The 55825-nt window shown below is 65.6% G+C and carries 53 protein-coding genes, 9 pseudogenes and 1 riboswitch (2 of these 63 only partly in view); of the genes and pseudogenes, 43 read left to right on the top strand and 19 right to left on the bottom strand.

The window, feature by feature from the left end; all coding sequences use genetic code 11:
• The 4 genes and pseudogenes from lptA to FRZ33_RS14880 form a co-directional block, all read right to left on the bottom strand.
• On the bottom strand, positions 1-412 hold the 5' portion of the coding sequence (gene lptA, locus FRZ33_RS14895) for a lipopolysaccharide transport periplasmic protein LptA (protein ID WP_158637263.1). It extends 53 nt beyond the left edge of the window; the window shows 412 of its 465 coding nt (coding positions 1-412); the start codon lies at positions 410-412; the stop codon falls past the left edge of the window.
• A 13-nt stretch (positions 413-425) separates the two neighbouring features.
• Positions 426-989, bottom strand: coding sequence for an LPS export ABC transporter periplasmic protein LptC (gene lptC / locus FRZ33_RS14890; RefSeq protein ID WP_146910522.1), 564 nt, complete (start codon positions 987-989; stop codon positions 426-428).
• Positions 986-1524 (bottom strand): annotated as a pseudogene (locus tag FRZ33_RS14885) (KdsC family phosphatase). Before FRZ33_RS14885 ends, lptC begins: the two are co-directional and overlap by 4 nt.
• A gap of 7 nt (positions 1525-1531) precedes the next feature.
• Positions 1532-2532 (bottom strand): annotated as a pseudogene (locus FRZ33_RS14880) (KpsF/GutQ family sugar-phosphate isomerase).
• Between the two features lie 69 nt (positions 2533-2601).
• On the opposite strand from FRZ33_RS14880, the gene FRZ33_RS14875 reads away from it, so the two are divergent.
• The gene (locus FRZ33_RS14875; RefSeq protein WP_146910521.1) at positions 2602-2895 is read left to right on the top strand and encodes a BolA family protein; all 294 of its coding nucleotides are present in this window, start codon (positions 2602-2604) and stop codon (positions 2893-2895) included.
• On the top strand, positions 2859-4118 hold the full coding sequence (gene murA / locus FRZ33_RS14870; protein WP_146910520.1) for a UDP-N-acetylglucosamine 1-carboxyvinyltransferase: 1260 nt from the start codon (positions 2859-2861) through the stop codon (positions 4116-4118). Before FRZ33_RS14875 ends, murA begins: the two co-directional genes overlap by 37 nt.
• Before the next feature lie 9 nt (positions 4119-4127).
• On the opposite strand, the gene FRZ33_RS14865 is transcribed toward murA, so the two are convergent.
• The 3 genes and pseudogenes from FRZ33_RS14865 to purM form a co-directional block, all read right to left on the bottom strand.
• Complete coding sequence (locus tag FRZ33_RS14865) at positions 4128-4832, bottom strand: DUF3108 domain-containing protein (RefSeq protein ID WP_158637262.1); 705 nt, start codon at positions 4830-4832, stop codon at positions 4128-4130.
• Positions 4833-4834: 2 nt separating this feature from the next.
• A complete protein-coding gene (gene purN / locus FRZ33_RS14860) occupies positions 4835-5506 on the bottom strand; it encodes a phosphoribosylglycinamide formyltransferase (RefSeq protein ID WP_146910518.1) in 672 nt (223 codons plus the stop codon).
• 93 nt (positions 5507-5599) lie between these two features.
• Positions 5600-6590 (bottom strand): annotated as a pseudogene (gene purM, locus FRZ33_RS14855) (phosphoribosylformylglycinamidine cyclo-ligase).
• Positions 6591-6764: 174 nt separating this feature from the next.
• Here purM and FRZ33_RS14850 point away from each other — a divergent pair.
• The 4 genes and pseudogenes from FRZ33_RS14850 to hda all read left to right on the top strand — a co-directional run bounded on the left by FRZ33_RS14850 (position 6765) and on the right by hda (position 10321).
• Positions 6765-7883 carry a DUF2066 domain-containing protein gene (locus tag FRZ33_RS14850; protein WP_146910517.1) on the top strand — a complete coding sequence of 373 codons (1119 nt, stop codon included), beginning with the start codon at positions 6765-6767 and terminating at the stop codon, positions 7881-7883.
• Positions 7880-8269: pseudogene (locus FRZ33_RS17895) on the top strand (CDP-alcohol phosphatidyltransferase family protein); the annotation flags it as partial. The gene FRZ33_RS14850 and the pseudogene FRZ33_RS17895, both read left to right, overlap by 4 nt.
• Before the next feature lie 166 nt (positions 8270-8435).
• Entirely contained in the window at positions 8436-9641 is a 1206-nt protein-coding gene (locus tag FRZ33_RS14840) for an AI-2E family transporter (protein ID WP_146910516.1), read from the top strand.
• Positions 9638-10321, top strand: coding sequence for a DnaA regulatory inactivator Hda (hda, locus tag FRZ33_RS14835; protein WP_146910667.1), 684 nt, complete (start codon positions 9638-9640; stop codon positions 10319-10321). Before FRZ33_RS14840 ends, hda begins: the two co-directional genes overlap by 4 nt.
• A 16-nt stretch (positions 10322-10337) precedes the next feature.
• Here the strand turns inward: hda and FRZ33_RS14830 are convergent, their stop codons facing one another.
• The 5 genes and pseudogenes from FRZ33_RS14830 to FRZ33_RS17380 all read right to left on the bottom strand — a co-directional run.
• The gene (locus FRZ33_RS14830) at positions 10338-11135 is read right to left on the bottom strand and encodes a GGDEF domain-containing protein (protein WP_146910515.1); all 798 of its coding nucleotides are present in this window, start codon (positions 11133-11135) and stop codon (positions 10338-10340) included.
• Positions 11126-11446 carry a hypothetical protein gene (locus FRZ33_RS17160; protein ID WP_146910514.1) on the bottom strand — a complete coding sequence of 107 codons (321 nt, stop codon included), beginning with the start codon at positions 11444-11446 and terminating at the stop codon, positions 11126-11128. Before FRZ33_RS17160 ends, FRZ33_RS14830 begins: the two co-directional genes overlap by 10 nt.
• A gap of 211 nt (positions 11447-11657) precedes the next feature.
• On the bottom strand, positions 11658-12353 hold the full coding sequence (murU, locus tag FRZ33_RS14820; protein WP_146910513.1) for an N-acetylmuramate alpha-1-phosphate uridylyltransferase MurU: 696 nt from the start codon (positions 12351-12353) through the stop codon (positions 11658-11660).
• Positions 12350-12715: a hypothetical protein gene (locus tag FRZ33_RS17385; RefSeq protein ID WP_322619047.1), complete on the bottom strand. Its 366-nt coding sequence runs from the start codon at positions 12713-12715 to the stop codon at positions 12350-12352. The genes murU and FRZ33_RS17385 overlap by 4 nt, the downstream gene beginning before the upstream one ends.
• A gap of 61 nt (positions 12716-12776) precedes the next feature.
• Positions 12777-13346: pseudogene (locus FRZ33_RS17380) on the bottom strand (aminoglycoside phosphotransferase family protein); the annotation flags it as partial.
• 156 nt (positions 13347-13502) lie between these two features.
• On the opposite strand from FRZ33_RS17380, the gene FRZ33_RS14810 reads away from it, so the two are divergent.
• From FRZ33_RS14810 to FRZ33_RS14675, 30 genes are all read left to right on the top strand, one after another.
• Positions 13503-14975 (top strand): mannose-1-phosphate guanylyltransferase/mannose-6-phosphate isomerase, encoded by a 1473-nt coding sequence (locus FRZ33_RS14810; protein ID WP_146910512.1) that lies wholly within the window; start codon positions 13503-13505, stop codon positions 14973-14975.
• Positions 14976-15282: 307 nt separating this feature from the next.
• The gene (locus FRZ33_RS14805; protein ID WP_146910511.1) at positions 15283-15927 is read left to right on the top strand and encodes an MraY family glycosyltransferase; all 645 of its coding nucleotides are present in this window, start codon (positions 15283-15285) and stop codon (positions 15925-15927) included.
• Between the two features lie 306 nt (positions 15928-16233).
• Positions 16234-17031 (top strand): tyrosine-protein phosphatase, encoded by a 798-nt coding sequence (locus tag FRZ33_RS14800; protein ID WP_146910510.1) that lies wholly within the window; start codon positions 16234-16236, stop codon positions 17029-17031.
• 41 nt (positions 17032-17072) lie between these two features.
• A complete protein-coding gene (locus FRZ33_RS14795; RefSeq protein ID WP_158637261.1) occupies positions 17073-17795 on the top strand; it encodes a polysaccharide biosynthesis/export family protein in 723 nt (240 codons plus the stop codon).
• Between the two features lie 21 nt (positions 17796-17816).
• Positions 17817-20108 carry a GumC family protein gene (locus FRZ33_RS14790; RefSeq protein WP_146910508.1) on the top strand — a complete coding sequence of 764 codons (2292 nt, stop codon included), beginning with the start codon at positions 17817-17819 and terminating at the stop codon, positions 20106-20108.
• A 63-nt stretch (positions 20109-20171) separates the two neighbouring features.
• Positions 20172-21578, top strand: coding sequence for a DnaJ domain-containing protein (locus FRZ33_RS14785; protein ID WP_158637260.1), 1407 nt, complete (start codon positions 20172-20174; stop codon positions 21576-21578).
• Positions 21579-21608: 30 nt separating this feature from the next.
• Positions 21609-22637: a tetratricopeptide repeat protein gene (locus FRZ33_RS14780; RefSeq protein ID WP_146910506.1), complete on the top strand. Its 1029-nt coding sequence runs from the start codon at positions 21609-21611 to the stop codon at positions 22635-22637.
• A gap of 293 nt (positions 22638-22930) precedes the next feature.
• Complete coding sequence (locus FRZ33_RS14775) at positions 22931-23335, top strand: FecR family protein (RefSeq protein ID WP_146910505.1); 405 nt, start codon at positions 22931-22933, stop codon at positions 23333-23335.
• A 157-nt stretch (positions 23336-23492) separates the two neighbouring features.
• Positions 23493-23981 (top strand): FecR family protein, encoded by a 489-nt coding sequence (locus tag FRZ33_RS14770; protein WP_146910504.1) that lies wholly within the window; start codon positions 23493-23495, stop codon positions 23979-23981.
• A 79-nt stretch (positions 23982-24060) separates the two neighbouring features.
• The gene (locus FRZ33_RS14765) at positions 24061-25404 is read left to right on the top strand and encodes an O-antigen ligase family protein (protein ID WP_158637259.1); all 1344 of its coding nucleotides are present in this window, start codon (positions 24061-24063) and stop codon (positions 25402-25404) included.
• Positions 25394-26671 (top strand): Vi polysaccharide biosynthesis UDP-N-acetylglucosamine C-6 dehydrogenase TviB, encoded by a 1278-nt coding sequence (gene tviB, locus FRZ33_RS14760; RefSeq protein ID WP_146910502.1) that lies wholly within the window; start codon positions 25394-25396, stop codon positions 26669-26671. The genes FRZ33_RS14765 and tviB overlap by 11 nt, the downstream gene beginning before the upstream one ends.
• 106 nt (positions 26672-26777) lie before the next feature.
• Complete coding sequence (locus FRZ33_RS14755; protein ID WP_146910501.1) at positions 26778-27866, top strand: lipopolysaccharide biosynthesis protein; 1089 nt, start codon at positions 26778-26780, stop codon at positions 27864-27866.
• Positions 27867-29536: 1670 nt separating this feature from the next.
• The gene (locus FRZ33_RS14745) at positions 29537-30760 is read left to right on the top strand and encodes a glycosyltransferase family 4 protein (RefSeq protein WP_146910499.1); all 1224 of its coding nucleotides are present in this window, start codon (positions 29537-29539) and stop codon (positions 30758-30760) included.
• 486 nt (positions 30761-31246) lie between these two features.
• Positions 31247-32449 (top strand): glycosyltransferase, encoded by a 1203-nt coding sequence (locus tag FRZ33_RS14740; RefSeq protein ID WP_146910498.1) that lies wholly within the window; start codon positions 31247-31249, stop codon positions 32447-32449.
• 4 nt (positions 32450-32453) lie between these two features.
• On the top strand, positions 32454-33599 hold the full coding sequence (locus tag FRZ33_RS14735; protein ID WP_322619004.1) for a glycosyltransferase family 4 protein: 1146 nt from the start codon (positions 32454-32456) through the stop codon (positions 33597-33599).
• Between the two features lie 273 nt (positions 33600-33872).
• Positions 33873-34289, top strand: coding sequence for a Gfo/Idh/MocA family protein (locus tag FRZ33_RS14730; protein WP_146910496.1), 417 nt, complete (start codon positions 33873-33875; stop codon positions 34287-34289).
• Positions 34290-34516: 227 nt separating this feature from the next.
• The gene (locus tag FRZ33_RS14725; protein ID WP_146910495.1) at positions 34517-34759 is read left to right on the top strand and encodes a hypothetical protein; all 243 of its coding nucleotides are present in this window, start codon (positions 34517-34519) and stop codon (positions 34757-34759) included.
• A 381-nt stretch (positions 34760-35140) separates the two neighbouring features.
• Positions 35141-36907: a bi-domain-containing oxidoreductase gene (locus tag FRZ33_RS14720; protein ID WP_227977947.1), complete on the top strand. Its 1767-nt coding sequence runs from the start codon at positions 35141-35143 to the stop codon at positions 36905-36907.
• The gene (locus FRZ33_RS17155) at positions 36907-37443 is read left to right on the top strand and encodes a UDP-N-acetylglucosamine 2-epimerase (RefSeq protein WP_265468652.1); all 537 of its coding nucleotides are present in this window, start codon (positions 36907-36909) and stop codon (positions 37441-37443) included. The genes FRZ33_RS14720 and FRZ33_RS17155 overlap by 1 nt, the downstream gene beginning before the upstream one ends.
• Positions 37440-37733, top strand: coding sequence for a hypothetical protein (locus FRZ33_RS17890; protein WP_425480599.1), 294 nt, complete (start codon positions 37440-37442; stop codon positions 37731-37733). Before FRZ33_RS17155 ends, FRZ33_RS17890 begins: the two co-directional genes overlap by 4 nt.
• Entirely contained in the window at positions 37730-37954 is a 225-nt protein-coding gene (locus FRZ33_RS16575) for a hypothetical protein (protein WP_227977944.1), read from the top strand. Before FRZ33_RS17890 ends, FRZ33_RS16575 begins: the two co-directional genes overlap by 4 nt.
• Positions 37955-38016: 62 nt before the next feature.
• Positions 38017-38922, top strand: a complete 906-nt coding sequence (locus FRZ33_RS16570) for a heparinase II/III family protein (RefSeq protein ID WP_227977942.1) — start codon at positions 38017-38019, stop codon at positions 38920-38922.
• On the top strand, positions 38910-39545 hold the full coding sequence (locus FRZ33_RS16565; RefSeq protein ID WP_227977940.1) for a heparinase II/III family protein: 636 nt from the start codon (positions 38910-38912) through the stop codon (positions 39543-39545). Before FRZ33_RS16570 ends, FRZ33_RS16565 begins: the two co-directional genes overlap by 13 nt.
• Before the next feature lie 66 nt (positions 39546-39611).
• A complete protein-coding gene (locus tag FRZ33_RS14705) occupies positions 39612-40802 on the top strand; it encodes a glycosyltransferase family 4 protein (RefSeq protein WP_265468651.1) in 1191 nt (396 codons plus the stop codon).
• Positions 40803-40807: 5 nt separating this feature from the next.
• Positions 40808-41818: an NAD-dependent epimerase gene (locus FRZ33_RS14700; protein ID WP_146910493.1), complete on the top strand. Its 1011-nt coding sequence runs from the start codon at positions 40808-40810 to the stop codon at positions 41816-41818.
• A 31-nt stretch (positions 41819-41849) separates the two neighbouring features.
• Positions 41850-42065, top strand: a complete 216-nt coding sequence (locus FRZ33_RS14695; protein ID WP_146910492.1) for a hypothetical protein — start codon at positions 41850-41852, stop codon at positions 42063-42065.
• Positions 42062-42346, top strand: a complete 285-nt coding sequence (locus FRZ33_RS14690; RefSeq protein WP_146910491.1) for a VanZ family protein — start codon at positions 42062-42064, stop codon at positions 42344-42346. Before FRZ33_RS14695 ends, FRZ33_RS14690 begins: the two co-directional genes overlap by 4 nt.
• Positions 42343-42654 carry a hypothetical protein gene (locus FRZ33_RS14685; RefSeq protein WP_146910490.1) on the top strand — a complete coding sequence of 104 codons (312 nt, stop codon included), beginning with the start codon at positions 42343-42345 and terminating at the stop codon, positions 42652-42654. Before FRZ33_RS14690 ends, FRZ33_RS14685 begins: the two co-directional genes overlap by 4 nt.
• Before the next feature lie 120 nt (positions 42655-42774).
• Positions 42775-43278 carry a helix-turn-helix transcriptional regulator gene (locus FRZ33_RS14680; protein ID WP_146910489.1) on the top strand — a complete coding sequence of 168 codons (504 nt, stop codon included), beginning with the start codon at positions 42775-42777 and terminating at the stop codon, positions 43276-43278.
• Complete coding sequence (locus FRZ33_RS14675; RefSeq protein WP_227977938.1) at positions 43275-43949, top strand: nucleotidyl transferase AbiEii/AbiGii toxin family protein; 675 nt, start codon at positions 43275-43277, stop codon at positions 43947-43949. Before FRZ33_RS14680 ends, FRZ33_RS14675 begins: the two co-directional genes overlap by 4 nt.
• Before the next feature lie 22 nt (positions 43950-43971).
• On the opposite strand, the gene FRZ33_RS15330 is transcribed toward FRZ33_RS14675, so the two are convergent.
• The 4 genes and pseudogenes from FRZ33_RS15330 to hslO form a co-directional block, all read right to left on the bottom strand.
• Positions 43972-44145, bottom strand: a complete 174-nt coding sequence (locus tag FRZ33_RS15330; protein WP_158637255.1) for a hypothetical protein — start codon at positions 44143-44145, stop codon at positions 43972-43974.
• Between the two features lie 65 nt (positions 44146-44210).
• Entirely contained in the window at positions 44211-44438 is a 228-nt protein-coding gene (locus FRZ33_RS14670) for a hypothetical protein (protein ID WP_146910488.1), read from the bottom strand.
• Positions 44414-44953 (bottom strand): hypothetical protein, encoded by a 540-nt coding sequence (locus tag FRZ33_RS14665; protein WP_146910487.1) that lies wholly within the window; start codon positions 44951-44953, stop codon positions 44414-44416. The genes FRZ33_RS14670 and FRZ33_RS14665 overlap by 25 nt, the downstream gene beginning before the upstream one ends.
• Before the next feature lie 152 nt (positions 44954-45105).
• Positions 45106-46010: pseudogene (gene hslO, locus FRZ33_RS14660) on the bottom strand (Hsp33 family molecular chaperone HslO).
• A gap of 75 nt (positions 46011-46085) precedes the next feature.
• Between hslO and mtgA the strand changes: the two are divergent.
• The 3 genes and pseudogenes from mtgA to FRZ33_RS14645 form a co-directional block, all read left to right on the top strand.
• Positions 46086-46799: pseudogene (gene mtgA / locus FRZ33_RS14655) on the top strand (monofunctional biosynthetic peptidoglycan transglycosylase); the annotation flags it as partial.
• A 48-nt stretch (positions 46800-46847) separates the two neighbouring features.
• A pseudogene (locus FRZ33_RS14650) lies at positions 46848-47741 on the top strand (glycosyltransferase family 2 protein).
• A gap of 109 nt (positions 47742-47850) precedes the next feature.
• The gene (locus FRZ33_RS14645) at positions 47851-48279 is read left to right on the top strand and encodes a CBS domain-containing protein (protein WP_146910486.1); all 429 of its coding nucleotides are present in this window, start codon (positions 47851-47853) and stop codon (positions 48277-48279) included.
• On the opposite strand, the gene trhA is transcribed toward FRZ33_RS14645, so the two are convergent.
• The 3 genes from trhA to FRZ33_RS14630 form a co-directional block, all read right to left on the bottom strand.
• Complete coding sequence (trhA, locus tag FRZ33_RS14640; RefSeq protein WP_146910485.1) at positions 48276-48926, bottom strand: PAQR family membrane homeostasis protein TrhA; 651 nt, start codon at positions 48924-48926, stop codon at positions 48276-48278. The genes FRZ33_RS14645 and trhA overlap by 4 nt on opposite strands.
• A 140-nt stretch (positions 48927-49066) precedes the next feature.
• On the bottom strand, positions 49067-50671 hold the full coding sequence (locus tag FRZ33_RS14635; protein WP_146910484.1) for a peptide chain release factor 3: 1605 nt from the start codon (positions 50669-50671) through the stop codon (positions 49067-49069).
• A 67-nt stretch (positions 50672-50738) separates the two neighbouring features.
• Positions 50739-51755, bottom strand: coding sequence for a phytase (locus FRZ33_RS14630; protein WP_227977936.1), 1017 nt, complete (start codon positions 51753-51755; stop codon positions 50739-50741).
• A gap of 212 nt (positions 51756-51967) precedes the next feature.
• A riboswitch (SAM riboswitch) is annotated at positions 51968-52084 on the top strand.
• Between the two features lie 84 nt (positions 52085-52168).
• On the opposite strand from FRZ33_RS14630, the gene metX reads away from it, so the two are divergent.
• From metX to FRZ33_RS14610, 4 genes and pseudogenes are all read left to right on the top strand, one after another.
• Positions 52169-53212 carry a homoserine O-succinyltransferase MetX gene (gene metX, locus FRZ33_RS14625; RefSeq protein ID WP_146910483.1) on the top strand — a complete coding sequence of 348 codons (1044 nt, stop codon included), beginning with the start codon at positions 52169-52171 and terminating at the stop codon, positions 53210-53212.
• Positions 53209-54119, top strand: a pseudogene (locus FRZ33_RS17145) (aminotransferase class I/II-fold pyridoxal phosphate-dependent enzyme); the annotation flags it as partial. The gene metX and the pseudogene FRZ33_RS17145, both read left to right, overlap by 4 nt.
• A gap of 276 nt (positions 54120-54395) precedes the next feature.
• Entirely contained in the window at positions 54396-55445 is a 1050-nt protein-coding gene (locus FRZ33_RS14615; RefSeq protein WP_146910482.1) for a homoserine dehydrogenase family protein, read from the top strand.
• Between the two features lie 168 nt (positions 55446-55613).
• On the top strand, positions 55614-55825 hold the 5' end (the start) of the coding sequence (locus FRZ33_RS14610) for a TonB-dependent receptor plug domain-containing protein (RefSeq protein ID WP_146910481.1). The gene runs 2128 nt beyond the window's last position; the window shows 212 of its 2340 coding nt (coding positions 1-212); the start codon lies at positions 55614-55616; its stop codon lies beyond the right edge, outside the window.

The following is a 55825-nucleotide window of genomic DNA, read 5'->3' as shown; positions in this document are numbered from 1 at the left end:
CGCCGCCGCCATCGAGGCGGCCGGTGGCGATGTCGTACTTGATCGTCTCGCCGCGCAGGTTGCCGCGTGGCTGCTGGATCTCGACGTTGCCGGTCAGCACCATCATCTCGTTCGGCGGCGTATAGACGATCTGGCGCGCCTGCGCGTCCATGCGTTCGCCCTGGTCGGAGATCTGGCTGAGCCGGGCCGGCGCGCCGGTGAGCACGATGCGGTCGATTTCGCCGGCGCGGCGATGGATCTCGGCCTTGTCGGCATCGACTTCCATGGTGCCCTGGCGGATGCGGACGTTGCCTTCCAGCGTCGACACGCTGTCGTCGCCCAGCAGGGCGTCGGTGCGGTCGGCGCCGATGTCCATCGGCTGGTCGCGGTCGCTGGACTTGGCCAGCACCGGAGCGGTGGCCAGCAGGCACACCAGGAGGATCAGGCTAGGGGCGGCGGGGCGCATATCGTCCTTTGACGTCGTTCAGCAGCTGGAAGCGCTTGGCCTGCATGTCAGCGCGCAAGCCGGTGCCGGCGAGTATAGAGTCGCCCTGCGTGACGGTCACCCGCTCCTCGGTCCGGGCCTGTTCGGCATCCGGCAGCACGGTCAGGCGTTCGGTCGCGAAACGGGTCCGCAGGCCGGCAGGCGAAGGTGGGCCGACCATCAGCACCTTGTCCAGCAGGTGCACCTCGTCGGCGCCGGGACTGACCCAGGCGCTGTCGGAGCGGGCCTGCCAGCGCCCGCCGTCGCTGCCGGGGAAAGAGAAGCGCGGCTGTACCAGGCTCAGGCTCTTGCCGCCGACGTCGCGCTGCAGGTAGGGGCCGACCACGGTGAAGGATTCCGCGCCCGCGTCGTTGAGCGTAGTGAGTTCGTAGTCGCGCAGGATGTAGTCCGAACGCTGCGGCGCTTCCTGCGGCGGTACCTGGCGCAGGCGCCACTGCCAGATGGCGAGGCTGCCCAGGACCAGCGCCGACACCATCAGCACGGCATTGAGGCCGCTGCGGTTCATGCCGCGCCGAAGCGTCCGAGCACCGAGGACTTCAGCCCGCGGGCCTCCAGGATCAGGTCGCAGAGTTCGCGCACGGCGCCTTCGCCGCCGCGGGCGCGGGTCAGCCAGTGCACGCGTTCGGCCACCCAGGATGGGCATTGGCCGGCGCCACCGCCAGGCCGGCCAGCGCCAGCGCCGGCAGGTCGGGCAGGTCGTCGCCCATGTGCGCGGTTTCGCCGGCGCCCAGGCCCAGGCTGGCGCAGAGCATGCGCAGGCAGGCGGCCTTGTCCTTCACGCCGGTATGTACATGCGTCAGGCCCAGGTCGCGGGCCCGGGCCAGCACGGCGGCGCTTTCACGGGCGGTGACCAGGGCCACGGCGATGCCGTGGTCTTCCAGCAGGCGCAGGCCCTGCCCATCGAGCACGTGGAAGGCCTTGGACTCGTTGCCCTGCGCGTCGTAGTGCAGGCAGCCGTCGGTGAGCGTGCCGTCCACGTCGAAACAGGCCAGGCGCACGCGGGCGGCGCGGGTGGTGAGGTCGTCGGGGCTGATCAGCATGGCCGGATCAGACCACGCGGGCGCGCAACAGGTCATGAATGTTCAGCGCGCCGACCACGCGGCGGGCACCGTCCACGACCACCAGCGAACTGATCTTGTGTTCTTCCATCAGGTGCGCGGCTTCCACCGCCAGCGCGTCGGCGCCGATGGTCTTGGGCGATCGGCCCATCAATGCCGAGATCGGGGTGTTCTTGAGGTCGGTGTGTTCGTCGTCGATCGCGCGGCGCAGGTCGCCGTCGGTGAACACGCCCTGCAGGATGCCGTCGGCATCCACGATCGCGGTCATGCCCAGGCGCTTGCGCGACATCTCGAGCAGGGCGGCGGTGGCGGTGGCGTCGGAGGTCACGCGGGGATCTGGTCGCCGGTGTGCATCACGTCGTGGATGTGCAGCAGCAGGCGCCGGCCCAGGGTGCCGGCCGGGTGCGAACGGGCGAAGTCGTCGGCGGTGAAGCCGCGGGCGTCGAGCAGGGCGACGGCGAGTGCATCGCCCATCACCAGCGCGGCGGTGGTGCTGGAGGTCGGGGCCAGGCCCAGCGGGCAGGCTTCGGCCGGCACGCTGACGTCCAGATGCAGGTCGGCCAGGCGGGCCAGGCTGGACGACGGCCGGCCGGTCATCGCCACCATCACGTTGCCCTGGCGCTTGAGCGCCGGGACGATGGCCAGGATCTCGTCGGTCTCGCCCGAATTGGACAGGGCCAGCACGACGTCGGCGTCGGTCACCATGCCCAGGTCGCCGTGGCTGGCTTCGCCCGGGTGCATGAAGAAGGCCGGCGTGCCGGTGGAGGCCAGGGTGGCGGCGATCTTGGTGGCGATGTGCCCGGACTTGCCCATGCCGGTGCAGACCACCCGGCCGCGGCAGGCCAGCAGCGCGCGGCAGGCGGCGGCGAATTCCGGACCCAGCCGGGCCTGGAGGGCCTGCAGGGCCTGGGTCTCGATCTCCACGACGGCCCGGCCGCTGGCGATCAGTGCGGCATCCTGGACGGGTGGTACGACGCTCGGGGCAGTCATTCGGGGGCGTTGGGAGTATGATGCGGGCCCGTATTGTAAGGCCTGCGCGGCATCCCGCGCCCGGTCCCCATGACTCCCGAATTCATCCAGGAACTGATCGAAACCGGCCTGCCCGGCGCCCAGGCCCGAGTGCAGGGCGAGGACGGCGTGCATTTCGAAGCCACCGTGGTCTGCGAGGCCTTCCGCGGCAAGCTGCCGCTGGCCCGGCACCGCCTGGTCTACGCCACCCTGGGCGAGCGCATGGGCGGCGAGATCCACGCCCTGGCGCTGCGCACCCTGACCCCGAAGAAGCCGAACGCGCCGCGTAAGGCCCGAGAACGAAAACCATGGCAAAGATTGTCATCACCGGCGGCGAACCGCTGAACGGCGAAGTGCAGATTTCCGGCGCCAAGAACGCCGTGCTGCCCATCCTGGCGGCGACCCTGCTGGCCGACGGCCCGATTTCTATCGGCAACGTGCCGCACCTGCACGACGTCACCACCACCATGGAACTGCTGGGCGCGATGGGCGTGCAGCTGATGGTGGACGAGAAGCTGACCATCACCGCCGACCCGCGTTTCATCACCAGCACCGTGGCGCCCTACGAGCTGGTGAAGACCATGCGCGCCTCGATCCTGGTGCTGGGCCCGCTGCTGGCGCGCTTCGGCCATGCCGAAGTGTCGCTGCCCGGCGGCTGCGCCATCGGTTCGCGTCCGGTCGAACAGCACATCCGCGGCCTGCAGGCGCTGGGCGCCGAGGTCACGGTCGAGAATGGTTTCATCAAGGCGCGCGCGGAGCGCCTGCGCGGCGGTCGTTACGTGTTCGACATGATCACCGTCACCGGCACCGAAAACGTGCTGATGGCCGCGGCGCTGGCCAAGGGCACCACGGTGCTGGAGAACTGCGCCCAGGAACCCGAAGTCGTGGACCTGGCCAACTGCCTGGTCGCCATGGGCGCGCAGATCGAAGGCGCCGGCAGCAACCGCATCGTCGTGCACGGCGTCGACCGCCTCGCCGGCATCCACTACGACGTGCTGCCCGACCGCATCGAGGCCGGCACCTTCCTGGTCGCCGGCGCGATGACCGGCGGCAAGGTGACGGTGAAGAAGTCGCGCGCCGACACCATGGACGCGGTGCTGGTGAAGCTCGAGGAGGCCGGTGCGCACATCAATACCGGCGCCGACTTCATCGAGGTGGACATGCGCGGCCGGCGGCCGAAGGCGATCAACCTCACCACGGCGCCGTACCCGGCTTTCCCGACCGACATGCAGGCGCAGTTCGCGGCGCTCAACACGGTGGCGGAAGGCGTGGGCGTGATCACCGAGACGATCTTCGAGAACCGCTTCATGCACCTCAACGAGCTGCAGCGGCTGGGCGCCGACATCCGGGTCGAGGGCAACACCGCCATCATCCGTGGCGTCGCCCGCATGACCGGCGCGCCGATCATGGCCACCGACCTGCGCGCGTCGGCTTCGCTGGTGCTGGCCGGCCTGGTGGCGCAGGGCGAAACCGTGGTCGATCGCATCTACCACATCGACCGCGGCTACGAGAACATCGAAGAGAAGCTGGGAACCCTGGGCGCAAAGATCCGCCGCCTGCCGGGCTGAGCGACCGGCTCAGCGGATCGCGGTGATCCGCATGTCCAGGGTTTCGCCGTCGGCTTCCACCTGGGTGATGCGCAGCGGCAGCCAGCCGCGTTCGCGCGCGAACCAGATCCGGGTCACCCGGCCATCGCCGCCGTCGCGCACGCGTTCGACACGCACCGCCCGCAGCTGGCCCAGCGCGGTTCTCAGTTTCACGTTGGCGGCGGTGCGGAAGCGCTGCGGTTCGACCGCGCGGCGTTCGGCCACGGTGTAGGCGAGCTCGCCGCGTCTGCCGGCCGCCAGGTCGGACATGATCGCCGCGGTGACGCCATGTTTGTCGATCAGGCCCGGGCTGTAGGGCAGGACGGTGGTCTGGTCCTTGTAGGTGCTCGAGACGGTGCGCGCGCCGGCATCGACCCGCAGCAGCTGGCTGCGTTCGCTCCAGCCGGCCTTCTGCTGCATCCGGTACTCGACCACTTCGGGCTGGCCGCCGTTCCAGGCGATGACCGAACGTTCGCTGCGTTCGACGCCCGCCATCGCGAACAGGCCTTCGGTGGCCCGGCTGCGGGTGTGCAGTTCCCAGCGGCCGTCGGGCAGCGCGCGCAGGCTGATGCTGCCGGTGCCGAGTTTCTCGCCGTTCTGGAACACCTCGTAGTCGGCGCTGAAGGCTTTGGGCGGTGCCGCGGCGGACGCCGTCACCGGCAGCAGCAAGGCGAGCCCGAGCAGGAAAGCGCGCATGGTCATGCCTCCAGGAAACGGTTGTCGTCGCCCAGCTGCAGCGGCGCCGTGAGCGGGCGGCCATCGAACAGGACATGGTCTGATGCAATCTGCGCGCGGCCTGACGCCAGCAACCCCACCGAAGCGACCAGCAGCGCGTGTTCGCGTGGCAGCAGGCGCCGTGCCAGCCTTGCGGCATCGTCGCCGGGCTCGACGCTGATCCGCACCTGGCCCAGCAGCGGGCCGGCATCGAGCGCCGGGATCACGGCGTGCACGCTGGCGCCATGTTCGCGGTCGCCGGCGGCGATGGCGCGGCCATGGGTGTCCAGGCCCGGATACTTCGGCAGCAGGGAGGGATGGATGTTGATCATGCGCGCCTCGAATCGCCGCAATGCGGCTTCGGTGATGATGCGCATGTATCCCGCACAGACGATGAGATCGGGCTGAACACGCTCGATTTCGCTGAACAGCGCTTCATCGTGATCTTCACGCGAGGGATAGGCGCGCGGACTCAGCGCCACCGCGGGCAGGCCGGATTCGCGGGCCAGCGCGATCGCGCCGGACGCCGGCTTGTCGGAGAAAACGCCGGCGATGCGCGCCGGCAGCGTGCCCACGCTGATCGCCTGCAGCAGTGCCTGCAGGTTGCTGCCGCGGCCCGAGGCCATCACGGCGATGCGGTAGGGCGTCTGGCTCATCGGCGCGGCTCTGGACCAACCCTGTGGGAGGGACTTCAGTCCCGGAAATCGTCGGCAAGCCGGGGGTCGGGACTGAAGTCCCTCCCACGGGCTTCAGGCGATGCGGACTCGTTGGTCGCCACCGGCCGCCACCACTTGGCCGATGGCGCGGTGCGCCAGGCCCAGGCGCTGCAGGTCGGCCGACACCGCGGCGACATCGCCCGGCGCCAGCACCAGCACGAAACCGACGCCGCAGTTGAAGGTGCGCCACATTTCCTCGTGCGGCACCGCGCCTTCGCGCTGCAACCAGTCGAACACCGGCGGCAGCACGATGGTCGAAGCCTCGATGTCCAGGCCCAGGCCATCGGGAATGACGCGGATGATGTTCTCGGTCAGGCCGCCGCCGGTGATGTGCGCCATCGCGTGCAGGTCGTGTTTGCCGAGCAGTTCCAGGGATGGGCTTCACGTACAGCGTGGTCGGCGCCATCAGCGCGTCCACCAGCTTCACGCCGCCGACGTCGAGATCGGCCGGACGGCCGGCGCGGTCGTAGATGCGGCGCACCAGCGAATAACCGTTGGAATGCGGGCCGCTGGAAGCGATGCCCAGCAGCACGTCGCCTTCGCGCACCTTGGCGCCGTCCAGGAGTTTCGACTTCTCGACCGCGGCGACGCAGAAACCGGCCAGGTCGTATTCGCCCGGCGGGTACATGTCGGGCATTTCGGCGGTCTCGCCGCCGATCAGGGCGCAGCCCGACAGCTCGCAGCCCTTGGCGATGCCGCTGACCACGGCGACCGTGGTGTCCACCTGCAGTTTGCCGGTGGCGAAATAGTCGAGGAAGAACAGCGGCTCGGCGCCCTGCACCAGCACGTCGTTGACGCACATGCCGACCAGGTCGATGCCGATGGTGTCGTGGCGGTTCAGCTGCTGGGCCAGTTTGAGCTTGGTGCCGACACCGTCGGTGCCGGAGACCAGCACCGGCTCCTTGTACTTGTTCGACAGGTCGAACAGGGCGCCGAAGCCGCCCAGGCCGCCCATCACCTCGGGTCGGAAGGTGCGCTTGACCAGGGGCTTGATGCGCTCGACGACTTCGTTGCCGGCGTCGATGTCGACACCCGCATCGCGGTAGGTGAGGGAGTGGGCGTGGTCACGGCGGTTCCGGCGACGGGAAAGGCGCGCATTCTACCAGCCGGCCGCCGGCCCGGGCCGGCCCGGTTGGACGCGCCCTTGGCGCTTGCGGCACCATGACGCGTGTTCCAGGCCCCTGCGAGTCCGCGCCCGATGACCCGTTTCCGTCACCTGATCCTGCTGCTGGCCCTGGCCGGTGGACCGCTGGCCGCCCAGGAACTGGCGCCGCTGGAGCCGGCCGTGCCGCCCGCCGGGGAAACGGCCGCATCGTCGCGCGATCCAGAGCTCTACCAGGCCGAGGTGGAGCTGATCTCGCAGGGCGAGAACGAGCGCAAGGCGGCCACCGCCCGCGCACTGGGCCAGGTGGTGGTCAAGTTGACCGGCGACCCGCTGGCGCCGGGCAACCCGGTGGTGCGCCGGGCGCTGGGCAACGCCGGCTCCTTCGTGGCCGACAGCCGCGCCAGCGAGGTCTCGTCCGACCAGGAGGGCAATACCGCGGTCGGCGGCGTGCCGGTCTACAAGACCACGATGAGTTTCGCCTTCGAACCCGGCAGCGTGGACGCGCTGGTGGCAGGTGCCGGGCTGCGGGTCTGGGGCAGCCCCCGGCCGCGTCCTATCCTGTGGCTGGCCATCGACGACGGCCGCGGCGCGCGCCTGGTCAACAGCCAGCAGCTGAATGTGGTCAGCCCACTGGCCAAGCGTGGCCTCGAGCGTGGCCTGCATTTCGGCATGCCCTCGGGCAGCGCGGTCGAGCAGGCCGCGGTGCAGACGATCTGGGCGCAGAACCCGGAGCCGATGCGGGACCTGACCTCGCGTTACGGCAACGACACCCAGTTGCTGGGCCGGCTCTACCGCGCCGGCAGCGGCTGGACCGCAGACTGGGTGCTGAGCCGTGGCGACCAGGAGCTCTCACGCTGGTCCTTCAGCGACCCGAGCCCGCAGCGTGCCATCGCCTCGGGTGCCGATGGCGCCGCCGATGCCATCGCGCGCCGGGATGCCGTGGCCCTCTCGGTCGGCGAGCCCGGCCCGCTCGTCATCGAGATCGTCGGCATGCGCGATGGCAGCGACTACGCGCGCGCCATGGGTTATCTGCAGACGCTTGCGGTGGTGCGCGAAATCCGGGTGTTGGAGGCCGGGCCCGAAAGCCTGCGCGTCCATCTCGAGCTGGCCGTCGGCCCGGAGGGGTTCGCCCGTTTCGTCGCGGCCGGCGACACGCTCGAAGCCGACCCGCTCGCCCCCGAGGACGCGCCGCGCTACCAGCTCAAGCCATGAACCTGCGGCAGCTTCCCAACGCCATCACCGGGCTGCGCCTGGTGATGGCGCCGCTGCTGCCTTGGCTGCTGCTGGCCGGACATTACCGCAGCGCGCTGGGCGTGGCCCTGGCCGCCGGGCTGAGCGATGCGCTGGACGGCCTGATCGCCAAACGCTGCGGCTGGCAGACCCGCCTGGGCAGCCTGCTCGACCCGATCGCCGACAAGCTGATGCTCGGCCTGGCGATGCTGGGCCTGGTCTGGGTCGGCATGCTGCCGGTCTGGCTGGTGGCCCCGGTACTGGTGCGCGACGCGGTGATCGTCGCCGGCGCCGCCGTCTGGTGGCGCCTGGCCGGGCCCTACGATGGCCGGCCCAGCCTGATGGGCAAGCTCAATACCGCGCTGCAGGTCGCCCTCGTGCTGCTGTGCCTGGTCGAACTCGCCGGCCTGGTGGTGCCGCTGCAGGTCCGCGTGCAGGCGGTGGTGGCGGTCGGCCTGCTCACCTTCGTCAGTGGCCTGGACTACGTGATCCGCTATGGTGTGCGCGCCTGGCGACACACAAGGACTCCCCCGCATGACCGCCATCCCCGATCCCTTCAGCGACCGTCGCCGCTGGCAATGGCTGGCCCTGGCCGCCGCCTTCGGCGTGCTGGTCTGGCTGCTGGCGCCGATCCTCACGCCCTTCGTGCTCGGCACCCTGCTGGCGTGGCTGGGCGACCCGATGGTGCGCAAGATCGAAAACACCGGCCGTTCGCGCACTACCGGCGTGCTGCTGGTGTTCAGCCTGATGGCGCTGGTGCTCGTGCTGGCGGTGCTGCTGCTGGTGCCGATGCTCGAAAACCAGATCGGCAAGCTGATCGACTGGTTGCCGCAGTTCGGCGCCTGGCTGACCGGTACCGCGGTGCCCTGGGCCGAGCAGCGCTTCAACCTGGAACTGGCCGGCTACATCGACCCCAGCCAGTTGATCGAACTGCTCAAGCAGCACTGGCAGGAAGCGGGCGGCATCGCCGCCACGGTGTTCGGCGGCGTGTCGAAATCGGGCCTGACCATCCTGGGCTGGATCGCCAACCTGGCGCTGATTCCGGTGGTGACCTTCTATTTCCTGCGCGACTGGCCGGTGATGATCGCGCGCATCCGCGAACTGCTGCCGCGGCCGATAGAACCGCTGGTGCTCAAGCTCGCCGGCGAGTCGGACCAGGTGTTGGGCGGCTTCCTGCGTGGCCAGATCAGCGTGATGATCGCGCTGGGCGTGATTTACGGCAGCGGGCTGTGGCTGGTGGGCCTGGACCTGGGCATCCTGATCGGCCTGGTCGCGGGCCTGGTGAGTTTCGTGCCATATCTCGGCGCGCTGGTCGGCATCGGCGCGGCCCTCATCGCCACCCTTGTGCAGCACGGCGACTGGATGCACCTGCTGCTGGTGCTGGCGGTGTTCGGCGTCGGCCAGACGCTGGAGAGTTTCATCCTGACACCGTGGCTGGTGGGCGACCGCATCGGCCTGCATCCGGTGGCGGTGATCTTCGCGATCATGGCCGGCGGCCAGTTGTTCGGTTTCCTGGGCGTGCTGCTGGCACTGCCGGTGGCCGCGGTGGTGATGGTGGTGCTGCGTTACGCGCACGAGCGCTACACCCACAGCAAACTTTATGGCGCCGACGACGAGGTGCCGGCATCGGTGGTCGCCGCCGCGGCGTCGGTGCCGACCGGGGCCGAAGGCGACGACTACCCGCTGGCCAACGAAGAACTGCCGCCGGCGTCTCCCAAGGGTCCGACCCCGCCGCCGTGAACACACCGCAACTGCCGCTGGCGCTGCGCACGCCGCCCGACCAGCGTTTCGAAGCCTTCCATGGACAGGCCGCGGTGCGCGATGCCGTGGCCGCCGCCGCGTGCGGCGAATCCGGCGACTGGTTGTATCTCTCCGGCGTTGCCGGCAGCGGCAAGACGCATCTTTTGCTGGCAGCCTGCGCCGAGGCCGCCGCCTTGGATCGCCGTGCCGCCTACCTGCCGCTGGCGGCGTTCGCCGGCCGGCTGGCCGAAGCGCTGGCGGCGCAGGAAGGCGCGGGACTGCTGTGCCTGGACGGCCTCGAGGCGATCGCCGGCCACCGCGAAGACGAAGAAGCGCTGTTCCACTTCCACAATCGCGCCCGCGCCAGCGGTGCCGTGGTGCTGTACGCCGCGCGTGGCAATCCGGCGGCGCTGGGGCTGACCCTGCCTGACCTGGTCACACGGCTTGGACAGTGCGTGCGCCTGCTGATGGAACCACTGGACGATGCCGGCCGCCGCGAGGTGCTGCGCCAACGCGCCGCACGCCGTGGCCTGGAGCTGGACGAGGCGGTGCTGGACTACCTGCTGCGCCGCGTGGACCGCGACCTGGCCAGCCTCACGGCGCTGCTGGACCGTCTGGACAAGGCCAGCCTGGCCGCGCAGCGCCGGATCACGATCCCCTTCCTGCGCGACCTGATCTAGCCGCCACGCACGCCGCTCAGTTCGCCGCCACCACGATCTGGTCGCGGCCGCGGTGCTTGGCTTCGTACAGCGCGGCGTCGGCGCGTGCCAGCAGGTCGTTCAGCAGGTCGCCTGGTTTGTGGGTGGAGATGCCGATGCTGAGGGTCGAGCCGAAAGCCTCGGCCCGGTGCCGGTACTCGTTGGCGATGCGGCGGGCGAAACGTTCGGCCTGTGCCACCGACGAGTCCGGCAGCAGGCAGGCGAACTCCTCGCCGCCGAGCCGGGCGGCGAATTCGCCGGGACCAATGCGCGCTTCGATCAGCTGGCCCAACTCGCGCAGCAGATCGTCGCCGGCCAGGTGGCCGTGGGCGTCGTTGGTGCGCTTGAAGTGGTCCACGTCGATGAACAGCACCGCGGGCTGCTTGCCCGTGACCACCGCGTCATTCATGGCGGTGGTCGCCAGGTTGATCCAGCCGTGCCGGTTGAGCAGGCCGGTCAGCGGGTCGCTGACGGCGCGTTGCCAGAGCGTCTCGACCTGCCGGTCCAGGCGCGTGGCCAGGTTGGCGCGGGCGCGGCGCAGGACGAGGCCGGCGCAGACGCTGACCAGGAAATAGAAGACGAAGGTGCGCTTGTCCACGGCCGGCGCGTCCACGCCCAGCCACAGCAGCAAGGCCATCGCCAGGCTGCCCAGCACCAGCACGGTCCAGGTGACACGCGGGCGCACCAGCAGCGGCAGGCAGGCCGTGGGCAGCAGCAGGAACCCCGCCAGCGACAGCAGCGGCGCGTCCTGCCAGCTCTGCGCCGGTCCCGCCAGGCAGGCCAGCATCAGGCCCATAAGGCGAAGCCGAGCCAGACCCGCCGGCGCAGCGACACCAGGTGCCGGTAGGCCGTTGCCAGCCCCAGCAGCCCCAGCGCGGCCGCACCCTGCCAGGCGGCCGGCAGCGAGGCGGTGTTCACCGCCACCATCACCATGCGCGCCACTTCCAGCAGCGCCAGGGCCAGCAGCAGGTTCGCCAGCGGCCAATGCAGCATCTGGATCTGGCGACGCTGCTGTTCCCGTCGCTCGTGCGGCGCCAGCCCGGCCAGGTCGCCTTCCAGCGCATGGTCGAGTCCGGACTTGAGGCGGGCGTACAGCGAGTCGCGCATCAGGGTTCCTGCAGGGAGGGGCCACATCGTCGGGCCATGTGCGGACCGCCGGAAGGGCGGGCACAGAAGGCAGACACGGGGGAGTGCGCATTACCGGTCAAGACACCGCCGCATGCAAGCGTCCCGTTGCGAAGTTGCCAACCCGGCGTGAGGGATCCATTAATTTCCGCGGGACAGCGCGGCGAACTGCCAAGCCGCGCACACTCCGCGCTCAGGCGCCCGCGTCCAGCTCCGCCAGCCGTTCCGGGGTACCGACATCGGTCCAGGCGCCGCGGTGGTGCTCACCGGTCACCGCCGAGGCGCGCATCGCCGCCCGCAGCAGCGGCGCCAGCTTGAAACGTGGTGGCTGCAGCTCGGTGCCGGGTGCCGTGCCCAGGCAGTTGCGCCAGTTCGCCAGCAGGGCGGGGCGGTACACGCCGATGCCCGAGAACGTGAGGCGCGACTCGCCCGCGGCGTGCACGCGGCCATCGGCATCGAGCGCAAAATCGCCCTCGGGGTGGTGCGTCGGGTTGTCCACCAGCACCAGGTGCGCCAGGCCCTCGGGCTGCTTCGGCAGTCGCGAAAAATCGTGGTCGCACCAGATGTCGCCATTGACCGCGATGAAGGGCGCGTCGCCCAGCAGGGCCAGCGCGTGCAGCATGCCGCCGCCGGTTTCCAGCGGCTCCGGGCCTTCGTGCGAATAGTGCAGGCGCAGTCCCCAGCGGCGGCCGTCGCCGAGCACGGGTTCGAAGGCGTCGGCCAGCCAGGACGTGTTCACCACCACGTCGTGCACGCCCAGCGCCGCGAGTTTTTCCAGATGCCATTCGATCAGCGGCTTGCCGCGCACGGGCAGCAGCGGCTTGGGCGTGCGTTCGGTCAGCGGCCGCATGCGCTCGCCCTTGCCCGCGGCGAAGACCAGGGCCTTCATGCGGGAACGGTGATGTCGCGGTCGCCCAGGATGCGCTCGATCAGCTCGATCATCGGCGCGGTTTCCGGGTAGCGGCGGCCGACCGTGCAGGTGTAGTTCCACACCAGCGGCAGGTCGTGCAGGTAGCCGGCCTTGCCGTCGCGGTACCAGAGCCGGCAGAAGATGCCCAGCACCTTGATGTGCCGCTGCAGGCCCATCAGGTCGAAGGCGCGCAGGAACGCCGCGGGACCCAGCGTGGTCAGGCCGGCATCGACCAGGCGCAGGCGGTAGTCCTCGACCCAGGCGTTGACGCGATCGTCCGGCCACGCGATGTAGCAGTCGCGCAGCAGCGAGGCCAGGTCGTAGGTGATCGGGCCGTGCATCGCACCCCAAGTCGATGATGCCGGGGTTGTCGCGGTCGGTGATCAGCAGGTTGCGCGAGTGGTAGTCGCGGTGCATGAACACCTGCGGCTGCAGCCGCGCGTTGCTGACCAGCGCACGGAACGCGACCTCGATCAGGTCCCACTCCGTGCATTCGATCGAATGCCCCAGATGGCGCTTCAGCAGCCACTGCGGCATCAGTTCCATCTCGGCCACCAGGTGCGCCTCGTCGCAGGCGGGCAGGCCGGCGGGGTCGACCTCGCGCTGCATCGTCAGCAGGGCCTTCAAGGCGTCGCCGTAAAGGCGGTCGGCGCTGGACTGGTTGAGCTCGGGCAACAGCAGGCGGTCGCCCAGGTCTTCCATCAGCACGAAGCCGCGCTCCGGATCGGCGGCCTGGATTTCCGGCACGTGCAACCCGGCCCGCGCCAGGCGGCCGGAAACCTCGAGCCAGGGGCGGATGTCCTCGCGGTCCGGCGGTGCATCCATCACGATCCAGCTGCGGTCGGCCGAACGGGTGCGCCAGTAGCTGCGGAAACTGGCGTCGGTGGTCGCGCGCTCCAGCGGTGCATCGGGGTCGGCCAGGGCCTGGCGTGTCCAGGCCAGGCGCAGGGTTTCGCGGTTCGGCAGGTTCATCCCCAAAGTATGCCGCACTCCTGTAGGAGGGGTTTCAACCCCGACCGGCATTGCGGAGAAGGGCGGCCGGAGAAAAGCAGTCGGGGCTGAAGCCCCTCCTACAGGTAGGCGTGGCATCATGTCGGCCCCTGCAAAGTCCCCGCATCCAAACCCACCATGACCGAACTGATCCCCGTCCTGCTTTCCGGCGGCTCCGGCACCCGCCTGTGGCCGCTGTCGCGCGAGACCCACCCCAAGCAGTTCCAGCCGCTGGTCGGCGAGCAGTCGCTGCTGCAGGCGACCTGGCGCCGGCTGGAAGGGATGCCGGGTGCCGGCCGGCCGATCGTGGTGGCCAACGAAGAACACCGCTTCATGGTCGCCGAGCAACTGCGCCAGGTCGGCGTCGCGCCGGCAGCACTGCTGCTGGAGCCGGTGGGTCGCAACACCGCACCGGCGATCGCGGTCGCCGCCCTGCAGGCGCAGGCGAACGGTGGCGATCCGCTGCTGCTGGTGCTGCCCTCGGACCATGTCATCCGCGACGAGGCGGGATTCCGCGCCTCCGTACTCGCCGCAACGCCGGCCGCTGAAGCCGGCGCCCTGGTCACCTTCGGCATCGTCCCCACCGGCCCCGAAACCGGCTACGGCTACATCAAAGCTTCCCCTGTAGGAGGGGCTTCAGCCCCGAAGCTTTTGGCGAAGAACATCGGGGCTGAAGCCCCTCCTACAGAAGTGCGAAGGGTGGAACGGTTCGTGGAGAAGCCGGATCTCGAAACCGCGCGCGGCTACCTCGCCAGCGGCGACTATTTCTGGAACTCGGGCATGTTCCTGTTCCGCGCCTCGCGATACCTGGACGAACTGCAGCGTTTCGCGCCGGCCATCGTCACCGCGGCCCGTGCCGCGCTGTCCGGCGGCAAGCGCGACGCCGACTTCCTGCGCCTGGACCGCGCCGCCTTCGAAGCCTGCCCGTCGGACTCCATCGACTACGCGGTGATGGAAAAGACCGATGCCGCGGCCGTGCTGCCGATCAACGTGGGCTGGAGCGACGTCGGTTCCTGGTCGGCACTGTGGGAAATCGCCGACCAGGACGCCGATGGCAACGCCCACCACGGTGACGTGCTGGCACTGGGTTGCCGCAACACCCTGGCCTGGGGCGGACGCCGCCTGGTCAGCCTGCTCGGGCTGCAGGACGTGATCGTGGTGGACACCGACGACGCGCTGCTGGTGGCGGCGCGCGACCAGGTGCAGCAGGTCAAGGACATCGTCGCCCGGCTCAAGGCCGAAGGCCGCAGCCAGGCCAACATCCACCGCAAGGTCTACCGGCCCTGGGGCAGTTACGACGGCATCGACAGCGGCGACCGGTTCCAGGTCAAGCGCATCGTCGTCAATCCGGGCGCCGCCCTGAGCCTGCAGATGCACCACCACCGCGCCGAACACTGGATCGTGGTCAGCGGCAGCGCGCGCGTGACCTGCGACGACAAGGTGTTCCTGCTGGCCGAGAACCAGAGCACCTACATCCCCCTGGGCAGCAAGCACCGGCTCGAAAACCCGGGCAAGGTGCCGCTGGAACTGATCGAAGTGCAGTCCGGAAGCTACCTGGGCGAGGACGACATCGTGCGTTTCGAGGACGTCTACGGGCGCGGCGCACCCTGAACGGGCAGGAAATTTTTCTCTCGCCACCCTCTTGCAAGGCCGCTATCCTGTGCGCCCCCCATGCCAGCCATCGAACCGCGATAAATTGCGCAGTCCTGTCCTGTGCCCGCCTGAATTGCGTTGGACCACGGAATGGACTACCTGAATTTGCTGTCGCAACTGTCGCCCGATGCCTGGGTCCGCACCGCCGTCGCCCTGTCGCTGTGCCTGGTCCTGGTGCCCTTGACCCTGCCGCTGGCGCGCCGTCTCGGCCTGGTCGACCACCCGGTCCCGGGGGGGCCGCAAGCAGCATGGCCTCGCCACGCCCGTGACGGGCGGCCTGGCGATCCTGCTGTCGGTGATCACCTGTTTCGTGGTGTTCGAGCCGCACCTGGGCTACCCGGGGCTGACTTTCCTTGCCTGCGCCATCGCCCTGGTGGTGGTGGGCCAGCTCGACGACCTCTGGGACCTGCACTGGAGCTGGCGCATCGCGGCCCAGTCCGGCGCGGCGATCGCGATGATGGTGTTCGCCGGCGTGATGGCCACCCGCCTGCAGGACGTGTTCGGCTTCATGGGATCGAACATGGGCCTGTTCGCCGTGCCGTTCACCATCTTCATCGTCGTCGGGGTCATCAACGCGCTGAACATGTGTGACGGCGTCGACGGTCTCGCGGGCACGCTGTCCCTGGTGTCGCTGAGCCTGTTCACCGGGTTCGCGCTGTATGCCGGCGACACCATGCTGGCCGAACGCCTGCTGACGGTGGTGGGCGCGCTGCTCGGTTTCCTGTTCTGGAACCTCCGCTTCCCCTGGCAATCGCACGCCCGGGTCTTCCTGGGCAACGGCGGCAGCATGCTGCTGGGTTTCATCATTGCCTGGGTGGCGGTGCGCGGGACCCACGACCCGCTGCACCCGGTCTCGCCGGTGCTGGGGCCATGGACCATCGCGCTGCCCTGGTCGACTGCGTCGTGCTGATGTTCCGGCGCTGGCGGCAGGGCCGCTCGCCCTTCAGCGCCGACCGCAACCACATGCACCACCTGCTGCTGGACGCCGGCCTGTCGCCGACCCGGGTGGTGCTGTTGCTGGGCAGCCTGTCCCTGGCGCTGGGGCTCGGGGCCGCCATTGCTGTCAAGTTGGGTGTATACCGTCCCTTCCTGGTGCTGGCCTTCCTGGGGCTGTTGGTGGCCTGGTACGTGTTCAGCAGCGACCGCGATCGTGCGGTCGCACGCCTCAGGCGTTGGACCGGGGTGCCCAGCGGGGCCCCGCTCCCGCGGAGCACGCATGATCGACCTGCACTGCCACATCTTGCCCGGCATCGACGACGGCCCGCAGTCGCGGGACGTGTCGCTGGCCATGGCGCGCTGCGCGGTGCAGGACGGCATCACCTTCACCGCCTGCACCCCACATATCTACCCGGGCCTGTACGAAAACGACCTGGCCGGCATCGAAGCCGCCGTGGCGCAGTTCCGCCTGGACCTGGCCGAGGCCGGCATCCCGCTGCAACTGGGTTTCGGCGCCGACACCCACCTGGCCCCGAACCTCACCCGTAGCATCGCCGACGGCAAGATTCCCACCCTGTGCGGCAGCCGCTACCTGCTGCTGGAACCACCGCACCACGTGGCACCGCCCCGGTTCGCCGAGTCGGTGTTCGAGTTGATGGCCGCCGGCCTGGTGCCGGTGATCACCCACCCCGAAAGGCTGAGCTGGATCGAGAACCACTACGCGGTGTTCGGCGAACTGGTGAAACAGGGCGCCTGGATGCAGGTCACCGCCGGCAGCCTGACCGGCCGCTTCGGCAGCCGACCCCGGTACTGGGGCGAACGCATGCTTGACGAAGGCCTGGTGCACATCCTGGCCACCGACTCGCACCACATCGACAAGCGCCCGCCCTTGCTGGCCGAAGGCCGGGAGGCCGCGGCACGCCGGGTGGGGGCCGACGAGGCCCACCACATGGTCCAGACCCGGCCACAGGGCATACTGGACAACCTTCCGCCGGGGCAGCTGCCGGCCTTGCCCGCGCGTCTCACGGCGGCCGCAGGGCGCACCGGGTTTTGGCAGCGGCTGTTTGGCAACGCATAATCCCGGCCCCACCGGATAAGCCCCGTTCCAGGAGTATGGATTTGTTCAGGTTTCTAGCTTCGCTGGTGGTGCTGCTGCTGGTCCTGGGATCGGCCGGGTGCGGCGTGTCGACCAGCGACTCCGTGCGCGCCGGCACCAGCCGGGTGGTCACCAGCACCTCATCCCTGTCGCCGCCCGACACCACCACCGGCAGCGGTGCCTATACCGGCGTGTCCGACTACCGCATCGGTGCGCTCGACCTGCTGCAGGTGAGCGTGTTCCAGCTCGAGGACCTCGACCGCGAAGTCCGCGTGAACTCCTCCGGCATGATCTCGCTTCCGCTGATCGGCACGGTCGCCGCCGGCGGCAAGACCGTGCCCGAGCTGGAGCAGGAGATCGCAAAGCAGCTCAGCGAGGAATTCCTGCAAAACCCGCATGTAAGCGTGTTCGTCAAGGAATTCACCAGCCAGCGCATCACGGTCGAGGGTGCGGTCAACAAGCCGGGCATCTTCCCGATCACCGGCAAGACCAGCCTGCTGCAGGCGGTGGCGATGTCGGAAGGCCTCACGATACTGGCGGACCCGACGGCGGTGGTGGTGTTCCGCACCATCGAGGGCAAACGCATGGCGGCCCTGTTCGACCTGCGCGCGATCCGGGCGGGCAATGCCGAAGACCCGCTGGTTTATGGCGACGACATCATCGTGGTCGACCAGTCCGGCGGCAAGACCGCCATCAAGGCCATCACCGACACCCTGCGCGGCTTCGTCGGCTTCACCACTTTCTGACCCATACCCATAGCGGACCGCATGAACCAGGAAAATCCAGAAGGGCGCGGTGCCGGCCTGCCGACACCCAGCCAAGGCGACAGCGCCGGCCGGCAGCTCGCCCTGGGCGGCCGCGGCCAGGCGATCAGCCTCGACCTGCGCACGCCCGAACCGGAGTCCGCCAGCGACGAGATCAACCTGCTCGATTACTGGCGCATCATCGTCAAGCGCCGCTGGACCGTGCTGGCGACCCTGGGCATCGTCTTCGTCACGGTCCTGGTCGGCACGCTGCTGATGACGCCGATCTACCGCGCCACCACCACCGTCCAGATCGAGCGCGACACCATGAAGGTGGTCGACGTCGAGGGTTTCACCCCGACCGAATCGCCGGTGGACCGCGACTTCTACCAGACCCAGTACGAACTGCTGAAGAGCCGCAGCCTGGCCCAGCGCGTGATCGGTGAACTCAACCTCGTGGACGACCCGGCCTACCAGCGCATGACCGCGCCGTCGCCCTGGCGCGTGCTGTTGGGCATGGGCCCGGAAGAGCCCGGCGAAGAGGTCACCGTGGCTGAACTCGAGGCCCGCGAAGGCGCTGCCCAGAGCCGCATGATCACCAGCTTCCTCAGCCGGCTGAGCATCGAGCCGGTGCGCAACTCGCGCCTGGTGCGCGTGCACTACGACAGCCCGGACGCCGACTTCTCCAAGCGCGTGGTCAACGCAATTGCGCAGGCCTACATCGCCAGCAACCTCGAGCGCCGCTTCGACGCCTCGTCCTACGCCAAGACCTATCTGGAAGACCGGCTGGAGCAGCTCAAGCTCAAGCTCGAGGATTCCGAGAAACAGCTGGTGGCCTTCGCCCAGCGCGAGCGCATCGTCGACGCCAACGACGGGTCCTCGCTGTCGACGCAGAGCCTGGGCGAACTGAACACCGCGATGGCCACGGCCCAGGACCAACGCATCCGTGCCGAGGCGCGCTGGCGCCAGGCCGAGGCCGCGTCGGGCCTTGGCCTGAGCAGCGTACTGGAGAGCAGCATCATCCAGGCCCTGCAGGAGAACCGCGCCAGCCTGATGGCGGAATACCAGGACAAGTTGAGCGTGTTCAAGCCGGCGTTCCCGGAAATGCAGCAGCTCAAGGCGCAGATCGACGAGCTGGACAAGCAGATCGCCATCGAGGTGGGCAACATCAAGGCGTCCATCCGCGCCGAGTACCAGGCCGCGCTGGCGCAGGAAGAACTGCTCAAGTCCCAGGTCAACACGCTCAAGGACGAAGTGCTGGACCTGCAGAGCCGAAGCATCCAGTACAACATCCTCAAGCGCGAGGTCGACACCAACCGCCAGCAGTACGACGCCCTGCTGCAGCGCTACAAGGACATCGGCATCGCCGGTGGCGTGGGCACCAACAACATTTCGGTCGTCGATACCGCGGAAGTGCCGACCAACAAGCACAAGCCGCGCCTCACGCTGAACCTGGCGGTGGGCCTGCTGCTGGGCCTGTTCGCGGGCGTGCTGCTGGCCTTCGTGTTCGAACATCTGGACGACAGCGTCAAGTCGCCCGAGGACATCGAAAAGCTGCTGGGCCTGTCCGTGCTGGGCGTGATCCCGCTGCTCAAGACGCCGATGACCCCGGCCAGGGCCCTCGAGGATCCGCGCTCGGCCTTCGCCGAGGCCTACCGTTCGGTGCGCACGGCCCTGCAGTTCTCCACCGACTCCGGCGTGCCGCGCTGCCTGCTGGTCACCAGTGCCACGCCGTCGGAAGGCAAGTCCACCACGGCGCTGACGTTGGCCCGCAACTTCGCCCAGCTGGGCAAGCGCGTGCTGCTGATCGACGGCGACATGCGCAACCCGTCCCTGCACCGCGTGCTGGGCATAGACAACAGTGCCGGCCTGAGCAACTTCCTGGCCGGTGCGGTCAAGGCGATGGACGTGGTCCAGTCCACCGACCAGCCGAACCTGATGTTCATGCCCACCGGTCCGCTGCCGCCCAACCCGGCCGAGCTGTTGATGGGTTCGAAGATGATCGCGCTCACCCGCGTGGTCACCGACAAGTACGACCAGGTGATCATCGACGGCCCGCCGGTGATGGGCCTGGCCGACGCGCCGATCCTGGCCAACCTGGCAGGTGGCACGCTGCTGGTGGTGGAGGCCGGGAGCACCCGCATCAGCCTTGCACGCAATTCGCTCAAGCGCATGTACGCGGCCCGTGCCCATGTCGTGGGCGCGCTGCTGACCAAGTACAGTGCGAAGCACGCGGGCGTGGGCTACGGTTATGGCGCTTACAACTACTACACCTACGGCGGCCAGGACCAGCCGAAGAAGCTGGCGCGGCGATAAGCGACCCATGGGCCGCGCATGGCCGTGAACAGGGCGCATGCCGCAGGCACGGGGAGCGGGGGCATGAGGGGCGGCACCCATCTGGCACTCGAGCAGGCACTGGCCTGCCACCGGTCGCCCGGTTTGTTGGGCGCGGCGCTTTCGCGGCCGTTGCCGGAGGACATGCTGGTACTGGTGCGGCTGGCTGCCGGCGACGACGCCCTGGCCCGGGAATGCGCGGCCGCCAGTGGCGAGTCCGCGGAAACCGTGGTCGAAGCGGCGATCTTCTTCATCCTGCACATGCAGTTCGCCCCGGGTGCCGACAGTTATCGCGTGCTGGGCGTGACGCCCGACACCCCCGACGCACGCGTCAAGGACCACTACCGCTGGCTGGTGCGCTGGCTGCACCCCGACCGCAACCCCGACGGCTGGGAAGCGAGTTATGCCGATCGGGTCAACCGTGCATGGAACGACTTGCGCCTGCCTGACCGGCGCCAGGCCTACGATGCCCAACGCCCGGCGTTCGAGGCCGTGACGCTGGGCGAGCCGGGCCGGGCGCGGGCCCCGCGGCCCGAGCGGATGGACCTCGACGACGGCTCGGGGCCACTGGTTTCCACGCGCACCGTACAGCGCCTGCCGCTGCTGGTTCTGGGCAGCTTTGGCACGCTTGCGGGCGCGCTGCTGATGCTGATGTGGTACGGGCAGCGGCTGGAGGCTCCGGTCCGCAAAGGCGCGACGCTCGTCGCGCCGGCACCCGCGGATGCGGGCATGTCCCTTGCGCCCGAGGACCGCGCCAGCCTTCCGGACTCCGATGCCATCGAGCCCGTGCTTTCTCCCTTGGTCGGGTCGGACGAATCGGCGGCGTCTGCGCCGCAAGCCATGGATGCGCCCGAAACGGTGCCTGCCGATGTCGTTGCTGCCCCATCCCCGGACCGGGACCTGCCGGAAGTGGTTCCCCCACCACCGTCAGCGCGCCCGTCGACCGATGTGGCCGCCGTGCCGCGCGCTGCCGCGCCACCGCAGGCCGCTGGCCCGCCGCCGGCCACGCCCGGGCCGCAAGCGTCCGGCATCGTGGCGGCGCCCGATCCGGCAAGCTCGCAGGCACCGGCCCAGACTCCCGCCCAGGCCGCCTACAACGAAGCCGAGGCGCACGAGGTGCTGCACCGGTTCACCCAGGCCTACGTCGCCGGCGACATCAGTGCGTTGATGCGCCTGTTCACCCGCGACGCCAGCAACAACCGCGGCGGCCGCGACGCGATCGCCTACGATTACCAGTCCCTGTTCTCGAAATCGCAGCAACGCCAGCTGCAGATCGAGCCCACCGCCTGGCTGCAACGCGACGACGGCGCCACCGTACTGGCCCGTTACAGCACCGCCGTGCAGGCCGCCGGCCAGCGCCGGCCAACACGCAGCACCGGCAACATCCGCTTCGAATTCCGCCGCGACGCCGGCACCCTCCGCATCAGCCAGGTACGCCATGACAGAGACTGAGCGCTCCACCCCCGCTGGATCGCCGGCGCCGTGTTGCTGGTGTTGATCGTGGTGGGCTGGCGCGTCCTGAGCCTGGGCATGGCCGACCACTACGCCTCCAGCGACCCCGAACGGGCCCTGTCCTGGCGCGGTGACCACCCCGAGGCCCTGCTGCACCTAGCCGAACGCCGCGCCGCCACGCCCGGAACCGCCGCCGAGGCGGAGGACCTCGCGCGCCGTGCGCTCGCGCTCAATCCCCTCGACGGCCGTCCCTACCGCGTGCTCGGCCAACTCAGGACGGCGGCGGGCGACCTCGAAGGGGCCGCGCCCCTGTACCTGATCGCCGCCGACCGGTCGCCACGCGACGTGCCGACCCTGGCCTGGCTGGTGGACTACCACCTGTCGCGCAATGAATTCGCCCCGGCCGTCGCGCGGCTGGACCTCTTGCTGCGCGCCGAACCCGAACTCATCCCCAAGCTGCGGCCGGTATTCACCGCGCTGGCGCAACTGCCCGCCGCGCACGAGGCGCTGGCCGAGCGGCTCATCACGCTGCCGCCCTGGCGCACGGTCGTGGTGCTGCCGGTAATACGCGAAACGCCCGACATCAACGTGCTGGCCGCCCTGATGGAGCGCCTGCGCAAGGCCGACGGCGGTTTGCCTGACGTCGAACTGCGCGTCTGGGTGGACCGCCTGGTCAAGGAAGGCCGCTGGGGCCCGGCCTACCTGACCTGGGTGAGCCAGCTTCCGAAGGAACGGCTGGGCAGCCTGGGCAACCTCTACAACGGCAGCTTCGAATGGGAGCCGGGGCAGGGCGGGTTCGACTGGCGCCTGGGGCGGATCGCCGGTGCCCGCATCGACCGGGTCACGGCCCCGGTGCAAGCAGTCGGCTGGCCCTGCGCGTCGCCTTCCAGGACCGCCGGGTCCCGTTCGCCCACGTTTCCCAGATGCTGGCACTGGCCCCCGGCCACTACACCCTGCGTGGGCAGGCCCGGCCACAGAACCTGCGCACCGAACGGGGCCTGGTCTGGACCCTGTCCTGCGCACCCTCCGGCCCGGTACTGGGCGAAACTGAACCGCTGAAAGGGCACGGTTCCTGGCGCTCGTTCAGCCTGGAGTTCGAAGTGCCTGCCGAGGGCTGCCCGGGCCAGTGGCTGAGGCTACGCCTGCCAGCGCGGATCCCGGCGGAACAGCTTATCGGCGGTGCCGCCTGGTTCGACGAGCTCCGCATCAGCCGGCAGCGCTGAGCGCCGCAACGGGTTTGCCCGTGAGCCCTCTTTGGGGTACCCTTCGCGAGCTGGCCTGTCGATGAAACGGCAGGTCCAAACCAGAGAGAAACGCCATGATTCGCATCGCCGCCGCTCTTGCTCTCGCTGATGGCCTCGTCCGCGTTCGCCGCGGAGTCCGTCGCCACCCTTTCCAGCCAGCAAGGCACCGTCCTGGTGAACCAGGGCGAGGAGTTCGTCACCGCTGCCGACGCCCAGGCGCTGCAGGCCGGCGACCGCGTCATGGTGATGGAGGGCGGCAACGCCACGATCACCTTCGCCGATGGCTGCGCGTTCCCGCTGGCTTCGGGCTCGCTGGTCGAGGTCCCGGCCGTGTCCACCTGTGCCGGTGCCGTCGCCACGGTCCAGCAGGTCGGCCCGAGCTATGCGCAGGCCGTGGGTGGCGCCACCCATGTCGAACCGGCCTCCACCTGGTGGGTGTTCGGCGCCTTCACCGCCGGCATGGCCATTGCCTACGTCGAAGGCGACTACAGCATCACGCCGGCCAGCCCGTAACGGCCGGCCCGCAGGAACACACACAAGGCCGCCGCAAAGCGGCCTTGTGCTTTTGCCCGTCTGCGCCCCTATTTTCTGGATATGGCACGCGCGTGTCCGCTATCATCGGCGCTTGTCGTTGGCCTAGAACGGTCAACAACCATCTCCAGGAATTTTCATGTCGCAGCGCCTTTCCATGCTTGCCGCCGCCTGCCTGCTGTCCGGTACCGCGCTCGCCAACGAGCCCGTCGCCACCCTGGGCCCGGCCGAGGGCACCGTGCTGGTCAGCCAGGGCGACCAGTTCGTCACTGCCACCGACGGCCAGGCCCTGCAGGCCGGCGACCGGGTGCTGGTAATGGAAGGGGGCTCGGTGCAGCTGAGCTTCAACGACGGCTGCGCCCTGCCGCTGGTCGCCGGTTCGATGCTGGACGTACCGGCCTTGTCGCCCTGCGCGGGTGGCGTGGCTTCGGTGCAGCGTGTCGGCCCCCTGCTGGCGCAGGCGGATGCCGAGCCGGCGAATGCCGAGCCGACGGACGCCGAGCCGACGGACACCACGACCACGAAGTCGAATACCAACACCTGGCTGCTGGTCGGCGGTGGCGTGGTTGCGATCGCCCTGGTGGCCGGTGGCGGCAGCGACAGCAACGACCGCCCCGTCAGCCCCTGAATCCCCGGACTCGGGCATGATCCCAGGGGCGCGGTCCGCGCGGCCCTGACCACCGGTGGGCAGGATGCCGAACCCTTCATTGCAGATTTGGCACTGGCCGCTTGCGGCTGCCCTGCTGCTGCTCAGCCTGCTGCTGGGCGGGGGCCAGGGCACGCTGGGTGACAGCCTGTGTCAGGCGCTGTCGCTGGTGCTGATCGGTATCGTGTTCTGGCGCCATCGGCAGGACCCCGAAGCGGCCCTGCCGCCCGCGGCCTGGCTGATCGCCGGCCTGCCGCTGGCGTTGCCGCTGCTGCAGCTACTGCCGGTGCCGGAATTCCTCTGGCTGTCGACCCCCGCACGCGAAGCGCTGGCCCCGCAACTGGCGGCGGCCGGCGTCGAGCCCGCACAGCGCCTGGGCCTGGTGCCCTTGGCCACCGAACGCGCCGCCTTGTGGCTGTTGCCGGCCGTGGCGATGTTCCTGTCCACCCTGCAGTTCGACAGCGAACAGCGCCGGCGCCTGCTGCTGCTGTTCGTGGCGATTGCGGTGCTGTCGGTGGTGCTGGGCATCGCCCAACTGGCCGGTGGCAAGGACAGCGTGCTGCGCTTCTACACGATCACCAATCCCACTGAAGCCGTCGGCTTTTTCGCCAACCGCAACCACCTGGCCAGCCTGCTGGCGATGGCGTTGCCCTTCACCGTGCTTGGCGCGGTGCGCTGGCAGCAGAAGCGCGAAGGGCAGGGCGCCACCGCGGCGCTGGGCGTGGTGGCGGGCATCGGCATCGCGGCCTTGCTGATCCTGGGCATTGCGCTGGCGCGGTCGCGTGCGGGTTTGCTGCTGGGCATGGTCGGGCTATTGCTGAGCCTGCCCTTGGTGCTTTCCATGCGGCGCCGGCGCGGTACGCGGCGTGTGCTGGCGGTGGCCATCGGGATGGGCCTGGTGCTGAGCATCCAGTTCGCGTTGCTGGGCATCCTGCAGCGCCTGGAGAAGGACCCGTTCGACGATGCCCGCTTCAAGTACGCCGGCGTGGTGGTGCAACTGGCCGGCGAACATGCGCCGCTGGGTACCGGGCTGGGCGGTTTCCGTCGTGCCTTCGAGGCGTCCGATACCGAGCCCGGCGCCTACTACATCAACAACGCCCACAACGACTACGCGCAGCTGTGGCTGGAAGGTGGTTGGCCTGCCTTGCTGCTGATCACCGCGGCGCTGTTGGCGTTCGCCTGGGCCGGCTGGCGAGCCTGGCGGAAGCGGCAAACCGACGACGAACGCTTGCTTGCTTCGGTGGCTTTGCGACGGGCGTCATGGATTGCGCTGTTGCTGGTGCTGCTGCATTCGTTGGGCGACTATCCTTTGCGGACTACTGCGCACCTGGCCCTGTTTGGACTGTTGGTGGCGTCCTTGTTTCCCCATATCCAGAACTCAAGAAAAGTAGATCATGTTGCCTGAACAAGATGTCCGCATCGCCATCATCGGCCTGGGTTACGTAGGCCTGCCGCTGGCAGTGGAGTTCGGAAAACAACTTTCTACCATTGGGTATGACGTCCGCGGCGCGCGTGTGACCGAACTGCGCGAAGGAAAGGACAGCACCTTGGAGTGCAGTGCCGAGGAGCTGGCACTCAGCCCACACCTGCGGTACACGGACCAACTGATCGACATTGCGGACTGCAATGTCTACATCGTTACGGTTCCTACACCCATCGATGATGCCAAGCGCCCTGATCTGACGCCGCTGGTTAGGGCTAGCGAAGCCATTGGAATCGTGCTCAAGAAGGGCGACGTGGTGGTGTACGAAAGCACCGTATATCCGGGCTGCACTGAGGATGACTGTGTGCCCATCCTCGAGCGAGTGAGCGGCCTGAAGTTCAACCAGGACTTCTTTTGCGGCTACAGCCCGGAACGCATAAACCCGGGCGACAAGGCACACCGCCTGCCCAACATCAAGAAGGTGACCAGCGGCAGCACGCCCGAGGTCGCGGATTTCGTGGACGCCCTCTACGGCCGCATCATCACAGCCGGAACGCACAAGGCGCCTAACATCAAGGTTGCCGAGGCGGCCAAGGTGATCGAAAACACCCAGCGCGACCTCAACATCGCCCTCGTGAACGACCTGGCCATCCTGTTCAACAAGCTGGGCATCGATACCTTGGACGTGCTGGAGGCCGCGGGTACAAAGTGGAACTTCCTGCCGTTCCGGCCGGGGCTGGTCGGTGGGCATTGCATCGGTGTGGATCCTTATTACTTGACGCACAAGGCTCAGCAGGTGGGGCATCACCCACAAGTGATTCTGGCGGGGCGGCGGACCAATGATGGCATGGGGCCTTACGTAGCCGACCAGGTTATAAAGCTGATGGTGCGCAAGAGCATTAATCCTGTAGGCGCGCGTATTTTAGTTTTGGGGTTGGCGTTCAAAGAGAACTGTCCTGATCTGCGGAACACACGTGTTGTGGACATTGTTCACGCCTTTATGGCCTACGGTATTCATGTGGATGTGTACGATCCCTGGGTAAATGCGGTGGAGGCGCAGCATCAGTACAACCTGCAGCTTGTAAGTGCGCCTGAGCAAGGTGCGTACGATGCAGTAGTGCTCGCAGTGGGACACGAAGACTTCAAGAAGGCGGGTCCTCATGCAATCTGCGACTTCGCAAAACCATTGGCAGTGGTTTATGACGTCAAGCATGTACTGCCACGAGAGTATGTTGATGGGCGCTTGTGATTGGAGAATTCGCCTGCTGAAGGTTGCCGAAGCTCGCCCCTATGATCTGTGACAAGGCAAGTGGACCCACCCCGCCGAAGTAAAGAGACTCTCTGTTGCAGGGGGTGTGGCCACTCTATCTGCTCAGGTGATCAAGTTTGTCCTGAGTCTGATTTCAACGATGGTCCTTGCGAGGCTACTGGTGCCGGAGGATTTCGGCTTGGTAGCCATGGTAACGGCTGTTACTGGTTTCATGATGATCTTTCGCGACATGGGGTTAACACTCGCCGCCATCCAAAGTGAGGCAATTTCCCAAGAGCAACTCAGCACCCTTTTTTGGCTCGGTTTGGCGATAGCGACTGCTCTAGCAATAGCTACAGCCGCCCTTGCTCCCGCGTTAGCTTGGTTCTACGGAGACCATCGTCTAACACCAGTCACCTGTGCGATGGGAATTACGTTTATTTTCTCTGGCTTGGCAATGCAGCACCAAGCGCTATTGCGGCGCCAATTGAAGTTAGGACTAATCTCGAAAATAGAGGTCGTAGCTGCACTTGTAGGCGCGGTGGTCGCGGTGGGGACGGCCGCCAAGGGCTTTGGCTACTGGTCGTTGGTCTTCCTGCAGTTGGCAACCTTCGCAACCACAACAGTTCTGGTCTGGGTGGCATCACGGTGGGTTCCCACTTTGCCAGTAAGGCGATCTGGCGTCCGTTCGCTTATGCGATTCGGCGGATACCTGACTGCGTACGGGTTGGTGAACTATTTGGGACGAAATCTTGACAATGTGCTGGTGGGTCGAGTCTTGGGCGCACAGTCTTTAGGAATCTACTCAAGAGCGTACTCTTTGCTGCTGCTGCCTCTAGGCCAGGTGACTGCGCCTCTGACAGCGGTTGCGATTCCTGCACTAAGTCGAGTCCAGTCCGATGGCGATGTTTACAGGTCCTACTATCTTAGGGCTGTTTCAGTGGTCGCGTACCTCTCGATGCCCTTGGTGGTGCTCATGTTGGTACTGGCGAATGAGGTGGTGCTGACCTTCCTTGGTCCGAAATGGGGCGAGGCGGTTTCGATATTTGTCCTCCTTAGGAGTGTCGGCCGTTATCGACCCAGTGCTAGCTACCGTTGGTTGGGTATACGTTTCGCTTGGGAGGGGGAAGAGGATGCTGATTTGGGGTTGTTGGTCAGTGCCCATTCGTATTCTGCTGTTTTCTCTTGGTCTTAACTGGGGGTGACAGGTGTTGCGCTTGGCTACTCTTTGGCAACCGTCGTGCTTGCGTATCCGACTTTGGTGTATTCGTTTCACGGGACGAGCATCACCCCGAGAGATTTCCTACTCGCCGTCTGGAGGCCGCTTTGTATAGCGGCCGCTCTCGGGCTGGTTGCTTTGCTCGTACGGCTTGAACTGTTGGAGATGAATGCGCCTGTGCTAGCTGTAATTTGTGGTGCGGTAGCGTCCGCCGCCTTGGCAGGCTTAGTCGTGGCATTTGCTTGGAAAACTGTTCGAAACGACATTTCGTGGATGATAAGTCTGCTTAGGTCGGCCAGAAGAAGTAGCGAGTTGGACACTTGAATCATTCCTTTGATCAAAGTACGGCTCAGAATCGATCCCTCCTCACTCGCGAGCGTGTGAGGTTCCTTTGGTTGTGTGCGCTGATACTGTCGTTTTCCTACGAACGACCACTTCTCTACCTGACCCCATTTGATAGAACCAATCCTCGCCTGTTTGACGTGATGGTGTTGATTGGAGTGGTAATGTTCTTCCCTGCAATTGGCCGTGTTAGCGATATCCCAAAACCAATTAGAATTTGGGGGTTGCTGGTTTGTTGGTTTTGTGTATGCGCTAGCATATGGGCCCTTGTCTTTCTAGATTGGGAATACGGGAGGTTCTCGCTATTCAGTGCTGCCAGATACCTAATCGGTCTCCTAGTGCTTGTGATGGCTGCCAAGGTTTCTATTACAGGTGAACGGAAGAGGGTGGTGCTGAGGCTATTAACGGCCTCGGGAGTTTTTGTCGCGGCCTACTGCGTACCAGAGTTTGTTTTCGGCACGGGTCAGATCGTAGTTAAAGATGGCCTCGTGGTAAATCTTGGAAAAGGTACGTTAGTGGGCCCGTTTGGTGCTTCCTATTTTCAGCTTGCCCAGACGTCCTCACTTCTCGCCGTCGCGGCCTTTTCGCTTTTCTCAACGTCCGGAAGTAGGTTTTACAGATTTATCGGGCCGATTGTCGTTGCATTTGTTTCTTGGCCCTTGTTCTTTTCGGGGTCAAGAACTGGGCTTGGTCTTTTCGCAATTAGCGTTGCCGTCTTGACCATTATCGATAAGAGGGCGCGAATGTTTGCGTTGTTTAGCATCGTTGTGTTAGCGGCTTTGGTGCTAATTCTCGACGCAAACTCGTTGTATGACTTGGCCGCTAACGCGACAACTCTTTACAGACTCGAGGCACAGGGTGACGCAAATAGTGTTGGTCAGCGACTGGCCATAATCTTCAATTTCCCTTTAGCTCTTATCTTGCCGACTGGTTATTGCCTATAATTGGAGGTGGCTTCTACGTCGCGCCAGTTGAGTCAGGCGGGCTGGTTCAGTATCGAGTGGACTACGGTGTTCATAGCCTCTATCTGTTCCCCTTCGAGCAAGGAGGTGTTCTTGCAGTAGTGCTGTTCTTGTGCTTCATCTGGAGCTCTATGGCAAGACTTGGATTTCTCGCGCGAGGCGTAGATGAGTTCGACCGCACATTGGCAAGAGTGATGCTTTCTTACTTGGTAGCATCGCTGGTTATTGGCATTGGCGGACATAATTTCTGGCAAGGGTTTGCGTCAGGAAACTTCAATACATTATTCCTTCTGTGTTTGCTAATCGCAGCAAGGAGGCGCAGCGATATGGGTGCAGAGAAACATGAGCAGGAAGCTGCGAATCTTACTAATCAACGATCACTTTCACTTTAGTGGGGGCGGTGACGCCGTCCTTTGGCTTGAAAGGAGGGCATACGAGGAGGCGGGCCATGAGGTCTATTCCTTCTCCCAGGCTCCAGAAGTTTTAAGCAGCGTTGGATCGACAGACCATGTCGTGGTCGCCGGTCGTTCGAGAGTATCTTCAAAACTCGGCAAGTTTCTTGGTGCACCGGGCGTCAGTCGCTCTCTAGGGCATGTTCTCCGTTCCATTCGGCCTGACGTAGTGCGGACGCATCTGATATCAAAGTATCCACTTGCTATCTACAACGCGCTGAAGGGCCAACGTGTAATCCAGACACTGCATGGCCCAAGTCTCTTCTGCGCGTCATCTTGGGGCAACTTGAAAGTGGATGGTTCCCCATGCGAACTCGGCATCGGAATGAAGTGCTATTCGCGACGCTGCGTTTCTTTCTCGGAAGCGCTTGCATACACCCAGCTAAACTATCGTTTGCAACCGGCGGTTAAGTCATCAATTGAATTGTTTCACTGCCCGAGCATCTATATTCAGAAGGCTGCGGAGAGTCTGGGCTATGGTCCAACCCTTCATATTCCATTGGGTGTAGATCCTCAGTTCTTTGCCGGCGAACTTGCTACACACGATGGTGTTCCAACAATAATCTATGTTGGGGGACTCTTGGAGTCTAAGGGGGTCCAGTACCTGCCGGAAATGTTGCGCAGGGTAAGGATTGATGTGCCGAATGCCAGGCTTATCGTTTGTGGTAGGGGTCCGCTTCGCGATCGTTTGGAGACGATGTTCATTGAGAGCGGGGTGCGGGAAAGTGTGGAGATGAAGGGGTTTGTTGGGCGCGATGAGATTGTCAGCACCTACAAGGCTGCGCACGTGATGGTTTGTCCCAGCATATACAATGAACAGTTCGGCCTTGTTGGCCCTGAGGCACTGGCATGCGGCGTGCCTTGCGTGGCTTCCCGTGTAGGCGGGATCCCTGAGTGGCTATCGGACGGGGAGTGGGGAAGATTGGTGGAGCCTCGAGATTCTGTGGCAATCTCAGAGGCAATCGTGCCGCTGTTGAAAGACAGGGCTACTCGATTGAAGTACGGTGAGAAAGGGCGCGAATTCGTAGAAGCTACCCACTCTCCTCGTCTTTACGCCCGTCGTTGGATAGAAACCATAGAGAACTTCTGTCAGTCAGGCGGCTGGAATGATTGATGTCCTTGCACAGTCTTTGTTGGCCGCCAGGCGAATCTTCCGTTCCATTCGGAGGCGGGCTAGGACTTTCTACTGCAGTTGCGTGCTTCGTTCGATGGGCTCCGGATGCCAAGTGTGTGAAGGAGTTCTGATTGAAGGAGCAGACAACATTTCACTTGGCGAGTCAGTTGTTCTGAACGATCGGGTTGTGCTTCAGTCGTGTGAAGGGGCTGCCATTCGAGTTGGGAGCCGAGTAACGCTTTCATATGGTGCGATGATACTAACCGGGGGCGGCGAGTGGTCGCGGGTCACGTGTTGCACGGAGAGCATTCCGCCAAAGAAGTATACATAGGGGACGATGTTTGGATTGGGGCCGGCGCGTTAGTCATGCCTGAGTCCGAATCGGGAATGGTGTGATCGTCGCAGCTGGAAGTGTAGTTACTAGGGACGTACTTTGCGGAATTGTCGGAGGAGTGCCTGCGAAGCCTTTGCAGTATCTGGATAGGCATGACAAATAGGGCGCACCGGGTAATGTACGTATGCGGCGGACGTAGCTTTCGCGCCGCAAGCCTTGGAAGAAAGGTTCAAGGTCTGGTTGACTGTTGGCGAGCCGATGGGCACGAGGTGTTGCCGATCTGCGGTGGCGATGTTCCTCGTAATAGCCAGGTGCATGCGGACCCGGCATATGGCAGTGGTCGACATTACGCTAGTTGGTACAGGCAATCGCGCCTGTTGCAACCGATCGTGAATTCAGCATCAGAGTGGAGAGATATCGTCCATGACCAGCAGCTGGCGAGTCTCGTCCTAGAAAGTAGTGAGCGGTTTGAACCTTCAATTATCTGGGAACGTTCAAGTCGCCTTCACTGCGCCGGGTTGAGGGTCGCGCATGCTTTGGGGCTTCCATATGTGTTGGAATGGAAGGATCACCTTGTAGATTATGGGTGGTCTGCCTTTCGACGCCGAGCTTTGCGAACTGAAGCGGAAAAGCTTGAGTGCGCAAGCTTCGTGGTAGTTGAATCTGAGACCTTAAGGCGACAACTTGAATTAGAAGGTGTCAACTCAGAGAAGATTGTTGTAGCTCACAATGCGGTTGACGCGGATGAATTTTACGCCGACCAGAATTCTCGCACTTCGTTTCGAGCTCGCATTGGTGTATCAGATGAGACTGTGCTGGTTGGATATCTAGGTAGCTACGCTTTCTATCACAACACAGAATGTTTGGTTCGCGCCGCCGAGATTGTTGGGCGAATTGCCCCTCATGCGCGAATCCTAATGGTGGGCAATGGAAAGGAGTATGAGTCTTCACGTCGGCTGGCCGAGGATCTCGGCGTTCTCGGGCGGAATCTTTATATGTTGCCCGGTGTACGCAAAGAGGCTGTCCCGGAGATTCTGGCCGCCTTGGATGTGGCAGTGCTCCCAGGGTCAACGAATATTATCTGCCCAATTAAGGTCCAAGAGTATATGGCAAGTTCGCTGCCGTCTGTGGTTCCTGATTCCCCATGTAATCGTGAAGTTGTTGTTGATGAGGTAACGGGTTTGTTGTTTGAGCCAGGCAGTCCAAGCGACTTAGCACGGAAAATTATTGCGTTGACGGAGAATGCCCATCGGCGTGAGCGGATGGGCCTGCGCGCGCGCGAAAGAGCGGTTTGTAACTTTAGCTGGGCAAATACCTGGGGCGCTGCACTTAAGTTCGTAGATAGTCGTCTTTAGGAGTGTGCGTAGCGTGAGTCACTCAACAGCTGTGATTATAAATTGCTTATCGTCTCAAAGTGGTGGAGCTCTCAATTACGTACGCAACGTAGTGCCGCGGTTACTAGATCGCTCCTCACGGAAGTGTGAAATCCACGTCCTAGCGTCAAATGAGCAGAGATCAAAGATCGGACTGGACGGGCTGTCGAGGATATCTTGGCTGAATGGCCGCCCATCGAACCCTTACCTCCGCCAGGCATGGGACTTCGTGCAAGTAAGAAGGATGGTCCGTAGCCTGAGGGCGGGGGTGGTCTTTACGCCGTATCAGATTGGTCCTTTGCTGTCAGGAGTAAAGAACGTATTAATGCTCCGAAATATGGAGCCGTTCCTATGCTCGCGATATGAGTACTCGTGGCGCTCATCAATCCGCAATCACATTCTGATGAAGGCGACTGCCCGAAGTTTAGTCAACGCGGACCGCGTGATTGCGGTTTCTAGCTTTGCGGCAGCGCAAGCTGAGGCGTTAGGTGTGGGGGTTGAAAAGATTCGAAGGGTGTATCACGGATCTCCTGACTATATGGTAGGAGATGCTGTTGTTGAGCAGCGAGCGCTGGCAAGTCTAGGTATCGATGGGGATTTTATTCTCACGTGCGGATCCCTGCTGCCATATCGGAGGCTAGAGGACGTTGTTGCTGCGTATGGAAGGCTTTGTGAGACGATATCGGACGCGCCATCGCTGGTCGTTGCCGGGAGCGGAAATGACAAAAGGTATGGGGCCGTCGTCGCCCAAGTGGTGAGTCAGTCGGGCGTGCGTGATCGAATCAGATTCCTCGGTCACGTCCCATGGGACGTCATGGGGCTGTTATATCGGCGCTCGGTGCTCGTGGCTATTGCAACTGAGATCGAGGCTTGTCCAAATATCGCAATCGAGGCGATGGCGGCTGGTAGTGCGATAGTGGCGGCAGATTGCCCGCCTTTGCCGGAAATTTTTGGAGGATGTGCCCTTGCCTTCAAAGCTCGAGATGTTGATGGTCTTAGAGATGCAATGTTAAGAGTGCTGAATTCTCCGGTTTTGCGAACGGAGCAGCAGTCACGGGCGCGGGTTAGGGCGAACGAATTCTGTTGGGAAAGATGCGCCGACCAAACAATGGAAGCGCTGCGTAGTTGGTGATGGCGCGTAGACTGGGGTTTTTATGGACTATACATCGGCGGGGCTAGCATTCAAGATCCGGAAGGTTCTTAGGTACTTGAGAATATACGGCCCTCAGCGCACCTTGGCTAAGGTGCGCGGGCAACACCATATGAATCGCGTCTATGACGCATTGGAGATTCCGCGAGAACCGAAGGCCGGCGGTCATGTCGGCATTATTGGCTGTGGAAATTTTTCATTCTCCAATATCGCCTACTATTTGAACAAGCACAAATCTGGCGCTGTTAGGGGGTGATGGATGTAAATATCAATCGTGCGGCCTCGTTAGCGTCAGCATATGGTGCAAGGTATTTCACAGATGATGCGTTCAAGGTGATCTCGGACCCGGACATAGATCTTATATACATAGCTTCGAATCATGCATCTCACGCCGAGTACGCGATAGAGGCGTTGCGACTCAATAAGAACGTGCATATTGAAAAACCTCATGTCGTTACCCTTGAGCAGCTTCGTCGGCTTGAGGACGCAATGAATGAAAGTGCTGGGTTGGTCAATCTTGGCTTCAATAGACCTAATAGCAAGATGGGGCGCCTTATTAAAAGTTGCCTTGATGAGGAATCTGGTGCCGCAATGCTATCTTGGTTTATCGCTGGGCACGAGATTGCTGATGATCATTGGTACTTTAAGAAGGAAGAGGGGGGCGGGTCTTAGGCAATCTCTGCCATTGGACCGACTTTGTTCTCAATCTGGTAGGGCCCGAACGCCGATATCCAATTACGATCAATCCCACGCGGGCCGAGAAGTCGGATTGCGATATTGTTGTTACATTCACTTTTGGTGACGGAACTGTGGCTGTAATTAGCTTTTCTGCGAAAGGGCATACGTTTGAAGGTGTTCGGGAACGATTTGCTGCGCATCGCGGAAACGCACTGATATCTATGGACGATTTTGAAGAGTTGAAGATTGAAGTTGTGGACAAGAAGAAGATAGTTCGCCCGCTTTTTAGGGACCACGGGCACGAGCTCAATGTAACTAATAGCTACCTGATGTCGCAAGGGGATCGGTCCAAAGCCGTCGCCGCTGACTACGTAGTTGCGACTGGGGAGCTTTTTCTTTGTGCGAAACGTGCGCTTGAAGAAAATCGCGTTGTAACAATCTTCGGCAAAGGAAAGATTGGGTGATTGCGTGAAACAGGTACTACAAAGTCTTCAGTACGGCAGCACTCGATTGGTTGAACTGCCTGTTCCTGGATGCGGCACTGGAAGTTTGGTTATTCGGTCGACTACCAGTTTGGTGTCGGCTGGAACCGAACGCATGCTTGTGGACTTCGGTCGGGCAGGGTGGATTGCTAAGGCCCGCCAACAGCCCGACAAAGTTCGAATGGTCTTGGACAAGATTCGTACGGACGGGCTTTTTACTACCTTTGAGGCGGTCCAAAGCAAGCTGGATCAGCCACTAGCCCTTGGATACTGCAATGTTGGGGAGGTGGCTGAAGTTGGCAAGAATGTGAGTGGTTTTTGGTCGGCGACCGGGTAGTCAGCAACGGAAAGCATGCGGAGGTCGTGAGCGTTCCAAAGAATCTGTGCGCCAGAATTCCTGAGAATGTCTCTGACGAGGCCGCTTCATTTACAGTCCTTGCTGCCATCGGATTGCAAGGGATTCGCCTCGCCAATCCCACTCTAGGCGAATGCGTGGTGGTTACGGGATTGGGCCTAATTGGCCTGTTGTCGGTGCAGATGCTGCGTGCCCAAGGCTGCCGCGTGCTTGGCATCGATTACGATCCATCGCGGTTGGCGTTGGCGCGTCAGTTTGGCGCCGAAGTGGTGAATCCTTCCGCAGGCCAGGATGTGCTTGCTGTCGTCCAGGCCTTCTCCCGTGGGCGTGGCGTAGATGCAGTGATCATCACCGCCTCGACCAAGAGCAACGAGCCGGTTAGCCAGGCGGCTCGGATGTGCCGCAAGCGTGGCCGCATTGTTCTTGTGGGCGTGGCGGGACTTGAGCTGTCGCGGGCCGATTTCTATGAAAAGGAACTGAGTTTCCAAGTCAGCTGCAGCTACGGCCCTGGCCGGTACGACCCTTCCTATGAGGAGGGGGGCAACGACTACCCGGTTGGTTTCGTCCGTTGGACGGAGCAGCGCAACTTCGAGGCGGTGTTGGATCTGATGGCATCCGGCCAGCTGGATGTTTCGCCCTTGATTTCCCATCGATTCACGCTGGATCGGACGATCGAGGCCTACGATTTGCTGTCCAGTGGCGAGCCCTCGCTGGGCATCCTGCTGCAGTATCCTCGGGATAACGAGGCGCGGCTGTCGCAGCGCACGGTGTCGTTGTTGGAAGGGAATACTGCCTCGACGGCTGGCAGCACGACTGCCTGCTCCGTCGCTTTCCTTGGGGCAGGCAACTATGCGGGCCGGGTGCTGATCCCAGCCTTCAAGGCCGCAGGTGCATCGCTTCGCACGGTGGTGAGCGGCGGTGGCGTCAGTGCCGTGCACTACGGCAGGAAACATGGATTCACCCAAGCATCCACCGATGGCGCCGCCGTGTTGCAGGATCCTGCGGTGGATACCGTCGTGGTGGCCACCCAACACGTTGCCCATGCTCGCCAAGTGCTGGCAGCGCTGAAGGCCGGGAAGCACGTATTCTGCGAGAAACCCTTGTGCCTGACATTGGAAGACCTTGCGGAAATTGAGGCCGAGGCCCTTGCCAGGCCAGCCCAGATGCTGATGCTGGGCTTCAATCGTCGCTTTGCGCCGCAGGTGGTGAAGCTCAGACAACTGCTGGCAAACGTAGGCGAGCCCAAGAGCTTCGTGATGACGGTCAATGCCGGTGCGATCCCGCCCGACCATTGGACCCAGGACAAAGCCGTGGGCGGTGGGCGAATCGTCGGTGAAGGTTGCCACTTCATCGATTTGTTGCGACATCTTGCCGGTGCACCCATCGTGGGGCAGCAGGCCGTGGCGATGGGTCGGCATCCCGCAGTGGCCATCGCCGACGACAAAGCTACAATCACCTTGCAGTTTGCCGATGGCTCCTTCGGCACAGTCCACTATTTGTCGAATGGCGACAAGGGGTTTCCCAAGGAGCGGCTGGAGGTTTTCTGCGCCGGTAAGGTGCTCCAGCTGGACAACTTCCGCAAGCTTCGTGGCTGGGGCTGGAAGGGCTTCTCCCGGATGAACCTATGGCGCCAGGACAAGGGCCAGGCCGCATGTGCCAAGGCCTTCGTTGAGGCTGTGAAGACTGGCGCACCGTGCCCTATCTCACTGGCCGAGGTCATCGAAGTCAGCCGGGCCAGCATCGAGCTGCAGCTGGCGCTGGCGAGGAACGAATGATGGCCCTGCTCGACGTCATCGCAGGCGACAGAACCAACTTCATGAAGATCGCCTCCATCCTGCGTGCCATGCATGCCCGAAAGGGCGCTGGCGGCCCGCGGTGCTGGCGTCGGGTTCACACCGATCAGCATTTCGACTCGCGCATGTCCGGCGAGTCCTTCGAGCAGTTGGGCATCCCGGCGCCGGACATGAAATTGGAGCTCGGTTCCGGCACCCAGGCCGAACAGTCCGCCGGCATCCTGGTGGGCTACGAGAAGCTGCTGCTCGAGACGCCGAGTGACGCCTGCCTGGTGGTCGGAGGCGTGACCTCGACCATGGCCTGCACCATCACTGCCCAGAAGCTGCACGTGCCGGTGGCGTACGTGGAAACCGGCATCCGCTCGGGCGACTTGACGATTCCCGAGGAAATCAACCGGCCTGCTACCGATTCGGCGGCCAACTGGTGCTTCACCACCAGCGAACGCGCCAACACCAACTTGCGCCGGGCCGGACCGGCATCGATGAAGACCGCATCTATTTCGTCGGCAACACCATGATCGACACGTTGCTGGCGAACATGGACCGACAGCGGGTGCCGGACTTCGTGTCCGACTTGGGCCTTCGACCCGGCGGCAGTTTTGTCTCCACCCTGCATCGCCCTGCCAATGCGGACGACGGCGAGGAATTCGCACGCCTGCTTCCGTCTATCGTTGATGGCACGCGCAGCCTGCCGTTAGTGTTCCCGGTGCCCCCTGTGCCGCCAAGTCCCTGCACGCGCTACCGGGCTCCCTCCCCAACACACTGCTGGTCGATCCGCAGCTCTACCTGGAGTTCAACTGGTTGGTGAAGCACGCCAAGGGCGTGATCACCGACCCAAGCGACATCACCGCGCGTCCCGAAACCGTGGAGCTGGGCACCAACGAACTGTTAGGTACTGACCCGGCCCACCTTGGCCCGGCCGTCGACTGCCTTTTCGCCGGCCAGCGGAAGCAGTGCAGCGCGCCTCCCTTGTGGGACATTCAGACTGGCGCGCGAATCGTCGCGCATCTCGAACGCCTGCTGACTTGACGAGCCCGGCTGTGTTTCACCACGCGCTCCGCTATTGGCACACCCTTCGCTGGCTTCGGCCGGTGCAGTTCTACGGCCGCGTCTGGTTCCGCCTGTATCAGCCGCGGCCCGACCTGCGGCCGGCGGCGACGCTGCTGGCGCCAGCCGCCCGCTGGCAGACTAGTCTGCGTTCGCCCTCGATGACTGGACCCGACACTTTCCGCTTTCTGTCCGTTGAGCGCAGATTGGCCACGCCACAGGACTGGAATCGGCCCGACTGCCCTAAACTCTGGCTCTACAACGCCCACTATTTTGATGACTTGGTGGCCAATGGCGCGGGCGAGCGTGCGGAGTGGCACCGGGCGCTGATAGCCCGGTGGATCGCAGAGAATCCGCCCGGGCAGGGCAATGGCTGGGAGCCTTACCCGACCTCCCTGCGCATTGTGACGTGGCTCAAATGGCTGTTGGCGGGCAATGCGCCGGTGCCGGGCATGCTTGACAGCTTGGCGGTGCAGGTGCGTTGGCTGCGACGGCGGCTCGAACACCACTTGCTGGGTAATCACTTGTGGGCCAACGCCAAGGCATTGGTGTTCGCTGGCGCCTGCTTCCAAGGCGGCGAGGCCCGTGCGTGGCTGGGCCATGGCCTTCGCCTTATGCAGCGAGAGCTGCGCGAGCAAGTGCTTCCGGACGGCGGGCACTTCGAGCGCAGCCCGATGTACCACGCCATCTTGGCCGAAGATGTCCTCGACCTGATCCAGCTGGCCGTCATCTGTCCGGTGCTCCCTGGTCCGGCGATACAAGAGTGGCGCGAGGCGGCAGAGCGAATGCTGCACTGGGCGGTTACTCTGGCCCACCCAGATGGCGACATCGCTTTTTCAATGATGCCGCCTTCGGCATCGCTCCGACCCTACCGGACCTGCGTGCCTATGCAGCCGCGCTGTCCCTGCCCTTGCCCGCGTTGCCGGAGCCACCGGCAGTGCAGTACTTGAAGGACTCCGGCTATGCCCGCCTGGCGACGGGGCCGGCGCTATTGCTGGCGGACGTGGCCCCTGTTGGCCCTGATTACTTGCCTGGCCATGCCCACGCCGACAGCCTCAGCTTCGAACTGTCTCTGCATGGCCGCCGCGTCCTGGTCAACGGAGGCACTTCCACCTACCAGGCCGGTTCCGAACGTCTGCGCCAGCGTGGCACTGCCGCGCACAACACCGTGGAGGTGGATGGCCAAGATTCGTCAGAGGTGTGGTCGGCCTTCCGCGTAGCCCGTCGCGCCCGCGTGCACGATGTGACCAACAGCCGCGATGGCAGCGCGCTTTTCCTCTCTGCGCATCACGATGGCTACCATCGCCTGCCCGGGCGTGTCAGGCATCACCGCAGTTGGAGGCTGTTGCCCGGTTCGCTGGAAGTCTCGGACGTGCTGAGTGGCCGATTCGGCTTCGCCGTGGCCAACTACCTCTTTGCGCCAGGCGAATCCTTGCAGTGGCAGGTAGAGGGTGGTGAGGGACGACTGGAGCCAGCGACGTGGCAGCCGCGTTTTGGCCAGTCTCTGGACACTCTCCGTCTCGTGGTGAGGTTCACCGACCCACGCTGTCGCGTGCTTTTCTCCTGGAGCTGAAGCCGAGTGCGAATTCTCTTTCTGTCCGACAATTTTCCGCCGGAAGGAAATGCTCCGGCCACACGCTTGTACGAGCACGCGACCCGCTGGGTGCGCGCGGGGCACGAAGTCACGGTCATCACCTGCGCCCCCAACTTTCCCGAGGGCAAGTTGTTTTCCGGCTACCGCAATGCCTGGCGGCAGGTCGAGATGATGGACGGCATCCGCGTTGTGCGGGTGAAAACTTACATCACCGCCAACGAGGGATTCCTGAAGCGCACCCTGGACTACCTCAGTTTCATGTTGATCGCTACGGCAATGAGTGTGTTTGAGCGCCGTCCGAATGTGGTGGTAGCGACCTCGCCACAATTTTTCTGCGCCATCGCCGGGTGGATGGTGGGCGTACTCAAGTGGCGGCCCTTTGTGTTCGAGCTGCGCGACCTGTGGCCAGCGTCGATCATGGCGGTGGGAGCCATGAATAAGAGTCTCGTGATCCGGTTTCTGGAATGCATCGAAATTTTCCTCTATCGCAGGGCCGACCGGATCGTCTCGGTCACAGAATCGTTCCGCGAGGACCTGGCCGCGCGAGGCGTGCCAAGGGAGAAGATTAGCGTCGTCATCAATGGTGTCGACCTGGATCGGTACGAGCCACGGCCGCGCGATGCACGGTTGGCCCGCGAGTTTGGGCTGGAAGGTAAGTTCGTCGCCGGCTACATGGGGACGCATGGCATGGCTCATGCGTTGCCAAAGGTGCTGGAGGCCGCCGAGCGCCTGCTGCATAGGCCCGACATCGCCTTCTTTTTTGCCGGTTCGGGTGCTGAGCGCGCCCGCATCGAGAAAATCGTGGCCGAACGCGACCTGCACAACGTTCGCCTTATACCTCGGCAGCCCAAAGAGCGCATGCCGGCGCTGTGGAGCTTGTGTGATCTGTCCATTGTGCCCCTGCGGGACACACCGGTTTTCGCCACGGTCATTCCTTCCAAGATCTTCGAGTCCATGGGTATGGGGGTGCCCATCCTCATGAGCCTCCCCGAAGGTGAGGCTACCGAAATCGTCCGGCGTGCTGGAGCCGGCATCTGCGTTCCTCCGGAGGATCCGGAGCTGATGGCGAAGGCAATCGCGGAGCTTGCGGACGATCCGGAAGAGATGTCCAGGCTACGCTCCACGACTTATGCCTCGGCGTCGCAGTTCTCCCGCGATACACTGGCAGCCAAGATGATCGAAGTCCTTTCAGGGGCTGCCGGTTCTGTGCGCAACTCAATCCAGCAGGCGAGTTGATCCATATGCAGATTCTTGTCACCGGCACCGCCGGCTTCATCGGCTCCCACGTCGCCCAGCTGTTGCTGGCTCGCGGCGACGAAGTCATCGGCTTCGACAATCTCAACGACTACTACGACCCGACCCTGAAGCAGGCCCGCCTGGCGCGTCTGCAGGGCCAGGCCGGTTACACCCACGTCACGGCCGACCTGGCCGATCGCGCGGCGGTCGAGGATGCCTTCGCCAGGTACAAGCCGCAGCGCGTGGTGAACCTGGCGGCACAGGCCGGCGTGCGCTACGCGGCCGAGAACCCGCATGTGTACGTGTCCAGCAACGTCACCGGCTTCCTGCACATCCTGGAAGGCTGCCGGCACCATGGGGTCGAGCATCTGGTCTACGCCTCCACCAGTTCGGTGTACGGCGCCAACCTGAAGATGCCGTTCTCCGAACACGGTTCCACCGAACATCCGCTCACGCTGTACGCCGCCACCAAGAAGGCCAACGAGCAGATGGCGCACAGCTACGCCCACCTGTACGGCATTCCGTGCACGGGCCTGCGCTTCTTCACGGTTTACGGGCCCAGGGGGCGGCCGGACATGGCGTTGTTCCTGTTCACCAAGGCCATCCTGGCGGGCGAACCGATCAAGGTGTTCAACCACGGCCACCACAAGCGCAGCTTCACCTACATCGACGACATCGCCGAAGGCGTGGTGCGGGCGCTGGACACGGTGCCGGGCAAGGACCCGGACTGGAACGGCCTGGCGCCGGACCCGGCCACCAGCGGCGTGGCGCCGTACCGGATCTACAACATCGGCAACGAACAGCCGGTGGAGTTGCTGCGCTACATCGAAGTGCTGGAACAGTGCCTGGGCAGGAAGGCGCGCATGGAGATGCTGCCGCTACAGGCCGGCGATGTACCCGACACCGAGGCCGATGTGTCCGACCTGGTGCAGGGCGTGGGCTACCGCCCGGTGGTGCCGGTTGAGGAGGGCGTGGCGCGGTTCGTGGAGTGGTACCGGGCGTACTACGCCGTCTGAACCGGGGCCAGGAAAACCGTCGATGCTTGAAATGGCCTGGACCGAAGCACTCACCATTGCCGCCGTGCTTTTGCTCAGCGCATGGCTGGCGGGCCGCGCCCCGTTGCCGGCCCGGATCGTGCTTTGGACGTCGGTGTTCCTGGTGTCGGCGGCGATGTTCCTGCCTTCCAGTACTCTCTATTCGATCTTCGGGAAAGATCGGGTCGGCGCGATCGCACGCGGTACCGCGCACCTGCCCTGGACTTGAGCACGATCGCGCACTTCGGCGCGTTTCTTCTGATGGCGGTCGTGTTGTGGCGGTTCCGGCCGGAATGGCGCGGATGGCGCGTCGTGGGGGTGCTGGTGGCGCTGGCGATAGGCGGCGAGTTGATGCAGGGCCTGGGCGTCGACCGCTCACCCCGGCTCTTGGATGTCGCGGTGAACCTGATGGGGGTCGGCGCCGGGTTAGTCTTGGGTTTGCTGGGGACTCGTCTACGCCATGCCGTCGCGCCGCCGCGGGGCCCGGACTCGGAAGGAATGGACCCATGAGATACCTGATCCTGCCCGTGCTGTTGCTGCTGGCCGCCTGTGCGCCCGACCAGCCGTCCAACGCCGACGCCCGCCAGGCCATGGTCGAGCGCATGGAGGCGTCGACCAAGGCGTCGGTAACGGGGGTCCAGGTGTATGCGCTGGATCTGTCCGGCTGCGTGCCGGCGGCCGGCGCCGAGGGCGTGGTGTGCCAGGTGGCGCTGGATGTCGGTTTCGAATCTCAGGGCGTGCAGCAGCGCAGTGACGACACCGGGCCGATGCGGTTCGTGCGCGAGGGGGAGTGGAAGGCGTATCCGGTTCGGGACTGAAGTCCCTCCCACAAGCCGCCCCTGTGGGAGGGGCTTCAGCCCCGACCGGTATCGCGCGAATCGCGCTTCATTTGTCGGATATATTTGACATCAGGCCCGGGCCAGGCATACCCTTCCGGCATGGCTACCATCCATGAACTCGGCAGGGCCGTGCACACCAGGCGCTCGGAGATGGGCTTGACCCAGTCGGCTCTCGCGAGCCTGTCCGGCCTTTCGCGGCAGACCGTGAACCAGCTCGAGAACGGAAACGTCCAGGACCTGAGCCTTGGGCGGGCGGACAGGCTTGCCGGCGTGCTGGGGCTGTCGTTGCAAGTGGGCGGGAACGTCCCGGGGCCTGTTCCAACCGGGCGTATGTCGCCGCTGGAGCGTGCGGCCAAGTCCATCCAGGTCAGTTACAAGACTCCGATGCCGGTGTCGGAACTGGAAGCCGTCCTGCTTTCCGGGCAGGTTTCGCCCAGCCATGCGCCGCATGTCCATGCGCTGCTCGATGAAGCGCCGGTCTCGCTGTTGGCATCCCTTGTCGACCAGTTGCACAGGGAGCATTCGATGGACAAGACGCGGATCTGGGCGAACTTCCGCAAGCTGGCCCATGATCTGAAAATCCGTCGCGGCATCTGGCGGTGAGCGTCGCAGACCTCCATCGGCCTGGCGTCTGGCAGGCGCTGTTTCCGCAGGCGCTCCGGCTGATGGAGCATCTGGAAGCCATGGACCCCGGTATCGTCTGGACCTTCGGCGGCGGCACGGTGCTGATGCTCCGGATTGCCCATCGGCAGAGCAAGGACATCGACCTCTTCGTTCCAGACGCGCAATACCTGGGATTCGTGAATCCGCGGCTCAGCGAGGTGGCCAGCGGGGTGAGCGAAAACTACGAGGAAAGCACCGAGTTCATCAAACTCTTCCTTCCGGAAGGCGAGGTGGATGTGGTGGCCAGCACGGCGTTGACCCCGTCTCCTTTCGAGGAGGTCGAGTACGAAGGGCGCCTGGTCAGGGTGGAGACATCCGCGGAGATACTCGCCAAGAAGATGTGGCATCGCGGCCATCGGGCGAAGGCCAGAGATCTGTACGATCTTTGCTCGGTAGCCGAGCGTGAGCCGGAAGCACTGCCCATCGCGGCCCCTTGGTTCAAGGAGCACGCCCGAGCATTCATCGACGGCCTGAGGGAGCGCGAGGAGATCGCACGCGAAGAGTTCGCGCAGATCGATGCGATTGGCTTGAACCTGGAGTTTGATCGCTGCCTGGCGCAGGCCGAGGCTGTATTCGAACGCCTGGGAGTATGGGGTCCGGGAGCAGGCTGAAATCCCTGCTGCAGTGACAGGATCAGAGATCCTGCTCGTAGCGGATGTAGGGCACGCGGCTGGAGTCGTCCTGCTCGTCTTCCGACGGGGCGAACGGGTTGCGGCCGTTGCTCATCAGGTTTTCGGCGCCCACGCTCAGGCGGGCCCGCCACGGGGCGCGCCAGGTGACGCCGACGCCGACGTTGCTGTAGCGCACGGTGCTGCCCGGGATCTCGATGACCCGGCCGACGATCTCGCCGCCGAAGTTGCCGTGGCCGGCGCTCAGGCTGAGGCTGCCGGTATTCCACTCCGGCGGCAGACCGCCCGGCAGCTGGTTGGCCGCGACGATGCGCGCGCGCCCAGGGTGCCGCCGATGCTGACCCAGCCGCTTTCGCCGACCTTGAGTTCGCCGAGCAGGCCGATGTCTTCCTGTTCGACTTCGCTGCCGTTGAGCGACAACATCAGGTTGCTCGCGCCCGGGCTGATCAGCTGCGTGCCGGGAAGCGCCACCGGCGTGTCCAGTCGAAACGGTTCAGCCCGAGGTTGGCGCTGATCGCGGAGCGGTCGCCTTCCAGCCGCGCTTCGGCACGCAGGCCCGGCTGCGCCAGGGCCAGCGGCGCCGCGGGATTGGGCGTGAGGTTGGCGACCATGCAGTGCTGCGCCAGCGCGCCGAAACTGCGCGACACCGAGGTGCCGTCGCAGAGCAGGCCGAGCGTGGGGTTGCTCTCGAGTGTCAGGCTGGCGCCGACGCGGCGGCCGCTGCTGAGCGGCAGCGCGAAGCCGGTGCCGACGCTGGGGTTGATGTTGTTGCGTCCCAGGATGCGGTCCAGCGACGAGCGCGCACCGGCGCTGCCGTCGGACTCGATCAGCAGGAAACCTTCGACCTGGTTGTTGCGGATGATCGGCAGCGCCGTGGTGGCGTTGTCGCTGTTGTTCCCGACCACCAGCGGTGCCGGCGCCTGCGCGAACGCACCCGTCGCCGCGAGGGCGAGCAGGGTGGGGGCGATGGCACGAAGCAGCTGCATGGTCTTGTTCTTGTCCTCGGTGGTTCGCTTGGAACCGTGCCTGGCCGGGAAGTTCCCGGGTGGGGGTTGGCAGCCGAATTTTACAGGAATTTAACCCCCGGCCTCCAGCCCCGCAAGCCCCAGTACATCCGGTGTCACCCTGACATAGCCCGCTACTGGAGGCTATTGGACCCAGGGGCAGTAGGGGCCAGGCTGAACAAGGCCTCGATCTGTTCAGCTTCAAACCGGTATTCCTGCCCGCAGAAGTCGCAGTGCACCAGGGCCAGGCCATCCACCAGAGTCGCACGGGCCTCGTCCTGGCCCAGGCTGCGCAGCATGTCGCTCACCCGTTCCCGGGAACAGGAGCAGGCGAAGGCCAGGGGCCGGCGGTCCAGCAGTTCGACCCCTTCCTCGTGGAAAAGGCGCCAGAGCAGGGTTTCCACCGGCAGCCCGGCCAGCTCCTCGTCGCCCAGGGTCTCGAACAGCGCATTGCAGCGGTCCCAGCCGTCGGCGTCGCCGTGGCCGCCGGGCAACTGCTGCAGCATGATCCCGGCGGCGCGACCGCCCTGGCTGGCCAGAAGGACCCGGGTCGGCAGCTGCTCGGACTGCTGGAAGTAGCCCTCGAAGGCGGCTGCAAGGCTGTCGGCGTCCAGGCTGACCAGGCCCGGTAGCGGGTGGTCTCGGAGGCGCCGGGCGGGGTCGACTCGATGGTGATCGCCAGCAGCGAGCCGGGGCCGAAGGCGCGCGGGGTCAGCGGGCTGGGGATGGGTTCGTCGAAGTGGGCGATGCCGCGCAGGGTGCCGGCGGCGGTGCATTCGGCGAACAGGGTGCGCAGGGCGCCGGTGCCGCGCAGCTGCACGCTCAGGCGGCCGTCGATCTTGGCGTGGCCGGTGAACAGGGCCGCGGCGGCGCAGGTCTCGCCCAGGCGCGAGGCGACCGGCAGCGGGTATTCGGTGCGGCCGGCGATCTCGCGCCAGGTCTCGTCCAGGTGCACCACCACGCCGCGCACGCCGGAACGTTCGAGCAGGAAACGGGTGAGGGTGTCGCGGTCGGGGTGGGTGGTGTTCATGTCGCGCATTGTACCGACCCCTGCGGGAAGGGCCTGGTGTGGGAGGGGTTCCAACCCCGACCCACCCCCGGCCACACTGTACCCATGCCCCAGGCCGTCCGTTTGTCCGACCTCCCGCCTGCTCGTCCGCGCCGCCGCTGGTTGCGCAGGCTGCTGTGGCTGCCCGTCTTTTTCCTCGCATTCACCGTGCTGCAGGTGGGCGTGTTGCGCTTCATCGACCCGCCGACCAGCGCGTTCATGGTGTGGCGCCAGATCGATGGCATCGGCGAAGACGGGTTTGAGCTCCGACAGGAATGGCGCGACTACGACCAGATATCGTCCCATCTGCCGATTTCGCTGGTGGCGGCCGAGGACCAGAAGTTCCCGCTGCACCATGGCTTCGACCTCGAGGCCATCGACAGGGCGATCGACAGCAATGCCCGCGGCGGCCGCGTGCGTGGCGGCAGCACCATCAGCCAGCAGGTGGCCAAGAACCTGTTCCTGTGGAGCGGCGGCGGCTATTTCCGCAAGGGGCTGGAAGCCTGGTACACGCTGCTGATCGAAGCGATGTGGTCCAAGCGGCGCATCCTGGAGGTCTACGCCAACATCGCCGAGTTCGGCGATGGCGTGTACGGCGCCGAGGCTGCGGCGCAGGCCTTCTTCCGCAAGGCCGCCATCCAGCTGACGCCGGCGGAAAGCGCACGCCTGGCGGCGGTGCTGCCGAATCCGAAGAAATACAACGCGCGCAACCCCGGGCCCTATGTGCAGCGGCGCGCGACCTGGATCCAGCGCAATGCGCGCAACCTGGGCGGCGCGGCCTCCTGGAGCCGCCGCCTGAAACCGAAAATCGCGAAACCAGCAGGTAAGATGCCGGCCATGACCGAACGCCGCTCGATCACCTTCGTCATCGCCGCCTACAACGAACAGGCCGCGCTGCCCTTGATGCACGCCCGCCTGGCGAAGGTGATGGACGCCCCATGCCGACTGCCAGGTGCTCTACGTGGACGACGGCAGCCGCGACGGCACCTGGGACGTGATGCTGGAACTGGCCGCCGCGGATACGCGGGTGGCGCTGCTGCGCCTGGCGCGCAACTTCGGCAAGGAACTGGCGCTCACCGCCGGTCTGGACCACGTGGACACCGATGCCGCCATGGTGCTCGACGCCGACGGCCAGGATCCCCGGAGCTGGCTCCGGTGTTCGTGGCCAAGTGGCGCGAGGGTTACGACGTGGTTTACGGCACCCGGTCGCGCCGTGAGGGCGAAACCTGGCTCAAGCGCGCCACCGCCGCGGCTTTCTACCGGGTGATGACGCGGCTGTCCGACACGTCGATACCGCGCGACACCGGCGATTTCCGCCTGATCTCGCGCCGCGTGCTGGACGCGCTGCGGCAGATGCGCGAACGGCAGCGTTTCATGAAGGGCCTGTTCGCCTGGGTCGGTTTCCGGCAGGTGTCGCTGCCCTACGAGCGCGAGCCGCGGGTGGCCGGCGGCAGCAAGTTCAACTACTGGCGGCTGTGGAACCTGGCGCTGGAAGGCATCACCAGTTTCTCGACCGTGCCGCTGCGGCTGGCGACCTATGTCGGCGTGTTCACCGCCGTGCTCGCCTTTGCCTGGGGCCTGTGGATCATCGCCCGCACCGTATTGTGGGGCGACCCGGTGCAGGGCTGGCCGTCGCTGATGACCGTGGTGCTTTTCCTCGGTGGCCTGCAGCTGGTGGCGCTGGGCATCGTCGGCGAATACCTAGGCCGGCTGTACCTTTAAGCGAAACAGCGGCCCCTGTACCTGGTCGGCGACTGGCGCCCACCCACGGGTAGGTGAAACGGGCCCGGCGGGGGTCTATGATCGGGGCAGTTCGACGGAGGGCAGTCCGATGCGCAACGTGAACCAGATCCTCGAGGGCAAGGGCGGCCGCATCGTCGCCGTGCCGCAGGAAGCACCGGTGCTCGAGGTGATCCGCCTGATGGCCGAACACCACATCGGTTCGGTCCTTGTAATGCAGGGCCACGACCTGGTGGGCATCGCCACCGAACGCGACTACGCGCGCAAGGTCATCCTGCAGGGGCGCTCGTCGGCCGACACGCCGGTGTCCCAGATCATGTCCAGCCCGGTCGTCACCGTGCTGCCGACCGACACCGCCCAGACCTGCATGCAGCTGATGACCACCCGCAAGATCCGCCACCTGCCGGTGCTGGACGATGGCCGCGTGCTGGGCCTGGTCTCGATCGGCGACCTGGTGAAGGCCGTGATCGAAGACCAGCAGCAGGAAATCGCCCAACTCCAGCAATACATAGCCAGCTAGGCGGGCAATACCTGCTGCGCCACCGCCACGAAGTGGCAGGCGCTGCCCACCAGCACGAAGCCATGCCAGATGGCGTGCGCGAACGGAATGCGCCGGCTCATGTAGAACACCGTGCCCAGCGTGTAGGCGATGCCGCCCGCCAGCAGCCAGGCCGTGGTTTCGTGCGGGATGTTGCGCAGGAAGGGCCCGACCGCGGTCACCACCATCCAGCCCATCGCGATGTAGATCAGCGTGGACAGGCCCTTGAAGCGGCCGGTGAAGAACAGCTTGAACACCACGCCGGCGACCGCCAGCGTCCAGATCGCCGCGAACAGCCACCAGCCGCCGTCCTCGCGCAGCCCGACCAGGGTGAAGGGCGTATAGGTGCCGGCGATCAGCACGAAGATCGCGCAGTGGTCGAAGACCTTGTAGCGGCCGCGCACCACGTGGTCGGTGCTGGCGTGGTACAGGGTCGAGGCGACGTAAAGCAGCACCAGCGCGAGGCTGAACACGATGGCGCCGGCCAGTTGCCAGCCGTTGCCGTAACGCGCCGACATCACCACCAGCACAATGCCGCCGATGGCCGCGGCCAACGCGCCGAGGCCATGGGTGATGGCGTTGGCCAGCTCCTCCCGCGGCGATTCGTGGTCGTGTTCGTATTCAGTCATACCGACAGGGTGCGGCCAGTGGATGGAGCCTTGACTCGAAAAGCGGCCCCTCTCCCCGGCCCCTCTCCCGCAAGGGGAGAGGGGAGACAAGCTGAGCCCCTCTCCCCTTGCGGGAGAGGGGTTGGGGAGAGGGGGAATGCTCAGTCGACTGCCACCGCGTGCGCGTGTTCGCGCGTCGCGGCAAACTCCAGGTCCGGCCAGCGTTCCATGGTCAGCTGCAGGTTCACGCGTGACGGCGCCAGGTAGACCAGCTGGCCGGCGGCGTCCACGGCCAGGTTCATCGCCGCCTTCTCGCGGAATTCCTCCATCTTCTTCGCCGTGCCGCCCTTGACCCAGCGCGCGGTCGCCACCGTCACCGGCTCGAAGCTGGCGTCCACGCTGTACTCGTCCTTCAGCCGGTAGGCCACCACGTCGAACTGCAGCGTGCCGACGGCGCCCAGGATCAGGTCGTTCGACATCAGCGGTTTGAAGAACTGGGTCGCACCTTCCTCGCTCAACTGCGCCAGGCCCTTCTGCAGCTGCTTGAGCTTGAGCGGGTCGCGCAGACGGGCGCGGCGAAAGAGTTCGGGCGCGAAGTTCGGGATGCCGGTGAACGACAGGCTCTCGCCGGCGGTGAAGGTGTCGCCGATCGAGATCGTGCCGTGGTTGTGCAGTCCGATCACGTCGCCCGGGTAGGCGGTCTCGACGATCTCGCGGTCGCTGGCCATGAAGGTCAGCGCATTGGCGAGCTTGTGCTCCTTGCCGCTGCGCACGTGGAAGGCCTTCATGCCGCCCTCGTACTTGCCCGAGCACACGCGCAGGAAGGCGACGCGGTCGCGGTGCTGAGGGTCCATGTTGGCCTGGATCTTGAACACGAAGCCGGAGAAGGCCTCCTCTTCGGGCTGCACCTCGCGGCCGGTGGTGGCGCGCGGCTGCGGCGGCGGCGCGTGTTCGACGAAGAAGTCGAGCAGCGGCTGCACGCCGAAGTTGTTCACGCCGGAGCCGAAGAACACCGGCGTCTGTCTGCCGGCCAGGTAGGCGTCCTTGTCGAAGGAATGGCTGGCGCCCTGCACCAGCTCCAGTTCGTCGCGCAGCCCGGCCAGCATGTCGGCGCCGATGCGCTCGGCCAGCCCGGGCGCGTCCAGCGACGGGAAGATGGTCGAATCCTGGCGGGTGAAGTTGCGACCGGGTTCGTACAGGTGAACCTCGCCGGTCAACAGGTGCACGACGCCCTTCAGCCGCTGGCCCATGCCGATCGGCCAGGTCACCGGCGCGCACTGGATGCCGAGCACGGTCTCGACCTCGTCCAGCAGGTCGATCGGGTCCTTGCCCTCGCGGTCGAGCTTGTTGATGAAGGTCATGATCGGCGTATCGCGCAGCCGGCAGACTTCCATCAGCTTGATCGTGCGCTCCTCGACGCCCTTGGCGACGTCGATCACCATCAGCGCGCTGTCCACGGCGGTGAGCACGCGGTAGGTGTCCTCGCCGAAGTCGGCGTGGCCCGGGGTGTCGAGCAGGTTGACGATGCGACCCTCGTAGGGGAACTGCATCACCGACGAAGTCACCGAGATGCCGCGCTCCTTCTCCAGCGCCATCCAGTCCGAGGTCGCATGCCGCGCGGCCTTGCGGCCCTTCACCGAGCCGGCCATCTGGATCGCGCCGCCGAACAGCAGCAGTTTCTCGGTCAGCGTGGTCTTGCCGGCGTCGGGGTGCGAGATGATCGCGAAGGTGCGGCGGCGCCGGGTCTGGCTCAGGTGTTCGGACATGGTCTGCGGCGCGGGCGGGCCGCGGCGGGGGTCGGTTCGGGGAGGCCGCGATTATACCGGCCCGGGGTCAGTCGGCGCTGCACTCGGTTCGCAGGTCCAGGGCCTTGGCGATGTCGCGCCAGTCGAAGGCGGCGGCGCCTTCGTCGTTGTGGGCCACGTACAGCACGCCCTGCGGGAAGCGTGCGGTCGGCCCCTGGTGCAGGCCGATGCCGTCGGTCAGCGCCACGGTCTCGCCCGTGAAGCTGCCCAGGTAACCCAGCTCGCGGCGCGAGAACACGTGGAAGACCGTCAGGTCGCTGTTCTGGTCGGTGGTGATCCAGTAACCGCTGCCGTCGTCGCAGGCCCACAGCGCCACGCCCTCGGCCTGGGCCTTGAATCGTTCGCGCGGCAGGCTTCGGTGGGTGTAGTTGCCGGCCAGGTCGTAGACCCGCAGCGTGGTGCCGACCCGCACGTCTTCCTCGGCGATCAGCAGGCGGTCGTGGGCCGGGTCGCCGGCGATGGACTCGACCATGCGCAGTGCGCCTTCCTCGGTGGTGTCGCCGAAATGGCCGGCGTATTCGACCGCATCGATGCCGTTGGTGCCGAGCGTGAGCCGGTAACGCTTCACGCGCTGGTCGAGCTCTTCCAGCGGCGGCACCAGCTCGATGCGGTAGTCGGCCATGAAGCTGTCGGTGACCAGCATCTCCAACTTGCCCGGCGTGGTCTCGTTCAGCCACAGGCCGTAGGGGCTGCGCAGCTGCTCGGCGCCGATCATCGCCACCGGCTCGAAACCCGGCAGGCGCAGCACCTGCACCCGGTGGTTGTCGCGTTCGGCCACGAACAGCAGGTCGCCGTGCACGGCCAGGCCATTGGGCCGGTTGAACTGGCCGGGTTTGTCGCCGCGACGGCCGAACCCACGCAGGGGCTGGCCGGTGTCGCCGTCGTAGACCACCAGCTGGTGGGTTTCCTTGGCGGTGGCGATCAGCCAGGTGCGGCCGTCGCCGGCCGACCAGGACGCCACCGAGTCGATCTCGTGCTCGGGGGTCGAAGGCGTGATGAAACTTTCGCGCACCGGAGTCGCCTCGGCGCCGAACACCGGCGGCATCTCGCGGGAAGAGGGATCGCGGGGGCGGGGCCGGCGCAGCCGGTGGCGAGCAGGGCGAGGGAGAGCAGGGCGATCGAAGGATTTTTCATGGCGCGCAGTATGCGCAAGCGCCCCCTGGTCCCGCCATGGGGCGGTCGGAACAAATTCCATCGCTTCATCCGCATGAAGGGATTGACAAGCCCCCGGGGCCCGGTCCAAGCTTCACCCCGCAACACCCATCGAGACCGGCTGAGGGGTAGGCCCGAAGACGCCGGGGCAACCCATGCGGAAGCAATTCCGCATGAAGGTGCCAATTCCTGCGGGGACGCCAGTCCGCCGAGAGATGGGTCGTATCGTTCCCCGCGCTGCGGGGGCGCACGACGGCCGCTTTCACCGCATGAACCTCGCTGGGTCCCGACCCCAGGAGCCGTGCGATGAGCTTGACCGCAACCCCCGCCCACGATGCCGTGGCCACTGCGCCCGAACTGTGCGCCTTCGATGCCGGTGCCTTGCCGGCGGCACGCAGCACGCGCCGTTTCGTGCTCGACCTGCGCCTGGAACTGCGCCACGCCGGCCCGCGTGCGGTCGTGGTGCGCGGCGAATGGACCGGGCCGGTGGATGCGCCGGTGGTGATCGTGGCCGGCGGCATCTCCGCCAACCGCCATGTCACCGGCAGCGACGCGGATCCGGGTTGGTGGCAGGCGCAGGCCGGTCCCGGCCGCGCGATCGACACCGACCGGTTCCGTGTATTGGCCATCGACTGGCTCGGAGCGGACGGCAGCCTGGACGCGCCGATCGACAGCACCGACCAGGCCGACGTGCTCGCGCTGGTGCTCGACCGGCTCGGTGTCACCCGCGCCGCCGCCTTCGTCGGCGCGTCCTACGGCGCGATGGTCGGTCTGCAGTTCGCGGCCCGCCACGGCCATCGCCTCGGGCGCCTGGTGGCGATCTCCGGCGCGCACCGCGCGCATCCCTATGCCAGCGCCTGGCGTGCCCTGCAGCGGCAGTGCGTGGCGCTGGGCCGCAGCGAGGGTGGCGTCAGCCAGGGCCTGGCCCTGGCACGGCAGTGGGCGATGCTGAGCTACCGCACGCCGGACGAGTTCGCCGAACGATTCGACGCCCCGGCGGTGATCGACGCGGGCCAGGCGCGCTGCGCCGCGGAGGACTACCTGGAAAGCTGCGGCCGCCGCTATGCCGCGCGCTGGACCAGTACCGCCTTCCTGCGCCTGTCCGAATCCATCGACCTGCACCGCGTCGATCCGGCCGACGTGCAGGTTCCCACCACCGTGGTCGCCATCGACGAAGACCGCCTGGTGCCGCTGGCCGACCTGCAGACCCTGGTGGAATCGCTCGGCGGACCGGCCTGCCTGCGCCAGCTGCGTTCGCGTTTCGGCCACGATGCCTTCCTCAAGGAGGAGGACGCCATTGCCGGCATCCTCACCGACGCCCTGGCCACCTGCCGCGGAGGTGCGGCATGAGCGCACGCTGTCCCGCCACTGCCGCCGTACGCGCCGGCATCGACTGCGATGCCGCGTACGGCGCGGTCACGCCGCCGATCGTGCTGTCGAGCAACTTCAGCTTCGCCGGCTTCGAACAGAAGCGGAAATACGACTACACCCGAAGCGGCAATCCCACCCGCGACCAACTGGGCGAAGCCCTTGCCGAACTGGAGGGGGCGCCGGCGGCGTCGTGACCGCCACCGGCATGGCTGCGATCACCCTCGTGCTCGAGGCCCTGCTGCAGCCCGGCGACCGCCTGGTGGTGACGCACGACTGTTACGGCGGCAGCTGGCGCCTGTTCGACGCGCTGGCGCGCAAGGGTCGCTTCGAACTGGCGCTGGTGAACCTGGCCGATCCGCAGGCGCTGGCCGAGGCCCTGTCGCGGCCGACCCGCCTGGTCTGGATCGAAACCCCGTCCAACCCCTTGCTGCGCATCACCGACCTGCGCGAGGTCATCCTCAATGCGCACGCCGCCGGTGCCTTGGCCCTGGTGGACAATACCTTCCTGTCGCCGGCATTGCAGCGGCCGCTGGAATTTGGCGCCGACCTGGTGCTGCACTCGACCACCAAGTACATCAACGGCCACAGCGACGTGGTCGGCGGCGCGGTGGTCTCGCGCGATCCGGCGCTGCACGAATCGCTGGTCTGGTGGGCGAACGCGCTCGGCCTCACCGGCTCGCCCTTCGACAGCTTCCTGACCCTGCGCGGCCTGCGCACTTTGGATGCGCGCCTGCGCGTGCACCAGGAAAACGCCCTGGCGCTGGCCGAACGCCTGCAAAAACATCCGGCGGTGTCGGCGGTCCACTATCCGGGCCTGGCCTCGCATCCGGGCCACACGCTGGCGGCGCGCCAACAGCGCGGCTTCGGGGCGATGATCTCGTTCGAACTGGCGGGCGGCGTGTCCGCGGTACGCGCTTTCGTCGAGGGGGTTGCGGCATTTCACGTTGGCCGAATCGCTGGGTGGTGTCGAAAGCCTGGTGGCGCATCCGGCCACCATGACCCATGCGGCGATGTCGGCCGAGGCGCGCCGGGTCGCCGGCATCGGCGAAGGCCTGCTGCGCCTGTCGGTCGGCATCGAGGCGCTGGAAGACCTGGAGGCGGACATCGAGGCCGGCCTGCAGCGCGCGCAGCGGATCGCCGCCGCGCCGGGCGAGGTGGTGCGATGAGCGCCCTGGTCGCCACGGCTGAAACACCGGCGCAGCGGCGCATCGCCCTGCTGGGCGTTGGCACCGTGGGCCGTGCCCTGATCGAACGCCTGGACGCACTGGACGACCCGCGCCTGCGCCTGGGCCTGCTGGCGAACTCGCGCCGGCGTTTGCCGGTGCACGGACAGACATTGCCCCGGGACTGGGCGCAGTCGCTCGCACAGGGCGAGGCGCACGACGGTTCGGGCCTGTTGCCCGACCTGCAGCCCGGCGACATCGTCGTGGACGCCACCGCCAGCGCCGAACTGGCGGCCTGGCATCCGCGCTGGCTGCGCCAGGGCCTGCATGTGGTCAGCGCCAACAAACTGGGCCTGGGCGGGCCGCTGCTGCGCCAGCATGAAATCCGTGCGCTGGCCGGCGAAGGCCGCCATTACGGCGACGCGGCCACCGTCGGCGCCGGCCTGCCGCTGATCCGCACCCTGCGCGAACTGCGCGCCGGCGGCGATCGCATCGGCGCGGTGGTCGGCGTGTTGTCGGGCACGCTGGCCTGGCTGTTCGACGGTTACGACGGCAGCGAACCGTTTTCGGCGCGTGTGCGCGCGGCGGTGGCGCAGGGTTTCGCCGAACCCGATCCGCGCGTGGATCTTTCCGGCGAGGACGTGCGGCGCAAGCTGCTGATCCTGGCGCGCACCGCGGGTTATCCGCTGGAACATTCGGAAGTGCGGGTGGATTCGCTGCTGACGCCGGCAATCATCGCCGCGGCTCCGGACCGGCTGGATGCCGCCCTGGGCGAGCTGGATGCGCCCTTGGCCGAACGCGCCGCACGCACCGCGCGCGACGGCAGGGTGCTGCGTTACGTCGCCCGCTTCGACGCCGCCGGCGCGCGCATCGGCCTGGAGGCGCTGGCGGCGGACGACCCGCTGGCGGTCGGCCGTGGCTGCGACAACCGGGTGGCGATCTGGAGCACGCGCTACCGTGATCGTCCGCTGCAGATACAGGGGCCCGGTGCCGGTGCCGAAGTGACCGCCGCCGCGCTGCTGGACGACCTGCTGCGCATCGTCGCCTGAGTCCGACCGCGGCGGATGTTGGCCACTCCGCTGCAATCAAACCGAAACAATCGGCGGGCGATGTCCGTGCGAGGACAAACGGCGGTGATGTGACAACACGCCACTGTCATGTTTCCGCCATGCCGGACACGTACAAATCCGGGTTTACCTCCAGGGGAACCCGAAGCCATGAAGAAGAAACTGCTCGCCGCCAGCCTGTCCCGGGCGCTGGCCGGCGCCCTCGTCGTCGCCTCCGGCGGCGCGTTCGCCCAGCAGGCCGCACCGAGCGCGCCCACGGCGCCGGAAGGCGCGGTGAAGGAGCTCGACACCATCGTCGTGCAGGGCGAGATCACCTACCGCGACCGTGCCGAGGACATCGCCCCGACCCTGTCCTACGACCT

Origin of the sequence: Arenimonas daejeonensis (assembly GCF_007993735.1) — a bacterium.
GTDB classification, from domain to species: domain Bacteria; phylum Pseudomonadota; class Gammaproteobacteria; order Xanthomonadales; family Xanthomonadaceae; genus Arenimonas; species Arenimonas daejeonensis.
Note: the sequence above shows the minus strand (reverse complement) of the source record. Positions and strands in the feature narration are given on the sequence as shown.

Coding starts and splice junctions, on each gene's coding strand:
- metX (WP_146910483.1), top strand. CDS start 52,169: ATGAGCTTGACCGCAACCCCCGCCCACGATGCCGTGGCCACTGCGCCC.
- trhA (WP_146910485.1), bottom strand. CDS start 48,926: ATGACTGAATACGAACACGACCACGAATCGCCGCGGGAGGAGCTGGCC.
- FRZ33_RS14865 (WP_158637262.1), bottom strand. CDS start 4,832: ATGCGCGCTTTCCTGCTCGGGCTCGCCTTGCTGCTGCCGGTGACGGCG.
- FRZ33_RS14800 (WP_146910510.1), top strand. CDS start 16,234: ATGATCGACCTGCACTGCCACATCTTGCCCGGCATCGACGACGGCCCG.
- FRZ33_RS14730 (WP_146910496.1), top strand. CDS start 33,873: ATGGATGTAAATATCAATCGTGCGGCCTCGTTAGCGTCAGCATATGGT.
- FRZ33_RS14665 (WP_146910487.1), bottom strand. CDS start 44,953: ATGCAGCTGCTTCGTGCCATCGCCCCCACCCTGCTCGCCCTCGCGGCG.
- FRZ33_RS14770 (WP_146910504.1), top strand. CDS start 23,493: ATGTCGCAGCGCCTTTCCATGCTTGCCGCCGCCTGCCTGCTGTCCGGT.
- FRZ33_RS14695 (WP_146910492.1), top strand. CDS start 41,850: ATGGCCTGGACCGAAGCACTCACCATTGCCGCCGTGCTTTTGCTCAGC.
- FRZ33_RS17160 (WP_146910514.1), bottom strand. CDS start 11,446: ATGCGCGACTCGCTGTACGCCCGCCTCAAGTCCGGACTCGACCATGCG.
- FRZ33_RS14685 (WP_146910490.1), top strand. CDS start 42,343: ATGAGATACCTGATCCTGCCCGTGCTGTTGCTGCTGGCCGCCTGTGCG.
- FRZ33_RS14635 (WP_146910484.1), bottom strand. CDS start 50,671: ATGTCCGAACACCTGAGCCAGACCCGGCGCCGCCGCACCTTCGCGATC.
- murU (WP_146910513.1), bottom strand. CDS start 12,353: ATGAAGGCCCTGGTCTTCGCCGCGGGCAAGGGCGAGCGCATGCGGCCG.
- FRZ33_RS17155 (WP_265468652.1), top strand. CDS start 36,907: ATGGCCCTGCTCGACGTCATCGCAGGCGACAGAACCAACTTCATGAAG.
- murA (WP_146910520.1), top strand. CDS start 2,859: ATGGCAAAGATTGTCATCACCGGCGGCGAACCGCTGAACGGCGAAGTG.
- FRZ33_RS14810 (WP_146910512.1), top strand. CDS start 13,503: ATGACCGAACTGATCCCCGTCCTGCTTTCCGGCGGCTCCGGCACCCGC.
- FRZ33_RS17385 (WP_322619047.1), bottom strand. CDS start 12,715: ATGCACGGCCCGATCACCTACGACCTGGCCTCGCTGCTGCGCGACTGC.
- FRZ33_RS14700 (WP_146910493.1), top strand. CDS start 40,808: ATGCAGATTCTTGTCACCGGCACCGCCGGCTTCATCGGCTCCCACGTC.
- FRZ33_RS14875 (WP_146910521.1), top strand. CDS start 2,602: ATGACTCCCGAATTCATCCAGGAACTGATCGAAACCGGCCTGCCCGGC.
- FRZ33_RS14745 (WP_146910499.1), top strand. CDS start 29,537: ATGAGCAGGAAGCTGCGAATCTTACTAATCAACGATCACTTTCACTTT.
- FRZ33_RS14725 (WP_146910495.1), top strand. CDS start 34,517: ATGGACGATTTTGAAGAGTTGAAGATTGAAGTTGTGGACAAGAAGAAG.
- FRZ33_RS14790 (WP_146910508.1), top strand. CDS start 17,817: ATGAACCAGGAAAATCCAGAAGGGCGCGGTGCCGGCCTGCCGACACCC.
- FRZ33_RS14645 (WP_146910486.1), top strand. CDS start 47,851: ATGCGCAACGTGAACCAGATCCTCGAGGGCAAGGGCGGCCGCATCGTC.
- FRZ33_RS14850 (WP_146910517.1), top strand. CDS start 6,765: ATGACCCGTTTCCGTCACCTGATCCTGCTGCTGGCCCTGGCCGGTGGA.
- FRZ33_RS14840 (WP_146910516.1), top strand. CDS start 8,436: ATGACCGCCATCCCCGATCCCTTCAGCGACCGTCGCCGCTGGCAATGG.
- FRZ33_RS14775 (WP_146910505.1), top strand. CDS start 22,931: ATGGCCTCGTCCGCGTTCGCCGCGGAGTCCGTCGCCACCCTTTCCAGC.
- FRZ33_RS14785 (WP_158637260.1), top strand. CDS start 20,172: ATGAGGGGCGGCACCCATCTGGCACTCGAGCAGGCACTGGCCTGCCAC.
- tviB (WP_146910502.1), top strand. CDS start 25,394: ATGTTGCCTGAACAAGATGTCCGCATCGCCATCATCGGCCTGGGTTAC.
- FRZ33_RS14830 (WP_146910515.1), bottom strand. CDS start 11,135: ATGGGCCTGATGCTGGCCTGCCTGGCGGGACCGGCGCAGAGCTGGCAG.
- FRZ33_RS14615 (WP_146910482.1), top strand. CDS start 54,396: ATGAGCGCCCTGGTCGCCACGGCTGAAACACCGGCGCAGCGGCGCATC.
- purN (WP_146910518.1), bottom strand. CDS start 5,506: ATGAGCCAGACGCCCTACCGCATCGCCGTGATGGCCTCGGGCCGCGGC.
- FRZ33_RS17890 (WP_425480599.1), top strand. CDS start 37,440: ATGATCGACACGTTGCTGGCGAACATGGACCGACAGCGGGTGCCGGAC.
- FRZ33_RS14740 (WP_146910498.1), top strand. CDS start 31,247: ATGACAAATAGGGCGCACCGGGTAATGTACGTATGCGGCGGACGTAGC.
- FRZ33_RS14680 (WP_146910489.1), top strand. CDS start 42,775: ATGGCTACCATCCATGAACTCGGCAGGGCCGTGCACACCAGGCGCTCG.
- lptC (WP_146910522.1), bottom strand. CDS start 989: ATGAACCGCAGCGGCCTCAATGCCGTGCTGATGGTGTCGGCGCTGGTC.
- FRZ33_RS14630 (WP_227977936.1), bottom strand. CDS start 51,755: ATGCCGCCGGTGTTCGGCGCCGAGGCGACTCCGGTGCGCGAAAGTTTC.